Source organism: Enterococcus sp. 2201sp1_2201st1_C11_2201SCRN_220225 (genome assembly GCF_040925905.1).
In the GTDB taxonomy this organism is placed as follows: domain Bacteria; phylum Bacillota; class Bacilli; order Lactobacillales; family Enterococcaceae; genus Enterococcus_C; species Enterococcus_C asini_A.
The window spans coordinates 1-43,157 of the sequence record NZ_JBCOJC010000020.1; the positions used below are offsets into that span (position 1 = coordinate 1).

Below are 43,157 nucleotides of genomic sequence, written 5' to 3' on the forward strand. Positions count from 1 at the left end.
CCTTGATGGCAAGCTTTTTTCATTGATTTTACAAGGTTTCTAGCGACTTTTCTTGGTAAGGGGTTTCATTACAACAAAGTTAGCTTTTTTCTAAAGAAGAAAATCTTGGGCATAAAAAAATCCGTCGCTAAACGGATTTTTCTGATTGCTACTATTTTAAATAAATTCCTTACGAAAAGTACGATCCATGGCCGCTTTTAACGGGAAATACACCACCGCTACGATTAAAACCGTCAATGTAACATTGATCACCGTAGCGGGAAGCTTCGCCAATGCCCCGCCAAATGCTGGAGCAAAACTAGCGCCGGCAATTAAATTCATGACTGTATTTTTTATCTGGGTCATAACTAATTTGGCAATTCCCGTGCAAATACCAATGACAATTACTTGCCAAATATGGGTAGGACGTTTTTTAAAGAAGACAAAAGCTCCGTAAGCTGCAGCGCCTACGATAAAACTTTCTAAAATGAAATAAGGCGCTTCTGTGGCATAGCCGTTCATCATATCAAAGATGAAAAAACCTAAGCCCCCTGCCAGAGAACCTTTAAAATAACCTAATAGTAAAACTGACAATAATAAAACTGCATTGCCTAAATGGACAAAAGCCCCAGTAGGCAGAGGAATTTTTATAGTGGTACCAATTACCGTCAAAGCAGTAAACAAGGCTACTAGGACAATACTTTGAATGCTAACTGATTTTTTCATGGGAACACTTCCTTCTATTATAATGAGAAGCTTGTCGTAGCACCGGCTATTTTTCTGGGGTAATGCGATGTTCCGCGGCATTGTATGCCCCGTGCCAAACATGACCCACATAAGGATTAACTTCTACACCATTTTTAATGGCCACCGCTACGAAATCTTTCGCCAATGAAACAGCTGCCACTACAGATAAGCCTTTTGCCAGTCCTGCGGTAATTGCAGCCGCAAAGGTACAGCCAGCCCCGTGGTTTCGATCCGTTTGATAGAGTTCATTTTCTAATAGTAAGAAGTCGTTACCATCGTAAAGCAAGTCTACCGCTTTTTCACTGCCAAGCCGATGACCTCCTTTAATGACTACATTTTTGGCTCCTTGTTGATAAATGGCCGTTGCCGCTTTTTTCATATCGGCTACCGAAGTTAAATCGCCAAGTTCTGAAAGAATCCCCGCTTCTACTAAATTAGGCGTTACGACTAATGCTTGAGGCAAGAGGTATTCTTTAATGGCCGCCACACTTTTCGGTTGCAAGATCTGAGCCGTTCCTTTGCAGGCAATCACTGGATCAATTACCACTTTTGTTTCTGGAAATTTCGTAATGTATTCACTTGCCAAAGCAATATTGGCTTCATTTCCCATCATTCCCGTTTTTAAAGCAGCTACCGGTCCTCCAGCAAAAACAGAAATCAACTGCTTTTCCAATAAATCAACCGGTATTTCTGTAACTTCATGAGACCAGCCTGATTCTGGATCCATGGTTACCACCGAAGTCAAACTGGAAAAACCAAAGACTCCGTATTCTTGAAAGGTTTTTAAATCTGCTTGTAGTCCTGCTCCTCCTGTGGAATCCGAACCTGCAATGGTTAATACTTTTTTCATGAAAGCACCCCTTATCTAGAAAACGATGCCCAACTTAAGAATGGACATCTTCATTTATTACTACTGAGTATACGAGGGAATCACCTTGACGGAAACAGCCAATTGGTTTATTTTAGAACCAACCAATTCAATTTTCTGACGATTTAAAGAAAGGAGTCGCTTATGTGGCAGATAGATCGCAGCAGTAACGAGCCTTTGTTTCAACAAATCATTAATCAAATAATCGATTTAATCCAAGACGGCCAATTGGCTCCCGGAGACAAACTACCTCCAGAACGAGAACTGGCAAAGCTTTATGGTGTTAACCGCTCCACGGTAAACCACGCCTTAGATGAGTTAGTCAGTCTCGGTTGGATTACCCGGCGCCAAGGCAGCGGCACAAATGTAGCGAAAGGTCGCTGGGGCAGTCGCTTAGCTCCTCAATATCAATGGCAACAGCTTTTACGTCAAGCCCACTTCACCCCGGATCCTTATTTGACTACTTTAAATCAAGAAAAGGCGCAACCAGATAGTCTGGATCTCTATACCGGCGAATTACCTCCCAGTTTGATTCCCGACTTCAGTTTTCCTGCCATGCGTTGGGAAACCATTCGCCAAGCGGAAAGCAGTTTAAGCACTACAGGTTATTTGCCTTTAAAAGAACAAATTCTCCAGCAGCTGACGAATAATTACAACTTGGATTCTAAAGGGCAAGACCTGTTGATTACTTCTGGTTCCTCCCAAGGTATTTCTTTACTCTTACAGACATTGTTAAACCCTGGAGAAAGCATTGCTACAGAAGAGCCCTCTTTTCTTTTCGCTTTACCTCTGTTTCAATCTGCCGGCATCACATTAGTCGGAGTAGCTTGTGACGAAGAAGGCATTTTACCCGAAGCACTAGAACGGGCGATCATTCAAAAAAAGATTCGGTTTCTCTATCTCAACCCTACTTTCCAAAACCCTACTGGACGTTTAATGAGTTCAACAAGGCGTAAAGCTGTCATTAGCGTGTGTCAAAAACACTACATTCCCATTATCGAGGACGACGTTTTTGGCGAATTGGATTTTAGTAACCCATTGCCCAAATTAAAAACCTTAGCCAAAGACCAGGTGATTTATCTCGGTTCCTTGTCTAAACTCTTTGGCCCTTCCATTAAAATCGGCTGGCTTTTAGGTCCCACCTCACTGATCGCTAGTCTGGCCAACGCAAAACAACGGATGGATGCAGAAACCAATATTTTTCCCCAACTATTAGCAAATAGTGCTTTGCGTTCAAAAGTCTACGAGAGCACTCACGGTTGCTTGCTTGCGGAATTGCAGCAACGAGCCGAACACTTTACCCAAGCGTTGCAACCGGCAAAAAAAGATTGGCAACTGCGACAGATTAAAGGCGGCTTGTACACTTGGCTGACTTGGAAACACCAGCCTTTGACCCGCAAAGACTGGGAACTGTTTTTTACAGAAAAGCTGTTGGTAGCTCCTGCTTTTCTTTTTAGCAATGATATAATGTCTATGAGAATTAATTATACCCGTTTAGAAAACCATCAGCTGCCAGACTTTTGCCAGCGTTTTGCCACGATCACTGAGAAATTAAAAAGGAGCAAGTAATTTATGAAGACTATTAACCAATTGCAAAATCACCGCACTTATCGCCAATTTGATAAAAACTATCAGTTATCCGAAACAGAATTGCAAGCCATTTTGGACAGCGCCCGCCAAGCTCCCACTTGGATGAACGGTCAGCTTTACAGCATTATCGTCATCCGCGATCTTACTATCCGGCAAAAATTGGTGGAATTAACCCCAAATAATCCTCATATTAAAGATAGCTCAGTCTTTTTAGTCTTTTTAGCCGATTTGAAACGCACTCAAAAAGTCGCAGAAAAACACGGTACTCCTTACCATGTAGGAGAAAGTGTTGATCCTTTATTAGTCGCCACGGCCGACGCGGCTTTCGCCTTGGAAAACGCCGTAGTTGCCACTGAAGCTTTAGGTCTTGCTAGTGTCGTTGTTGGCGGCATTCGGAATGAAATTGACCAAGTGGCCAAACTCTTAAACTTACCTGATTACGTTTTTCCATTAGCCGGGCTCACGGTTGGCAAACCAATTGTGGAGATGAAAATCAAACCCCGACTACCAGAAAAAGCCGTGGTACACTACGATACTTACCAAGACTACGACTACTCTTTAATCGAAGACTACGATCTTACCATGAAGAAATTTGCAGAAAAGCGGGAAACTAAAGATTGGACTAAGAAATTCTTAGATGTCTACAGCACTGAACCCAACGGCAAAATCGATGCCTTTTTGAAAAAACAAAAGTTGTTAAAATAAGCAAAGCTAAAACAAGAGCGAGCATTCCTTCTGTTTACAAAGGAATGCTCGCTCTTGTTTTTTATCGTTAAAATTATTCTTGCCAAAAATATTTTGAAAACAACAGCAGCACTGGAAAGATTTCTAAACGTCCTGCTAACATGGTAAAAGATAATGTGTATTTGGACAAGTCAGTTAAACCGCCAAAATTTTTCATAGGCCCCACTTGATTAAAGCCCGGCCCCACATTATTAATAGTTGTAGCCACTGCCGAAAATGCCGTGTGAAAATCCAAATTTTCTAAGGAGAGTACTAACAGCGCCCCACAAAATACTAGAGCATACAAAAATAAATAGCTGTGAATATTGTTCAAGGTCTTAGCCTTAACCGGCACCCCTTCAAAGTCCACGGTAATCACTCCATGAGGATGGAGCATACGCTTAATTTCCTTAACACCACTTTTTGCCACCATCACAATCCGCGACACTTTGATTCCACCCCCGGTAGAACCCGCACTAGCCCCGATAAACATCAACAACAATAAAATTGTCTGACTAAACATTGGCCATTGATCATAATCAGCAGTCACAAAGCCCGTAGTAGTAATAATAGAAGCTACTTGAAAGACCGCATAGCGAAAAGCTGTCCCCAGCGAGCCATACAATTTCATGATACTCGCGGTAATCATCACCACTGCTACTGCAATAATCCCTAAATACCAACGAAACTCTTCATTTTTTAAGACAGTGCGCCCTCGGCCAATTGCCACTAAGTACAAAAGACTGAAATTTACCCCGAAAAGGATCATAAAGACCGTTAGCACCCCTTCGATATAAGCACTGTGATACCCAATAATCCCCGCATTGTTCATGGTAAATCCTCCCGTGCCAGCTGTAGCAAAGGTGTTTAGTAAACTATCAAAAAAAGGCATCCCGCCAATTACCAACAAAACCATTTGCAAAACTGATAAGGCCGCATAGAGCAAATACAAAATTTGCGCAGCAACTTTCGTCTTGGAAGCCAGCTTGTCCACAATCGGTCCTGGCATTTCCGCCTTTAAAATATGCATGGTACGACCGGAAACCAAGGGAATAAAAGCCACCGTAAAAACTAAAATCCCCATGCCCCCAACCCAATGAGTAAAGCTACGCCAAAATAAACTAGCGTGACTCAAGCTATCAATATCAGGTAATACCGTAGCTCCAGTGGTAGTAAAACCGGAAACAATTTCAAAAAAGGCATCCGCAAATCTAGGTATTTCCCCCGATAAAACTAGCGGCAAGGCCCCAAATACCGACAGCAAAAACCAGCTAAGCCCCACAATAAACAAACCTTCTTTAATTAAGATACCCTTGTTTTTTGGCAGGCGCCAACTAAGTAATGTCCCGACGACCAATAATCCCCCGCCAACACCAGCATAAATTCCCGTAAGTGTTTCGTGATATAACCAGGAGACTACTGCCGGCAATAACAATAGCACCCCTGCCGACTGCAAGATCTTCCCCATAAGGTAAACAACCATTTTTTTGTTCATATTCCTCGTTATCCTTTTAGAATCATTTCCAAAGATTGGATTTTTTGATCTTTAGCTACAATAACCACGTGGTCTCCTGGGCGAATGACCGTTTCCCCATCTGGCACCAAGCTTTGCTTATTCCGAGAGATGGCGGCAATCAGCAAATTATCTTTAGTATCCACGTTTTTTAACGGCTGATTTTTAAAGCTAGTGTGTTCAGTGACTACAAACTCCAAAGCTTCCACTTGATCTTGGATTAATTTGTACATTCTTTTAACTCCAGAGCTTTCATCAGGAAGATTTTTCGCCCGCACATAGCTTAAAAGTTGATTAGCCACGATTCGTTTTGGCGAAACTACACTATCAATGGCCAACTGCTCTAACACCTCCGCGAAATCCATACGAGTCACTTTGGCAATGGTTTTTTTTACCTTTTGCTGTTTGGCATACAAAGACATAACGATGTTTTCCTCATCCAAACCAGTCAAGGCCACGAAAGCATCCATGCGTGCCAGGCCCTCCTCTTCTAAGATCACTTCATCACTGCCATCGGATTGAATCACCGTCAAGTGGGGAAAATGTTCCGACAACTCCCGAGCTCGCTTTGGCTGTTTTTCAATAATTTTTACTCCTAAGCCGAGTTCTGCCAATTGAGTAGCTAAATAATAGGCAATGCGTCCACCACCTACAATCATTACCCGACGGATCTTTTGCTCAAACAAACGAATATCTTGGCAGAAACGCACTAGCTTATTGTGCTGCCCCACCACATAAATGCGATCATTTTCTTGCAACACTGCATTACCATCAGGGATTAAAATCTCCCCCTGATGATTAATAGCACAAATCAAGACCTTGGCCTTTGAAACCGTGGATAAACGCTTTAACGGTAGTCCTACTAATAAACTTGTTCCTGTCACTCGAAACTCTGCTAGTTCAATGCGACCGTTGACAAAAGTATCCACTTTCACTGCCGCCGGGAATAAGAGCATCCGTCGAATCTCAAAGGCCGCTTCCAATTCAGGATTCACAATCATAGACAGTCCCATGGTTTCCTTCATAAAATCGCGTTGGCCCAAATACTCGGGATTACGCACTCGCACAATACAGTCTTTAGCCCCTAATCGCTTGGCCAACAAACCGGCTAAAAGATTTAATTCATCCGAGTCTGTCACTGCAATAAAAATATCACAGCTTTCCACTTGAGCTTCTTCCAAAACTTTAAAAGTCGCTCCGTTCCCCACAATTCCTAACACATCGTAGCGATCCACCAAACGATCCAACTTATCTGCCTCACGATCAATCACCAACAGATCATGGTCTTCTTCCATCAGTTGAGAGGTCAAAGTAACGCCCACTTTTCCAGCACCTAAAATCACGATTTTCACAAAATTCGCTCCTATAGTCAAGTCATTTTGACTTGACTCTATCATACTTTTCCCATCAGAACTAGTGCTCAAAAGAATAAACCTCTTGTCCACACTTCAATAAACCGTTTTTAATGAAGCAAAATTAGTATTCCTCTTTATCGGACGACAAAAAACAGCAGCCACTTAACGTAGCTGCTGTAAATAACTATTTTAGAAAGATGGTAAAGGGTGTAATTACGCTTGGATAGCAGTTACAACGCCTGAACCAACAGTCCGTCCGCCTTCACGAATAGAGAAACGAGTTCCGTCTTCGATCGCGATTGGGTGGATCAATTCAACTGTCATAGCGATGTTATCGCCAGGCATTACCATTTCAGTACCTTCTGGCAATTCAACAACACCAGTAACGTCTGTTGTACGGAAGTAGAATTGAGGACGGTAGTTAGTGAAGAATGGAGTATGACGTCCACCTTCTTCTTTAGTCAAAACGTAAACTTCTGCAGTAAATTTAGTATGTGGAGTGATTGAACCTGGTTTAGCCAATACTTGTCCACGTTGGATGTCTTCACGAGCAACCCCACGAAGCAATGCACCAATGTTGTCCCCAGCTTCAGCGTAGTCCAACAATTTACGGAACATTTCCACACCAGTTACAGTAGTTTTAGCTGTTTCGTCAGCAATACCAACGATTTCAACTTCATCGCCGACGCGGACTTGTCCACGTTCAACACGACCAGTTGCAACAGTACCACGGCCTGTGATAGAGAATACGTCTTCCACTGGCATCATGAATGGTTTGTCAGTGTCACGTACTGGAGTTGGGATGTATTCGTCAACTGCAGCCATCAATTCAAGAATTTTTTCTTCGTAAGCTGCGTCGCCTTCCAATGCTTTCAAAGCAGAACCAGCAACAACTGGAGTGTCATCGCCTGGGAAGTCGTATTCAGTCAATAGGTCGCGAACTTCCATCTCAACTAATTCCAACAATTCTTCGTCGTCAACCATGTCCATTTTGTTCAAGAATACAACGATGTAAGGAACGCCAACGTTACGAGACAATAGGATGTGTTCACGAGTTTGAGGCATAGGACCATCAGCAGCAGATACTACCAAGATCGCGCCGTCCATTTGAGCAGCACCAGTGATCATGTTTTTAACGTAATCCGCGTGTCCTGGGCAGTCCACGTGAGCGTAGTGACGAGTGTCAGTTTCGTATTCAACGTGAGCAGTTGAGATAGTAATCCCACGTTCACGTTCTTCAGGAGCACCATCGATTTGGTCGTAAGCAGATGCTTGAGCCAAACCTTTTTTAGCCAAAACTGTAGTGATTGCAGCAGTTAAAGTTGTTTTACCATGGTCAACGTGTCCAATAGTACCAATGTTTACGTGTGGTTTGGAACGGTCGTATTTTTCTTTTGCCATTTTAGAATGTTCCTCCTAATAGTTAAGTTTTTTTGTTTTTGATAGGTAGAAGAAAAACTTCTGCCCGTATCATCGATAATTATTTTACACAAATCCCAGGAAAAAGCTAGTCTTTCCTGAGAACTGTGAGGAGTATCCAAAGAAACTCTAAAGATTATTCAGCTTTGCCGCCGTTTTTCTTAATAATTTCTTCTTGGATAGATTTCGGTACATCTTCATAGTGGTCAAATACCATCATGAACGTACCGCGACCTTGTGTTGCAGAACGCAAGGTTGTTGCGTAACCGAACATTTCAGCCAATGGAACAATCGCGTTAACGATTTGAGAGTTACCGTGAGCTTCCATACCTTCGACGCGTCCGCGACGAGCAGTAACGTGGCCCATGATATCTCCTAAGTAATCTTCAGGAACAGTGATGGTAACTTTCATCATTGGTTCCAAGATTGCTGGATTTGCTTTTTTAGCAGCAGCTTTCAATGCCATAGAAGCGGCAACCCGGAAGGCAGTTTCATTGGAATCGACATCGTGGTAAGACCCATCATAGAGTTTTGCTTTGATATCAACCAATGGATAGCCAGCCAAGACACCATTTTGCATGGATTCAGCTAAACCTTTTTCAACGGCAGGAATGTATTCACGAGGAACCACACCACCGACGATTGCGTTTTCGAATTCGAAACCTTTACCTTCTTCGTTTGGTGTAAATTCAACCCAAACGTGACCGTATTGACCTTTACCACCGGACTGACGGACAAATTTCCCTTCAGCTTGAGTAACAGGAGCACGGAATGTTTCACGGTAAGATACTTGAGGCGCACCAACGTTTGCTTCAACTTTGAATTCGCGACGCATACGGTCAACTAAGACGTCCAAGTGCAATTCACCCATACCGGAGATAACTGTTTCGCCAGTTTCCACGTTGGTTTCCACTCGGAATGATGGATCTTCTTCTGCAAGTTTTTGCAAAGCAACACCCATTTTGTCTTGGTCCGCTTTTGATTTTGGTTCAACGGCAACTTGGATAACCGGGTCAGGGAACTCGATAGATTCCAAGATTACTGGAGAATCAACCGCACATAAAGTATCACCAGTAGTGGTGTCTTTCAAACCAACGGCAGCAGCGATATCGCCAGAGTAAACTTTGTCGATTTCAGTACGGCTGTTAGCGTGCATTTGTAGGATACGACCGATCCGTTCTTTTTTGTCTTTAGAAGCGTTCAAAACATATGAACCACTTTCCAAGACACCAGAGTAGACACGGAAGAAAGTTAGACGACCAACAAATGGATCAGTCATAACTTTGAAGGCCAATGATGCAAATGGAGCTTCATCGTCGGCTGGACGAGTTACTTCTTCATCAGTCTTAGAATCGATCCCTTTAATTGCTTCAATATCTAATGGAGAAGGCAAGTAATCAAGAACGGCATCCAACATCAATTGAACCCCTTTGTTCTTGAAGGCAGAACCAGCTAATACTGGGAAGAAGTCAACGTTGATTGTAGCGCGACGAATGCCTTCTTTCAATTCTGCTTGGGTGATTTCTTCACCTTCTAGATATTTCATCATTAAATCTTCATCAGTTTCAGCTACTGCTTCCACTAATTTATCGCGCCATTCTTGAGCTTGTTCTTTGTATTCTTCAGGAATTTCTTCTTCTTTGATTTCAGTACCTAAGTCGTTCGTGTAGATTTCGGCTTTCATGGTAACAAGGTCAATGATCCCAGTGAAGTCATCTTCTGCACCAATTGGTAATTGGATTGGATGAGCATTGGCATCTAGACGATCATGTAAAGTAGAAACAGAATACAAGAAGTCTGCACCGATTTTGTCCATTTTGTTACAGAATACGATACGAGGTACCCGGTATTCTGTAGCTTGACGCCATACAGTTTCAGTTTGAGGTTCAACCCCAGATTGTGAGTCCAATACAGTAACCGCACCATCTAGTACCCGCAATGAACGTTGTACTTCAATTGTGAAGTCCACGTGTCCTGGGGTGTCGATGATATTAACCCGGTAACCTTTCCACTGTGCAGTTGTGGCAGCGGAAGTAATGGTAATCCCACGTTCTTGTTCTTGTTCCATCCAGTCCATCTGTGAAGCACCTTCGTGGGTTTCACCGATTTTATGGATTTTACCGGTATAGTATAGAATCCGTTCAGTGGTTGTGGTTTTACCCGCATCCACGTGGGCCATAATACCGATATTACGAGTTTTTTCTAATGAAAATTCTCTAGCCATCTTACGTTGTACTCCTCTCTAGATTGGGACTAAACGCTTAAAGCAAAGTTTCTGTAGGTGAGAAAATCCCACCCAGCAGAAATCTTACCAGCGATAATGTGCGAATGCACGGTTGGCTTCCGCCATTTTGTGTGTATCTTCGCGTTTTTTCACAGAAGCGCCAGTGTTGTTAGCAGCATCCATGATTTCTTTAGCTAAGCGTTCTTCCATTGTGTGTTCCCCACGCAGACGAGCGTAGTTCACAATCCAGCGAAGACCTAAAGTCGCACGACGTTCAGGACGTACTTCAACTGGCACTTGGTAGTTAGAACCGCCGACACGACGAGCTTTAACTTCCAAGACTGGCATAACGTTTTTCATGGCTTGTTCGAAAACTTCCAATGGATCGTTTCCAGTAGATTCCTTGATAGTTTCAAAAGCATCATAGATAATGCTTGAGGCGATCCCGCGTTTTCCATCAACCATGACACGGTTGATTAAGCGAGTCACTAATTTTGAGTTATAAATAGGATCTGGTAAAACATCACGTTTTGCAACAGGACCTTTACGAGGCATCCGTAACTCCTCCTTTACGATAATTTGATAGTGTTAGTTTGATTATGTGCTTAGCCTTTAGGACGTTTTGTACCGTATTTAGACCGAGATTGTTTACGATCTGTAACACCGGCTGTATCCAAAGCGCCACGAACGATATGGTAACGTACCCCTGGTAAGTCTTTTACACGGCCCCCACGTAACAAGACCACACTGTGTTCTTGCAAGTTGTGACCGATACCTGGAATATAAGCTGTTACTTCAATCAAGTTAGACAAACGAACACGGGCAAATTTACGCAATGCTGAGTTCGGTTTTTTCGGTGTCATAGTCCCCACACGAGTTGCAACCCCACGTTTTTGTGGTGAGTTCACATTCGTTTGAGTCTTCTTGAAACTGTTATATCCTTTGTTCAATGCAGGTGAATTTGATTTTTCAACCTTGGATTTACGAGGCTTCCGTACTAATTGGTTAATTGTAGGCATACCCTGATTTCCTCCTTCCTTGATTCGCTTTCTAGTTCCACACATCCAGGTGGTTCCTTTTTGGCGATAAAAAATAATGCATTGCTGCATACTTATCAGATTGTGCTCATTCTGACAGTCAGCACGTCTCGATTCGAGACCTGTACACAAAGCACCTTTGATAGAATATCACAGGTAAATCAAGCTGTCAAGGAGTTGAAAACAGCTTTCAAAATTTTTTCTGCTATTTTCTTTAGAGTTATCTATACTATAATTGAAGCAGTGCTACCATTTTTAGTAAAAAACCAGTACAATAAAGCCGTTCTTTCCCTTTGTCCATAAAGGAAACGTAATTAAATGAAGAGGTGACCAGTATGAATTTCAAGCAAATGGTGGGAATTGAAGCCACTAAATACATCCAAAACGATATGATTGTCGGTTTAGGTACCGGCTCTACCGCTTATTACATGGTAGAAGAAGTCGGTCGCAAGATTAAAGAAGAAGGATTAAAAATCACCGGAGTAACTACCTCCAAAGCTACAGAAGCCCAAGCATCAGCCTTAGGAATTCCACTGCGCTCCATTGATGAAGTATCTCAAGTAGACTTGACCATTGACGGTGCTGATGAAATCGATAAAAACTTTCAAGGAATTAAAGGTGGCGGTGCTGCCCTGCTCTTTGAAAAAATCGTCGCAACTTACTCCAAAGAGGTAATTTGGATTGTAGACCAATCCAAAATGGTCAACACTTTGGGGGCTTTTCCTCTCCCAGTGGAAGTCATCCCTTATGGTAGTCAACAAATCTTCCGCATTTTGGAAAAACGGGGCTATCAACCCCAATTGCGCCTAAAGACGAACGGTAGTTTTTTATATACTGATAGCCAGAACTTAATCATTGATCTTGCCATGAAGACCATTGCAAATCCCGAACAATTGGCGGAAGAACTGACAAATATGGTCGGTGTAGTCGAACACGGCTTGTTTTTAAATATGGTTCACCGTGTTATTATTGGCTCTGATTCAGGTCTTGTCACCCTTGAAAATCCAAAGTTTCTGTAAATTCTGACAATATACACTTTGTCAGAAAACCTCAAAAAACGTCATATTTAATAAAAATACTTACAAAATACGGTATCTTTTTGCGTTTTTTTGTGCTAAATTTTCCTTGGATACCAATCCCAGATAGGAAGGATTAGCAATGAGTAAATTTGGATATGTTAGGACAACCATTACGGACAACGATCACAACTCACAGCTTCACTTACTAGAAGATTTTGGTTGCGATCAACTTTTCTACGACACCTTTGAAGGCCAAGATGTTTCATTTGAGCAAACCGCTTTGGACACGGTTGTAGCTCAAATGACTGCCGGCGATACTTTAGTAGTCGCTGACCTTTCTCGTCTCGGTCGTTCCACCCGGCAATTGACAGAATTAACCAGTCTGTTGCAAATGCGGAACATCCATTTGGTAAGTTTGGCGGAAAACATCGACACTCGCGATGCTATGGGGGCCATCTACTTCAATTTAATGGATGGTTTAGCACAAATGGAAAGCGTTTTGATAAAAGAACGCACATTGGTTGGCTTAAACAACGCGCGGAAAAAAGGTAAAATCGGCGGCCGGCCAAAAATCGATTCAAAAACAGTGCGAAAAATTCGCCAATTGTATTTTGACAAAAAAGAAACCATTCAGTACATCTCCACCAAATGCGGCGTCTCAGTAGGCACCTGCTATAAGTACATCAACTTACCCGAAGAAGACGTGGTAAAAATTTTAGCGAAGTAAAAAAGGAAATCTCCTGAATACAGGGGATTCCTTTTTTTTGCTTGTTTCAATGGAAATATCCCGAAAAACATTGTACAATAAACGAGAAATTGAAAATTTCAGAAATCTGAAACTACAAAGGAGAGTTTTACATGCCAAAATTAGTTTTCTCTCGTCACGGTTTAAGTGAATGGAACGCTTTGAACCAATTTACCGGTTGGGTTGACGTTGATCTTGCTCCAGAAGGCGTTGAAGAAGCCAAAGAAGGCGGCCGCAAAATCAAAGAAGCCGGCATCGAATTTGATGTTGCTTTCACTTCTGTTTTGAAACGGGCCATCAAAACTTGTAACTACATCTTAGAAGAATCTGACCAATTGTGGGTGCCAACTGTGAAATCTTGGCGCTTAAACGAACGTCATTACGGCGCATTGCAAGGATTGAACAAAAAAGAAACCGCCGAAAAATACGGTGACGAACAAGTTCATATCTGGCGTCGTTCTTACGATACTCTTCCTCCACTTTTGAGTGCTGACGATGAAGGTTCTGCAGCAAAAGATCGTCGTTATGCTGACCTTGACCCTCGGGACGTACCTGGTGGCGAAAACTTGAAAGTTACTTTGGAACGGGCATTACCTTTCTGGCAAGATCAAATCGCCCCTGCTTTGTTAGACAACAAAACAGTTTTAGTTGCAGCTCACGGTAACTCACTACGGGCTTTAGCTAAACACATCGAAGGCATTTCCGATGACGATATCATGGATCTTGAAATCCCAACTGGTCAACCATTAGTTTATGAATTAAACGATGATTTGACTGTTGCAAAGAAATACTACTTGTAAGAATACTAAAAACCCCCAGCTTGTTTCCAAAAGCTGGGGGTTTTGCTGTTTTCATTTTGTTTGATGCAGCGACTTTTAAGCAATTGCCGTTTCCAAGCCTACTTCAATCATATCGTTAAAAGTAGTTTGACGCTCTTTTGCCGTGGTTTCTTCTCCGGTGATGATGTGATCGCTCACCGTACAAATTGCCAAGGCTTGCACGTGGAATTTAGCCGCCAAATAATACAGGGCAGCAGCTTCCATTTCCACTCCTAATACACCTAATTTAGCCAATTGCAAAGTTTCAGTCAAATCATCTTTGTAGAAAGTGTCTTCGGATAAGACATTGCCTACGTGGACAGTAAAGTTGTGGGCTTTTGCCAGCTCATAAGATTTTAACAGCAAGTCAAAATCGGCAATTGGGGGATAATGAAAGGCGTGGAAGTTTTTTTGCACCATGGCAGAACTCGTGGCCGCACCTTGGGCAATCACTAAATCTCGCACATGAACCTCTTCTGACAAAGCCCCGCAAGTTCCCACTCGAATTAATTTCTTCACTCCATAAGACTGAATCAATTCTTGAGCATAGATACTAGCAGACGGCATGCCCATACCAGTACCTTGCACGGAAACTCGTTCTCCTTTATAAATCCCGGTGTAGCCAAGCATTCCCCGGACTTCGTTATAACAAATGGCATCTTCTAAAAAAGTTTCCGCAATGTATTTTGCCCGGAGTGGATCGCCCGGTAAAAGGATTTTTTCTGCCACTTCTCCTGCTTTTGCTCCAATGTGTACGCTCATCTTCTCTTCCTTTCTATAAATAAATTTAAGTCCCTGTTACAAAACGGCTAACGTCGCTTTTACAAAGGTTTTAAACTGGCTTTTTACTCGTTCGGTAGTCGCTACGACTTCCTCGTGGTTAAGGCTTGCTTGCATACCGGCAGCTAAATTGGTGATACAAGAAATACCCAGCACTTTCATCCCTCCGTGGGCCGCTACAATAACTTCAGGAACTGTAGACATCCCCACTGCGTCCGCTCCAATGGTACGCGCAAAACGAATTTCCGCTGGGGTTTCGTAGGTTGGTCCAGAAAAGCCCATATAGACTCCTTCTTTTAACGCCAGTCCTAATTCGGTGCCCACTTTTTGAGCAGTTTTACGATAAATAGGCGTATAAGCTTGGCTCATGTCAGGAAAGCGCGGACCTAAGTCAGCTTCATTAGGACCAATTAAAGGATTAGCGCCCATAAAATTAATTTGGTCATTAATTAACATCAAGTCTCCAGGAGCAAAGCTTTCATTCACTCCGCCACAAGCATTGGTGACAATTACCGAATGAGCTTCTAGCGCCTTCATCACTCGCACAGGATAAGTCACTTTCTCCATGGAGTAGCCTTCATAATAGTGAAAGCGCCCTTGCATCGCTAAGACTTTTTTACCAGACAAATTTCCATACACTAATTGTCCTGCATGCCCTACCACTGTGGAGATAGGGAAATGGGGAATCCCTTCATAGGCCACTTTTACTGGATTTTCGATTTCTTCGGCTAATTCTCCCAGGCCAGAGCCTAAAATCAAGCCAAAATCCACCGGGCCAATGCCGGCATTTTTTAAATAAGCCGTCGTTTCTTGCAGTTTGGTTGTTAAATCAGTCATAGAGCCCTCCTATTTTAAATTTGCTAAAAAGCTTGTGCCGTTTTCTGTGGCAGGCACCTCAAAGTTTTCAGCAATGGTTGCCGCAATATCGGAATAAAAACCTTGAGGCAGTGCTCCTCGGCCTTGCATTTTTTTCGAATAGACCAACAACGGCACATATTCCCGGGTGTGATCGGTGCCAGTAAAAGTTGGATCGTTCCCGTGGTCTGCGGTAATCATCAAAAGATCATCTTCGGCCATTGCTGCCATTAGTTCTGGTAAGCGAGTGTCGAATTCTTCAATGGCATGGGCATAGCCAACTACATCCCGACGATGACCAAAGAGCGCATCAAAGTCCACCAAGTTGGTAAAGCTTAAGCCTGTGAAGTCTTCTTTCATCACTTCTAAGAGCTTATCTACCCCGTCCATATTGCTCTTCGTGCGGATGGCCTCGGTAATTCCTTGGCCGTTAAAGATATCGTTGATTTTTCCTACTGCAATCACATCTTTGCCATTGGCTTTTAAAGAATCCAAAACCGTCTTGCCAAAAGGATCTAAGGCATAGTCATGACGATTGCTAGTACGGGTAAAGTTACCGGGTTCTCCTACATAAGGCCGAGCGATAATCCGACCAATCATATAAGGCTCATCTTTAGTAATATCCCGCACATATTGGCAAATGCGATACAACTCTTCTAAAGGAATAACTTCTTCATGGGCGGCAATTTGCAACACAGGATCTGCTGAAGTATAGACGATCAAATCCCCGGTTTTCATTTGGTGTTCACCATAATCCTCAATCACTTTAGTCCCAGAATAAGGCAAGTTGCAGACAATTTTACGACCAGAGAAATCTTCAATTTGCTTCAATAATTCATCAGGGAATCCTTCTGGAAACACTCGGAATGGTTTTTTAATATTTAAACCCATGATTTCCCAGTGACCAGTCATGGTGTCTTTCCCCACGGAGACTTCTTCTAGTTTAGTAACGTATCCTTTGTGATCTGCTACATCCGCCACACCAGCTAATGGACGAATGGTTCCCAGACCTAAGTTTTCTAAGTTCGGAATAGTCAAACCTGCTTTTTCAGCAATATGACCTAATGTGTCTGAGCCTACATCACCAAATTTTTCAGCATCAGGCGCTTCACCAATTCCTACTGAATCCATCACAATCAAATGTACACGTTTAAACATGTAACACCCTTCTTTCTTTATTTTTTTAAAAGGGCGGAACAAAGCAACAATGTCCCTTAGTCCCACCCTTAATTTTACTGCTTATTTTGATTTAATATAGTTTGTTCCGTTCGCCTTAGGACCAGAGGCTTTCCCTAAGAATAACACCAAGACGACAATCGTCAAAACATAAGGAGCAATTTGCAAGTAAACGTCAGGAATAGAAGAAATCACGGGGATGTTCTTACCGGCAATACTGATATTTTGAGCAAAGCCGAAGAAAATCGCTGCCCCCATGGCTCCTAGTGGGTTCCACTTGCCAAAGATCATGGCTGCCATAGAGATAAACCCTTGACCGGCAATCGTCGTAACCGCAAAGCGTCCAGAGATCGACTGGGCAAAAATCGCACCACCCATACCTCCTAAAAAGCCAGAAATCAAAACGCCAGCATAGCGCATTAGGTACACATTAATGCCTAACGTATCCGCCGCTTGAGGATGCTCTCCTACCGAACGCAGACGTAGGCCAAATTTGGTTTTAAAGATGATAAACCAAGCGAGAACAGCAATCAAAATCGCAAAGTAGGCTGGTAAAAAAGTATTCTTAAAGAACAAAGTCCCAATTACCGGAATTTTTTCTAAACCAGGAATGGTGAAATAGCCTAAGCGACGACTAATGCCATCGGTTTGGCCTTTGCCATACATGACTTTTACTAAGAAAATCGCCAAGGCTGGTGCTAGCATATTCATCACGGTACCGCTGATAATGTGATCAGCCCGAAAGTTCACTGTAGCCAAAGCATGGAGAATTGAGAAAATCACCCCAGCAAGTCCCGCCACTAAAATCGCCAGCCAAGGAGTCATCGCCCCAAAGGTGTCTGCCATTTCCAAGTTAAAGACTACCGCAGTAAAAGCACCGATTACCATGATTCCTTCCAAACCTACGTTCACAATCCCGCTACGTTCTGAAAAGACTCCCCCTAATGCCGTTAAAATCAAAGGCGTGGAGTAAATCAGCGTTTGAGTAATAATTGAAGCAAGTTGATTCATATCCATTAGAGTACGCCTCCTTGTTCATCTTGGTCACTAGGCTTGGTTTCCACATTTTCCACCACGGCAACTTCTTTTTTGTTGCCGAAAACTTTTGCTAAGACAAAGCGAATCACAAAGCTAATTCCTACAAAGAAGATAATAATGGCAATATCCACGTCGACGAGTTCAGAAGGGATATTAATCATTTGCATACCAGCACCACCAAGTTTTAAGACACTGAACAAGAGCGCCGAGAGCAAAATGCCAATGGAACTACCCGAACCTAATAGCGAAACGGCCATGCCGTCAAAGCCAATACTTAACGAAGCACCTTGGCTAAAGTAATATTGGAAGGTCCCTAAGCCATAAATCACGCCCCCAAGACCTGCTAAGAAACCAGAAATTACCATGGAGAGAATGATGGTACGTTTACTACTCATCCCGGCATATTCTGAAGCATCAGGGTTCAAACCTACCGAACGAATTTCAAATCCCAGGGTAGTCTTTTTCATCAAAAACCAAGTCAAGACTAGAAAAATAAGGGCTAAGAAAATCCCAATATTTACCCGCGACCCTTGACTGATATTCCGCAAAAATTCCGTTTGCAAGGTAGCGTTTTGACCGACTAGCTTGGTTTTCCCAGTATTGCTAATTAAGTCTTTTGCAATCACATGGGTCACAATATGGTTGGCAGAATACAATAAAATATAATTCATCATAATGGTGACAATGACTTCACTAGTTCCAAAGAATGCTCGTAAAATCCCTGGCACTGCTGCCGCCAAAGCCCCCGCTAGCGCCCCCACAACTAAAACTAGTGGCACCAAGACAACTTTTGGCATATCTGGCAACGTTAACGCTAGCCAAATACTTGCCACCCAACCACAAAGGGCTTGACCGGAAAGACCGATATTAAAGAAGCCAGCAGAATTGGCCACCGAAAAGCCCAGAGCCGTAAAGATTAAAGGTGCTGCTGTCACAAAGATTTCTCCGATATTCCGAGGATTAATCTGATGGGTTTGAGGATTCAAAAAGGCTGTTTTAAACATTTGGCTATACCCTTCAATCGGATTGTAGCCAAAGGCCGCCATTACAATGCCACCGATGATAAAGCCTAGCAAAACAGCAATCACCGGTACGAGCAGATTGCGAATTTTTTCCGAAGTATTAGACAAGGCTCTCACCTGCTTTCGTCCCTAATTCGGCCCGGGCTTCTTCTAAAGAATACCCTGCCATAAGTAACCCTAATTCGTTTTCGCTAGTTTCTTTCGGATCCACAATCCCGACGATTTCGCCACCGTGAATAACGGCAATGCGGTCGGAGACATTCATGATTTCATCTAATTCAAAGCTGACTAACAACACTGCTTTAAATTTATCCCGTTGTTCAATTAAACGCTTATGGATAAATTCAATCGCCCCCACGTCCAAGCCTCGAGTAGGATTCGCTACGATTAAAAGATCAGGATTACGATCCACTTCCCGGGCGATAATCGCTTTTTGCTGATTTCCCCCAGATAAAGCCTTGGCTGGTACAATTTCATTGGTGGTCCGCACGTCAAACTCTTTGATCAACTCTCGAGCTTTGCCGTTCATTTCACCATAGTTTAAAACACCATATTTACTCATCGGAACTTGGTAATAGGTTTGCAAAGCCATATTTTCCGCTAAGGACATATCCAAGATCAACCCGTATTTATGGCGATCTTCCGGCACATGGCCCACACCACTTTCCGTAATAAAGCGAGGACGCTTATTGGTCACGTCTTCCCCGTCAATTATGACTTTGCCACTTTCGACTTTCCGCAATCCAGTAATAGCTTGAACTAATTCGGATTGGCCATTGCCGTCGATTCCCGCAATCCCCAAAACTTCTCCTGCCCGAACTTCCAAGCTGAGATTTTTTACCGCTTCTAAGCCTCGGCTTTCTTTCACCGTTAAATTCTCCACAGACAAAATGACTTCTTGCGGTGTAGCAGGTTTTTTCTCTGTTTTAAAGGAAACGGAACGTCCCACCATCATATCTGCCAATTCTTGGGAGCTGACATCTTTTACATTGACTGTGCCAATCCCTTGACCTCGACGAATAACAGTACAGCGATCTGCCACTGCTTTGATTTCGTCTAATTTATGGGTGATTAAAATAATCGACTTACCTTCTGAAACCAATTCTTTCATGATTTGAATCAAGCCTTCGATTTCTTGTGGCGTCAAAACCGCGGAAGGTTCATCAAAAATCAAGACATCGGCGCCTCGATACAAAGTCTTCAAGATTTCCACCCGCTGTTGCATCCCCACGGAAATGTCTCGAACTAAAGCATCAGGGTCCACTGCTAAGCCATAACGCGCTGAGAGTTCTTCAATGGTTTGGCGCGCTTTTTTTCGATTAAGGACACCTAGATGATTGGGTTCACTACCTAAAATAATATTCTCCGTTACTGTAAAAGCATCCACCAGCATAAAATGTTGGTGAACCATACCGATACCTAGACGATTGGCCTCGGTGGGACTGGTAATCTTAACGGGCTTGTCGTTAATCAGGATTTCTCCTTTAGTAGGTTCCAAAAGACCAGAGAGAATATTCATCAACGTAGACTTCCCGGCACCATTTTCCCCTAAAAGAGCATGAATTTCCCCCGGTCGCACTTGAAGATTGACATCATCATTGGCTTTAAAAGTCCCGAATTCCTTGGTAATATGTCGCATTTCAATGACATATTTTGCTGTTTCCGTCACTTCATTCACATCCTTTACGCTTCAACTTTACAATAATCAACAATAAGGGCAAAAACAAGGAGCTGAGATTCTCTCCTTAGATAAGACTAAAAAAACTCCTAGTCTTATCTAAAGAGCACATTAAATGTGAAAAAGGTCTTGCCTGTCAAACAGACAAGACCCCATTAACCATTAAGCTTCTGGTGCTTCAGGAACTTCGATTTTCCCGTCAATGATGTCGGTTTTCGCTTGTTCAATGGCTGCTTTCGCGTCATCAGAAACAGCACCTGGTGTAAGGTCAACACCGCCGTCTTTCAAACCATATTCCAAGTGTTCGCCACCAGGGAATTCGTCATTCATTGCTTTATTCGAAATATCTTGAACTGCTGCGCCTACACCTTTCAATGTAGAAGTCAACGTACAGTTCGCATCAGTACCATCTTTAGAAGTAAAGTTTCCGTCTGCTTCTTGGTCACGGTCAACGCCGATCACCCAAACTTTGCTTTCTTCTAATTCAGCATCTGTTTTTTGTTCGTTAGTTGTGATTGCTTCTGTGAAGACACCAACCCCAGTACCGCCAGCTGCATGGAAGATTACATCTGCGCCATTGGTAATCATGGAAGCCGCAATGGATTTTCCTTTATCAGGAGAACTGAATGAAGCCGCATATTGTACGTCTACTTTGATTTCTTTGCCTAGTTCTTTGGCAGTATCTTCTACCCCTTTAACAAATCCAGCTTCAAAACGGTCGATAACCAAGCCTTCTTCCCCACCGACAAAACCGACTGTATTGGTTTTTGTCGTGTAAGCTGCAGCAATCCCTGCTAAGTAAGAAGCTTCGTTGTCTTTAAAGGTTGCGGATACCACATTGTCTTGACCTTCAATTACATCATCAATCAACCCAAAGTTGACATCTGGATTTTGAGTTGCTGCACTAGAAATATCATCTTTCAATAAGTAGCCAATCCCAAAAATTGTGTGGAAGCCATTAGTTACAGCTGTGTTGATGTTGTTGGCATAGTCAGCTGCATCATCGGATTGGAAGTAGTTAAAACCACCAGCACCTTTTTCTAGCCCATTTTCTTCTCCCCATGCTTGCAACCCTTCCCAAGCAGATTGGTTAAAGGATTTGTCGTCTACACCACCAGTATCAGTGATTAACGCCACGCTATGAGCTGCATCTGAACTACCGCCATCACTGGCACCTTTATCTGAGCTAGAGCTAGTTCCGCCCCCGCCGCCACATGCTCCAAGTACCATGACACTTGCCAGTGCTACTGCGCCTACTTTCCATACATTCGCTTTTTTCATTTCTGTAAAGCCCCCTAGTTGATTTTTTATTCAATGGCCACAAATGTCGCCTAGTGAATCCTGGTTTAAAGATCTTTGTCGGTAAATGAGTAGGGTAGTAATTCTCCCACGGTAGTTTCCTTCATGACGCCTTCATCTCCTACTAAGGTCACAGGCATTTCTGGGGAGCAAAACTCCGCCATTACTTGCCGACAAGCGCCACAAGGAGAGATGGGTGCAGGAGTGTGTCCCGCCACCACTAAATGTTGAAATTTGCGTTTGCCTTCTGATACAGCCTTAAAAAAAGCGGTACGTTCTGCACAATTGGTTAAGCCAAAGGAAGCATTTTCGATATTAATTCCTTGGTAAGTAGCACCATCCTCTGTGACCAGACAAGCTCCTACAGGAAAATGAGAGTAAGGCACGTAAGCTTTGTCTAAAGCAAGCCGAGCAATCTCAATCCATTCTGCTTTTGCTTTCATACAGACTCCTTTTAATAGCCTTCGCCCTTGGCACCGTTGATAATTGCCACACTGGCACTGGTTCCTAAACGCGTTGCTCCTGCTTCAATCATAGCCATAGCTTCTTGAGCACTGTGAATTCCTCCAGAGGCTTTAACGCCCATGGTAGGACCTACCGTTTCCCGCATTAACTTCACATCAGCAACTGCGGCACCACTCGTGGAAAAGCCAGTAGAAGTTTTAACAAAATCAGCACCTGCTGCTTGGGCAAGTTCACAAGCTTTAACGATTTCTTCTTTTGTCAACAGAGCAGTTTCAATGATCACTTTGACTAAAGCACGGTCTTTGGCTGCAGCAACCACGGCTTCAATATCTTGTTGGACTTTTTTGTATTGGGCCGATTTTAAAGCACCTACATTGATGACCATATCCACTTCATCGGCACCATTGTTAATAGCGTCAGAAACTTCATAAGCTTTGACTTCAGAAGTATTCGCTCCTAAAGGAAAGCCGATTACAGTACATACGGCTACTGGTTCCCCAGCTAATTTTTCAGCTGCTAATTTCACCCAAGTTGGATTAATACAAACAGAATAAAAATGATATTCCTTTGCTTCCTCGATTACTTGTAAAACATCTGCTTCCGTTGCATCTGCTTTTAAAATTGTGTGATCCATCATTCGGTTTAATTCCATTTTCACATCACTCCTTATTCTGTAATAATATCATGAATTAGCGGTGGCTCCACGGCAGAAGCCCCAATCACGATGTTTTTATAAAGACGTTCTTTAACTTCCTCAATTTTTTCGTCGTCGCTGTAAATTGTCAACAGAGATTCGCCGACTTCCACAGCATCGCCAATTTTTTTATGAAGCTTCAAACCTACGCCATAATTAATCGCATCTTCTTTCGTTTGTCGGCCAGCTCCTAGTAGCATCGCCGCAATGCCGATTTCATTGGCTACTAGTTTGGTTACTACGCCACTTTCTTTTGCAGGTAGTTCAATTTGATATTTCGCTGTCAACAAGCGTTCGGGATGGTCAACCACACTGGCATCCCCACCTTGATTGGTGATCATCTCTTTAAATTTAGCCAACGCTTTTCCACTAGTTAAAGCCTCCTCTAATAGTCGTCGCGCTTCTTCTAAGGAGTCTGCCTTTTTAGCTAAGACCACCATCTGCGAGCCTAAGATATAGCACATTTCCAAAAGATCTGCTGGTCCATGACCTTGTAGGGTTTCAATAGCTTCCACCACTTCCAAAGCATTTCCCACCGCTTCTCCAAGAGGTTGGGACATATCAGAGACTACAGCCATCACTTGGCGATTGGCTAATTTGCCAATTCGCACCATGGTATGGGCGAGGCGCTTGGCATTGTCCAAGTCCTTCATAAAGGCTCCTTCACCAGTCGTCACATCTAGAACGATGGCATCTGCTCCCGCGGCGATTTTCTTACTCATTATGGAGCTGGCAATTAACGGAATCGAACTGACGGTAGCTGTCACATCCCGCAAAGCATAAAGCTTTTTGTCAGCTGGTGCTAAATCGCCCGACTGGCCAATCACTGCTACTTTACTTTCATTGACAATGCGTACAAATTCCTCATCAGACAATTCAATTTGAAAACCAGGAATCGACTCCAATTTATCCAAGGTGCCCCCGGTAAAACCGAGACCTCGACCAGACATTTTCGCCACTGGTACTCCTACTGCTGCTACTAAAGGTGCCAACACTAAAGTGGTTGTATCCCCTACCCCGCCAGTAGAATGTTTGTCTACTTTAATACCTTCAATGGAAGATAAGTCAATCACTTCCCCAGAATGAGCCATTGTTAATGTCAACTGGGTAATCTCTTCATCGGTCATGTCCTCAAAATAAGTGGCCATTAACAACGCACTCATTTGATAATCAGGGATTTTGCCATTGGTATAATCGGTGATGATATACTTGATTTCTTCTTTTGTTAGCTTCTCGCCATTGCGTTTCTTCTCAATTAAATCCACCATGCGCATGGGTATTGCCTCCTAATCGGTGTTATTATACAGGAAATCATTCGTGAGTAAACCACTTTAGTAAAACAGTTTACCTAATTATACCTAAAATTAATAGCGCTTACAAGCATAGGATTTCAAAGGAATTATTCCTTTGAAATCCCTTGAACACTCTCACGAAGAATTAATCTAGTTTCGAAGATTTTATTAGGTACGCGCCGTTCTGGAAATTCGATGGCGTCGATTAGAAATTTGGCTGCCGAAAAACCAATCTCAAAACTTGGCTGCTCTACCGTCGTCAAAGGAGGCGTAATGTATTGGGCCAAATTCAAATTATCAAACCCGACCACGGAAATATCTTCGGGGACACTCTTTCCTACTTCATAAATCGCTTGATAGCAGCCAATGGCCATGGCATCATTACCGCAAAAAATCGCGGTAACTTCTTTTTGTTTGAGCAACTGGCAAGCGGCTTGATACCCACCCGGCACTGTCAAATCCCCGGTGGTAACATAGCGACCTTTAAAAGGAATCCCCCCATCTTTTAAAGCATCTCGATAACCATTGAATCGCTCTTCCAGCTGGTAATAGCCAGTATTTTCCTTTAACATGCCGATGTTTCGGTGACCTTCTTTTATCAAGTAGCTCACCGCTTGATACGCCCCCTCGTACTCCTTAACCAATAAGCGTCCCCCTTCTCGCTGATTGATCCCCCGATCGATTAAAATTACGGGCATCCCTTGAAAATAAGGACTCTTTAAATCGTATTCTGGTGGCAACTTGTGAGGCGTGGCAAATAAAATTCCATCCACTGAACGATGACGCAATTCTTCCAAATAACTGATTTCTTTTTCCTGACTTTGCTGGGAATTACAAAGAACCACCATATAGCCTAAAGCATTAAAATACTGCTCGGCACCTTCCACGATTTTAGAAAAGAAATAATCAGTAACATCTGGAATGATCATTCCCACGGTTTTTGATTTGCGATTGATTAAATTGGAAGCAAAAAAATCCGGCTTATAATTATGCTCTTTCACAATAGCCCAGACCCGCTCCCTGGTCTCTTGACTAAAACGCGCCCCTTTGTTATTCAAAATTTGGGACACCGTAGTCACGGACACCCCGGCCAAAGCCGCAATTTGCTTAATCGTTAATTTCAATTAACTTCCCCCCACTAACACTAAACCCCAGGCCTCAGCCAAAGCTATTCAGCCTCAGTGTAGCAAAATTAAAGCAAAAAAAACAGCGCTCTTTCTAAAAGAACACTGCTTTGATGAATCAGTTTTTCACACTACGCAAAATGTAATACCCCTTGTCTTTACTCACTATCTCACAGTTACCAAAGACTTCCATCATTTTTTTCTTAGCGCTGGGAGCACCTTGCTTTTTCTGAATGACAACAGTTAGGCTTCCTCCTGCAAGCAAATGATCAAAGGCCCCGGTTAAAATCTCGTGGACCACGGTTTTCCCCGCCCGAATTGGTGGATTAGAAACAATCGCCGCATAGGGAGCTGCTTGTAAGTCTTGATAAATATTGGACTGATGAATCTTCACTTGGGTAATTTGATTGCGCTCTGCATTTCTTTGGGCTAATTCTACTGCCCGTTGGTTAATATCAATCATTTCCACCAAACGTCCGGTAGCTTTTTGCAAAGAAAGGCCAATGGGACCATACCCACAACCCACATCAAGGATAGGCCCCGCTGGCAAGTTCGTCTCTTCAAACGCCTCTACTAACACCCGGGAACCATAATCCACCGTGTTTCGCGAAAAGACCCCACTATCGGTGACAAAGTGAAAACGATTGCCTTTTAATTCAAAATCCCATTCCACAAAGTCATGGGCTAGTTCTGGTTTTTCAGAGTAATAATGATTTGTCATAAGTTTTATCCAATCAATTTGTTTTTAATGTCTCGGGCAATTAAGCCTCCATATAGATGATACCCAAATTTGGAAGGATGTAAACCATCTTCGGAGATAAACTCTAAAGGTGCGGGATAAACCATTTCGTGATGGTACATATCAATAAATTTAGCACCCGTTTCCACTGCCAGTGCTTTTAAATTTTCATTGAATAATTGTAAAACAGCAGGATCAGCAGCAGGTTTCTTGGCCCGATCCACAACACCCAGTCCCATAATAATCACTTTTTCCGGCGCAAATTTACCCACCATGCTGGCCATGTTTTCTTTATAAGCTGCCACTTGTTCAGGACGATTTAAAGCATCGTTAATCCCTACATTAATCACCACAAAATCAGCATCCACAGCTACTGCTTCCTCAATTCGAGCGGCCACTTCTGGACTGCCTTCTTTCGGACGACCAAGGTTGACCACTTCATAGCCTGGAAACCCCATTCCAGCTAATTCATCTACAATAAAATCATCCAAAATACTGCTGACAGACCCTTGGTACATTCCTGCTGCAATACTGTCACCAATTACTACGATTTTTTTCATTTTTAGATCCTTCTTTCCGTGATTTACGCTTGTAGACCGATTACATTAAAAAAACAAGTCTTACAACGCTCAACTTAATAGTAGCACGGACGGTTCCTCCTTGCATTTATTTACCCTCTTAGTCCCATTCATTACGGTTTTATGGTAAACTGAGTCCGTGTGAATCTTCCACGAAAACCTTCTGACAGCTAGGAGTAAAAAGATGTCTGAAAATATGAATTACTACCAGATTCCCAGAAAAGAGTGGCAACACTTTTACACCAGTGGCAATACACCTTTGACGCAAGCGGAATTGGATAGTATTAAGAGTTTAAACGATCGGATTTCCATGCAAGATGTAGAAGACGTCTATATCCCCTTGTGTCATCTGATTCACCTTTATATGAAAGAAGCGGAATCCTTAACCTTAAGTAAAGGCTTGTTTTTGCATCGTTATGTGAAAACTCCGCCTTTTATTATCGGGATTGCTGGTTCTGTGGCCGTGGGAAAATCTACCACTGCCCGATTGGTACAAACCCTCTTGTCCCGACTGTTTTCACGGCGAGACGTACAATTGATTACGACAGATGGTTTCTTGTATCCGAATAAAATCTTGCAAGAACGGGGGATTATGGACCGCAAAGGCTTTCCGGAAAGCTACGATATGGAACATTTGATTCAATTTTTAAATGAAGTCAAATCCGGCAAACCAAAGATTCCGGTACCCACTTATTCCCACACCGTATATGATATTGTGGAAGGGCAATACGATATTATCGACCAGCCAGATATTTTGATTGTGGAAGGGATCAATACCTTGCAACTTCCCCAAAACCAACAAATCTATGTCAGCGACTTCTTTGATTTTTCGATTTTCGTCGACGCAGATCCAGCTCTGATTGAATTTTGGTATTTGCAACGTTTTGAGCAACTGTTGGATACGGCCTTTCTTGATCCATCCAACTATTATTATAAATTTGCCATTGGCGATCGCAAAGAAGCACTCCAGATGGCTCGAAGTGTTTGGGAAAATGTTAATTTGAAGAATTTGCAAGAGTATATCTTGCCTACTCGAGGTCGAGCAGATATAATTCTTCATAAAATCAAGCACCATTTAATTGATGAGATCTATTTACGGAAATATTAACACTGCTGTACTGGGCTTTGACCCATTGCAATAAATAAACTAATGAATCGAGGGATTACCTGTGACAAACGTTGACAACATGCCGAACGTGGAAAAAATCATCGTATTGGACTACGGTTCTCAGTACAACCAACTGATTACCCGTCGTATCCGGGAATTTGGGGTTTTTTCCGAACTATTGAGCCACCGGATTACCGCTGAAGAAGTCAAAGCTATGAATCCAAAGGGAATTATCCTTTCTGGTGGACCAAACAGCGTGTATGACGAAGGCGCTTTTGGTATCGACGAAGAAATCTTCAAACTAGGAATCCCGATTTTGGGAATCTGCTACGGTATGCAACTTTTAACTGACCGTCTGGGCGGAAAAGTCGAAGCTGCTGTAAATCGCGAATACGGGAAAGCCGAGTTGGAAGTCGTAGCTGACGATGCTCGCCTCTTCCAAAATACACCAAGTAAACAAATCGTCTGGATGAGTCATGGGGATTTGGTAACTGCTGCCCCAACTGGCTTTGAAGTGGTGGGTACCAGTGCTGACTGTCCTATTGCTGCTATCCAAAACTTAGCGGACAATCAGTTTGGGATTCAATTCCATGCTGAAGTGCGCAACTCTGAATACGGCAATGAAGTCTTGAAAAACTTCGCCTTTGACATTTGCCAATGCAAAGGTGACTGGAGTATGGACAACTTTATCGACATGCAAATTGCGAATATTCGCAAACAAGTTGGCGATAAAAAAGTCCTCCTAGGCCTTTCCGGTGGTGTGGACTCCTCTGTGGTAGGTGTACTTTTACAAAAAGCCATTGGGGATCAATTGACTTCTATCTTTGTGGACCACGGTCTTTTGCGTAAAGGCGAAGGCGACCAAGTGATGGAAACTTTAGGCGGCAAATTTGGCTTAAACATCATTCGTGTCGATGCCAAAGATCGCTTCTTAGGCAAACTAGCCGGCGTATCTGATCCTGAACAAAAACGCAAAATCATTGGGAATGAATTTGTTTATTTATTTGATGATGAAGCCACAAAACTTGCCGGTAAAGAAGGAATCTCTTTCTTAGCTCAAGGAACTTTGTACACCGACGTTATCGAATCCGGTACAGAAACGGCCCAAACCATTAAGAGTCACCACAATGTGGGTGGCCTGCCTGAAGACATGCAGTTTGAATTGATTGAACCGTTAAACACCCTCTTCAAAGATGAAGTACGGGCTTTAGGTACGCAATTAGGCATGCCTGATGACATCGTTTGGCGCCAACCATTCCCAGGACCAGGACTTGGCATTCGCGTCCTAGGTGAAATCACCGAAGAAAAACTAGAAATCGTCCGGGAATCCGATGCCATCTTACGGGAAGAAATCGCCGCAGCTGGTCTTGACCGAGAAATCTGGCAATACTTTACCGTCTTACCAGGCATTCGCTCTGTGGGTGTGATGGGTGACGGCCGAACTTATGATTATACAGTAGGTATCCGGGCAGTTTCTTCAGTAGATGGAATGACCGCTGACTTTGCCCGTATCCCTTGGGATGTCTTGCAAAAAATCTCTGTCCGCATCGTTAACGAAGTGGCTCACGTCAACCGGATTGTGTATGATATCACCTCCAAGCCACCAGCAACTGTGGAGTGGGAATAAAGAGCCAACAGAATATGGCTGAAAAACCCGTGTAAATCAACATTTTCCAATCATAAAAAGCCCTTGTCAGCAAAAAAATGCTGGTGAGGGCTTTTCTTTGCGTATTTTTTCGATTGCATATCAATTACACTTTTGCTTCCATTTGACTTTAAAATAGGGAGCGTTACCATAGAGGAAAAGCCAATTTGGATTGGAGGCAAATTTCCATGGCAAAAAAAGAATTTTTCAAAGAGGTCCTGCTGTTTAGCCTGAAGTCTTTTGTCCCGTATCTCGTACTTTTGTTTCTGGGTAACCAATGGCTGAATCTGCATCGTTCTTTTTTCATTTGCGCAGTTATTTTTGCTAGTACGTTAGTCGCAGCCTTTTTTAAAACGAAGAAACAGTATCACCAACACGTAACTTACCCCCCTCAAGACGCGACCATGCCCCTACTAACAACAGTAGCAGTCATGGCTGCGTCTTTTCTCTGACGATGGCGTCATTTGATATTTTTCTGGCATTTTTTGATGTTCAGGGATTGATGAATTCTCGCTATACTTACCTCATCAGTTAAGTCAATTACCCATAGGAGGAATTTCAAATGACAAAAACAGCGTTAATCACAGGTGCAACCGGCGGATTAGGCCACGAGTTCGTAAAGCTCTTTGCTGCCAATGGTGACAATCTCGTTTTAGTAGGTCGAAATGCCAAAAAGCTTGCAACTTTAAAAGCAGAAGTAGAAAATAAATACCAAGTGACAGCAATGACGATTGCCGTTGATTTTTCGGAGGAAACAGCGGCCGAAAAAATCTATGAACAAGTGAAACAAGCGGAAATTCAAGTGGATTATCTTGTAAACAATGCCGGTCTTGGTGGCCAAGGAAGTTTTCTAGAGCGGACTATGGATCAGGATATTTCCATGATGCGGGTCAATATGCTCGTTCCCACTAAATTAATGAAGTTGTTTATTCCAGAATTCGTCAATCGCGGTACTGGAAAAATACTGAATGTCTCCTCTTCAGCGGCACTGATTCCTGGACCGCTCCAAGCGGAATACTATGCCACAAAAGCCTATGTGACTTCTTTAAGCAATGCCATTGCTTACGAATTAAAAGAAACTGGCGTGACGGTTACCACCCTGATGCCCGGGGCGATTGAAACCGGGTTTGCCAAAGCCGGTGGATTAACCCAAACAAAGATGTTTGCCAAAGGTGCCAGCCCTGCCGTTGTAGCCCAAGAAGGCTATCAAGCAATGTTGGCTGGTAAACTAAATGTCTTTTCCGGACTGTCCAAAGTACAACGACCTTTCGTTGGCTTAATGCCCTTAATGCCTAAGAAAGCCATCATGGGGTTTGTTGCCAATCAACAATCAAATCCAAGCTAAGGTGAGTGTGTATGCAAAAATTTATCGTAAATGGTCAATACCAACAGTTACTAAAGCAACATCATTTTGATGTGGGCAAAGTGTTGAAGACTGCCCATTTGCCAGAAAATCTGTTTACCCGGGAACAGATTCGCCTTACAGAACCAGAATACTATGCTCTGATGAATGCCATTAGTCAACAAGCCCCAGATGAACAAACATTGATGAATCTGGCCACTTACGATGGCATCGAAACGTTCTCGGCACCGATCTTTGCGGCCTATTGTAGTGAGAATGGTCTGAAATGCATCCAACGTTTAGGACGCTACAAACAATTGATTGGCCCGATTTTGTATCAAATAACACAGGCGAATAAAAGTGTCACGATCACCTTTTCTTCCCTTAACAATTTGCCGATTGACTCAAAATTCTATCTGGCTAGCGAGTTTCTCTTTTTGATTCATCTGCTTTCAAAAGCAACGGAACAACGAATTGTCCCTTTGCAAATCACCTCGACTTTTTCGGATTTTGACGAGTCTTTTGTAGCACTAGTGGGATGCACCCCCGTGACCTCTGGAAGCAATAGCATCACATTTGCCGAAGAGACTTTGCAGTTGCCTTTCATTACCGAGAACAAGACCATGCGAGACTACCTCATGCCGGAATTAAATCGGCGTTTATCCGAGTTAGACGTAGATGATTCCTTTAGTGCCCAAGTGCGCAGTGCTCTGGTGGATTTATTACCTGCAGGGGAAAGTGCCATCGAGGATGTTGCGCGAAAATTGACGATCTCTAAGCGCACACTCCAACGCAAACTAAAAGAAGAACAAACTAGTTTTCAAAAACAACTTAACAGTGTCCGGGAGATGCTGGCCAAAAGTTACTTAAAAAATACGACCCTCTCCTCGGATGAAATCGCCTATCTTTTGGGGTATTTGGAGGTCAATTCCTTTTTGCGGGCCTTTTCTGTCTGGACCGGCCAGAGCATCAGCGAATACCGGCGAAAAAATGCCCAATAATACTCATCCTACCCTCTTGATTCTGTCACCGTTTCAAGAGGGCTTTTTGATTTTGCGTCTTTGTCTATGTAAACAGAAAGCGCTTCATTCGTTGGCCTCACGCTCCTCCAAATAGGCTATAATAAAAGAAAACGAGTAGGTGAGACGATGAAAGTCTTGATTGTGGAAGACAACCGACAAATCGTGGACGTTTTGACCCGTTACTTGCAAGAAGCAGGCTACGAGACTGCCGTCTGTTACGATGGTGAGGCGGCCCTCACGCATTTTGAACGAGAGCCAGTCGATTTTATTTTATTGGATATCATGTTGCCCGGCGTGGATGGCTTTACCATTTGCCGGAAAATTCGCGAGACCTCTACGGTACCGATTATTATGATTACCGCCAAGACAGAGGACGCGGATCGGATTCTTGGCTTAGAAGTTGGCGCAGATGATTACATCATTAAGCCCTTCTCCCCGAAAGAAGTTCTTTCTCGCATGAAGGCGATTTTGCGCCGGATTCATTTTGAGCAGGACCGTCCCTCGGCCAAGCTTTTTTTGAACGGGATTGAATTACAGTTAGAAAATCGCAAAGCCTTCTACCGGGGACAGGAAATTCGTTTGACCAAAAAAGAGTTTGAAATACTGGCCTTGTTTGCCCAATACCCTAACAAGGTCTTTAGCCGGGACAATCTTTTGGACACGGTGTGGGGTTATGATTACTACGGGGACAGTCGCACCGTGGACAGTCACATCAAACGTCTCCGGGCCAAACTCACCGCAGCCCACGTGGCTAATTGCAGCATTGAAACCGTCTGGGGTGAAGGTTATCGCTTTGGGCTAAGCCTATGAAGAAAATCGCCAATCGCTTAATTTTACAGTCCGTTAGCTTGCTATTGTTTTTTGCGCTGATTATCGCCATTCTCTTTGGGGTATTATTTTCCCGGCACACGGAGGAACTGCACCAAGAAGAATTGGTCCACCGAAGTGAATTAATCAGTGATACTTTGGCGGATTATTTCAAGACAGGCACCAGTAGCACGTCGCCAAACCACGGTCAAAGCAATGGTCAAGGCGGCTATGGGGCCTTTTTGCGCTTTATGAACCAAATTGCCGGAGAAGCGGTCTGGGTAGTGGATGAAGCCCTTCAGCCCGTGATTAGTGACCATCATCAAGACGGGACACCCAATACGCCCCTACCAGAACAAGTACAAGCCTTGGTACGCCAAACTTATCAAAACAAAGAAACCAATGTCACAAAAGACTATCAGTTTCTGCAATTGAATGAGCTAACGGTGGTCACCCCGATTTTAAGCGGACAACAAGTACTAGCCGTGGTGGTGATGCACTCCCAAGTAAACGCCATTCACAAAAACCAGCTATCCGGCTACGTTATGCTCCTACTCAGCCTCTTAGTCTCCGTCCTTTTAGCTAGTTTACTGGCTTGGCGATTGGCCAAACGCTTCGTTCGCCCAATCGCAGAAATGCGCGCCTATGTGGACGACCTGGCCCACGAACGGTTTGAAACCCAGCTGAAAATCCATACTCACGATGAGCTGCAAGAATTGGGGGATCAGTTGACCCTTTTAAGCCAACGCCTAGCCGATGCCCAAGAAGCCCGCAAGAAGAAAGCCCAGTCTGAAAAAGACTTTCTCTCGCAGATTTCCCATGAATTGCGCACCCCGGTCATGGTAATTAAAAGCTCCTTGGAAGCCATGGAGGAAGGCTACCTGAATGATCAGGAAGAAAAAGACTACCGGCGCCAACTACTCATAGAAGTGACCAGTCTTGAGCGCTTGGTCAATGACTTACTGGAGTTAAGTCGTTTGGAATCCACGGAGTTTCACTTGCAAAAAGAACCTTTGGATTTGTTGGATTGTCTCAATGATGCCTTACGCAGCTATCGGATTCCGTTTAAGGAAAAACAGCAGACTTTGCAATTCACCAATCACCTTGCCCAGAAAAAACTGATGAATGGGGACTATCAGCGCATTACCCAAATGCTGAAAATCATTTTGGACAACGCCCAGAAATACTCCCCAGAAAAAGCGGTGATCCAGTTGAATTTAGGCATGTCAGGGGATGCTTTGGAAATTATCCTGACAAATCCCCTTCTCGACTCTGGCCTAGATACCCAACAGCTTTTTGATTCTTTCCAAAGGGGGCACAATCCAGGGCAAAACGGCACCGGCCTTGGCTTAGCGATTGCCAAGCAGGTCGTCTTGCGCCATCAAGGGGTGATTGAAGCCGCAACACCCCCGGGGCAATTTGTGATTCGGATTCAGTTTTCGACTCTCTAGTTGCCATACTTTTGCCACACTTTTTTCCTACAATCAAAATAGGGAAAGGAGGAGGTACTCATGAAGAAGCTTTTCGCCACCTTTTTGCTTGCCACCGCGTTTTTATTCACTGGCGTCGTCGGGGATGCTGCTCAGAGAAAAACCACGCAGCTACAGTCCCAAGACCATTTGCCAAATTACTGCTTACTGATCAAAGATGAGCGGACACCTCAGGAAAATTGTCCTATTGGGCAAGATCCCATTGTCCGAACCCATCACAAACAGCGAGCTGCCAAACAAGCCACTTTAGCCAAACAAAGACACCAGACAACCGTGCCAAAAACGAATCAAACACCCCCAGCAAAACAACAAGCAGAACAACCGACAAAACAAGGCGTTCAAGATGGCACAGGGCCAGTCCGCCTCCAAGATCCGCAAAATGAAAACTGCCCTAACCCAGTCCCACCGGCAGCCGTAAATGAGCCAACTACCGAACCTGTCCCAACTGCCCCAACCCCAGACGCTACTGATCCAGTAGTCTGCCCGCAACCTCAGGACGGTACAGGCAATCAATATGGCAACACTTATGACGAGCCCCCTGCACAAACCCCAAGACACAACCGTCAAAATACCCCAACCACCAATCAGCACGGACACGGTCAACGGGAGGGCAGCGGCACGAGAAGCCAACGAGGACACCACACAGGCAAATAATTGACCTAACTAACAAAAAAGCGAAACCCTATCCCCCATCTCCCAAAGCTAGAGCAAAAGCTAGCAGTAAGAGGTCGGTGTCAAAAAGGGTTTCGCTTTTTATCGTGGTCGCAACGCCCGCGACTCGGTAAAAATAAGACTATTTCCTTGCACTTCTTTTATTGCGACGACTAAAAAGTGGTAGTATGGTAGACAGGAAAAAGCCCTAGGAGGAATGTGTCATGTTCGATTATCACAGCTATTTGAAGCAGCCGGATGCCTTATCTTTTGAGGAAGCCCTGGCGCTCTATCAAGCCATCTACGTTGTACTGGAAAACCCCGACGCCGATTTACACGAGCTTTGGCAAGAAGTCATCACCGCCGCCTTGGCTTACACAAAAATGCGCACGGAATGGAATTTTTGGTCTAGTGCGAAAAAAGCCACCAAGGATCCTTTGCGCACCAGCTTACACAATACCTTTATCATCAATCTAACGGCCTTTCACCGTTTCTGCGGAACATCAGAGCTAGATGACAGTTGGCTAGCAAAACTAGGCCCTGTGGAACAGCGAAAAAAATGGGGCGACTTTGCCGGCTATCTCGTTTGCTTGGAGACTATACGGGGGCGGTGAACATAACTCGCAAGCTTATCAGTAAAAAGGAGAACTTCATGGAAGAATATCAAACGAACCGCTACAATGCCGCGGCGGTCACTTTAAGTAAAAAACTCACTAGGCGTAATTTTTTGCCAGTTATTTGTCAAAATCTGGCAGATGCCAAGGAGAAAGCCTTAGCCTGGATTGAGCAGGATAAAATAGTAGGCTTTGGTGGTTCTATCACGGTAGAAGCCATGGGCATTATTCCCGATTTGTACGCTCGAGGACAAAGGATGATTGACCGAGAACGTACTACCACACCAGAAGAACGCTATCAGGTGATGCGTGAAGCGTTGACGGCGGATTATTTTTTGACCAGTCTTAACGGCATCACTGAAGACGGGGAATTGGTCAATGTGGATAGCGTGGGCAATCGCGTGGCGGCACTCACCTTTGGCCCCAATCAAGTATTGGCCTTCGTTAGCATGAAAAAAGTTTACGGCAACTTGGAAACCACCATGGAAATGGTGCGGAGACAAACTGCTCCTTTAAATGCTTGGCGGCTAAACTTACAACAAACTCCTTGTATCAAAAAAGGGCTGTGTGGCGATTGTTTGCAATCCGAGTGCATCTGCAATACATTGACCATCACTCGCCGCTCCATGGTGAAAGATTGCATTGTGATTTTTTTAATTGTAGAAAATGTTGGGCTCTAACTAAACGCAAATACACCCAGCTGACAAGTAGCAGCTGGGTGTATTTTTAGGCTTCAAATTCATCCAAAATCTCCCGTACTTCATCAGTGGACTTCGTATCCATTAGACGAATCCGCAAATCATTGGCACCAGGAAATCCTTTGACATAGATTTTAAAGAAACGATGAAGTCCCACAATGGACCGGGGCAGTTGTTCTTGGTATTGATCTTGTAAATCCAACTGTAAGCGTAAAAGATCAATTAATTCTTTGGACGAATGGTCTCGGGGTTCTTTTTCAAAAGCAAAGGGATTTTTAAAAATTCCCCGACCAATCATAATTCCATCTACGCCGTATTTTGTTGCCAGTTCCAGACCTTCTTGACGATTGGCAATATCGCCATTAATCGTAATCAATGTGTTTGGCGCAAGCTCATCGCGCAACTTCACCAGCTCAGGAATCAATTCCCAATGAGCTTCAGCTTTACTCATTTCTGCTCTGGTTCTTAAGTGCACGGAAAGATTGGCAATGTCTTGGCGCAATAAATGACTAATCCAGTCTTTCATTTCAGTTAATTCCGTAAAGCCTAGTCGCGTCTTCACGCTAACCGGCAGTCCGCCAGCTTTAGCTGCTTGAATCAATTCTCCCGCAACTTCCGGGCGTAAAATCAAACCACTGCCTTTGCCTCGTTCTGCCACATTAGGCACAGGACAGCCCATGTTAATGTCAATGCCGGAAAAACCCATTTCAGCTAAGGAAAGGCTCATCTTACGAAAATGCTCTGGATTATCTCCCCAAATATGGGCGACCATGGGTTGTTCGTCGGAAGTGAAAACCAAGCGTCCCCGCACACTGTCTATGCCTGTGGGATGACAAAAACTATCAGAATTGGTGAATTCCGTAAAAAAGACATCCGGTGTGCCCGCAGCTTTGACCACATGGCGAAAGACCACATCCGTCACATCTTCCATGGGAGCTAAAACTGTAAAGGGTCGTGGCAATTTCTGCCAAAAGTTTTTCATCTATGTTTCCTCCTTGCGCTGCTACAAGACCACGCATTATTTCAAAATACAATTATTATACCTGCACTTCGCCTTCCAAGCAAAAATCTCGTTTCCTGCACTTTCTTTAAAAGCGATACCCAAAATCACAGTTAGCCCAAAAAAAGTTGGCTGTCTCGTTTTAGGCAACCAACTTTTTTGATTAAAGCTATTTTTTCACAATCATATTTACGGCTTGTTCGATTTTTTGTTTTTGAACTTCTTGATTGGCAGCGGGATTTTCCAGACAGTTCTTTAAGTTTTCTGCCACAATCATCCCCATGACTCGGTCCACTCCCGAACGCACAGCGCTGAGTTGGGTAATCACATCTACGCATTGAGCATCTTCTTCAATCATCTTTTGAATCCCCCGCAGCTGACCTTCTGCTCGTTTTAGTCGATTTAAAATGCTCTTATCACAAGTTGCCATTAAATGACATCTCCTCTCCAAGCAGACATGCCACCCATCACATTGGTCACTTGATAGCCTTGAGCACTTAAAAATTCACTGGCATTGGCGGAACGGGCGCCGGAATGACAAATCACATAATAGTTTTTACTTTTATCCAACTCAGCAAAACGACTGCCTAATTCACTTAAAGGCAGATTCACTGCTTCTGGAATATGGCCATTGTCATACTCGTAGCTTTCCCGCACATCGAGAATATCTAGTGGTTCCTTTTTTTCCTTTTGATAAAATTCATCATTTGAAATGCTCTTATACATGTTTGATTTCCTCCTTTTTGACGGTGCTGTACAAGGCAAAGGCCCCATCCAGATTTTTCACTTTAAAGCCGGCTTGTTTCAAAATACGTTCGCCAAGATAACTGCGCAACCCACTGTGACAAGTGATGATGTATTCCTTAGTAGGGTCTAATTCTGTCAAGCGACAGCGCAAATCATCTAATGGAATATTCACCGCTTCTGGGAACTGGCCATTTCTAGTGAGCTCTTGGGGATTGCGCACATCCAGCAATATTTTTCCCATTTCAAGTTCTTGGTTCAACTCGTACCATTGAATATTTTCACTAATGCCTTCTGCTAAATTCATCGCCGCATAGCCTAGCATATTCACTGGATCTTTGGCAGAACCAAATGGCGGTGCGTAAGTGAATTCCAACTCTGGCAAATCAAAAATCGTCAAATCACCTTTAATCGCTGTCGCCAAAATATCAATCCGCTTGTCCACACCCTCGGCTCCAATTCCTTCTCCACCATAGATTTTCCCACTGTGCTGATCAAAAATGAGTTTTAACACAATTTCCGTTGCCCCTGGATAGTAGCCAGCATGACTTTTTCCGGAAACATGCACCACTTGTACATCTAAGCCCGCTTGTTTGGCTCCTCGTTCACTAAGACCAGTGGAAGCTGCGGTCAAATCAAAGACTCGGACAATGGCAGTCCCGATACTGCCACGGTTTTTTCTAGGCAAACCGGCGATGACATCCGCCACTTGCCGGCCTTGACGGTTCGCCGGAGAAGCTAAGGAAATCAGAGCATCCTCACCGGTAATCTGTTGTTTCACCACAATGGCGTCCCCTACCGCATAAATATTTTCCACACTAGTTTGATAGTTTTCATCTACCAAAATGCCTCCGCGCAAACCTAGTTCAATACCGGCGGCTTGGGCCAGGGTGTTTTCTGGTTGGACTCCTACAGATAAAATCGTCAAGTCCGAATCTAAGCGAGTGCCATCTTCCAAGATGATCTTTTGACCTTGTTCTTTAAAGGCTACCGCAGACTGGGAAGTGATGACATTGACCTGATTTTTTTCCAGTTCATTTTTCACATAGGCTGCCATTTCCTCATCCAATGGTGGCAAAACATGGGGAGCTTTCTCCACAATTGTCACATCTAAACCAGATTTTCGCAAATTTTCCGCCATTTCCAAACCGATAAAGCCGGCGCCAATCACGGTCGCTTTTTTAGGCTGCTGACTTTTTACATATTCCATAATTCGATCTACATCCGGCACATTGCGCAAAGAAAAAACATTTTTCGCTTCCGCTAACCCTTCAATGGTCGGCACAAAAGGTTTCGCCCCAGGAGACAAAATCAAATAGTCATAGCTCTCCGTAAACTCTCGGCCATCGTGTCTCACCGTGATTGTCTTTTCAGTAGGCTGGATGGCAACAACTTCATGATCAGGACGGATATCCAAGGAAAAGCGAGACTGTAACGCTTGGGGTGTTTGCACGATTAAATCAGCCCGTTCGCTAATTTCTCCAGATACATAATAAGGCAAGCCACAGTTGGCAAAAGAAACGTAGGGCCCTTTTTCCAAAACTACAATTTCCGCGTCTTCCATTAAGCGACGTAAGCGGGTGGCTGCTGACATTCCTCCAGCCACACCACCGATAATTACAATTTTCGTCATGTTTACTTTCCTCCTCTAATTGGTCCATTCCAGCGATTCATGCCGCCGGTGACATTTACTACATCATATCCTTTGTTCTTTAAAATCTTGGCTGCTTGTTTACTACGCATACCGGATTGGCAAATCACATACACAGGCTCGTTTTGCCGCTGCTGATAATTTGCAATTTTGTTTAGTGGCACATTTTTAGCCGCAGCAATATGCCCACCACGGTATTCGCTAGGTGTTCGTACATCTAATAAAATCAGATCTTTATTTAGTTTTTGTTGTAATTCTCCCGTGGAGATACTGGGAATTCTATTAAATAAGCCAAACATTTTCTCACTCCTTAATATACCTGTATGGGTATATTAAAACTTATGCCTTAACGAAAGTCAATCGAAGTGCTTGGAAAAACAAACAAATTAATTAGAGATTCTTACGTCTAAATATACCCCCATTCGGTATTCGTAATCTTCCGCCCTTTACTAAAAGCTTTTTGACGATTGTCCAATGACTAGTTTATAATTAAAAGAACAACTAACCTGTTGCTTCTCCCCACCACAAGGAGTTTGTCTATGAAAAATAAAACATCACTACCTTTTTTCAAACACGATTCATCCCCATGGAAAATCAATACGAAAGTTTTAATCGCTGTATTTTGCGCCTTCTGCTTATTTTTGTTTACTCATTTAACCCCGGAAATCTCTGCCCGTGCTCAGCTTTTCTTCTGGGGCTATCCCCAAAAAGCCTTTACCGTCCAACTAGTAGAGACCAATCACACAAAAAACACTTGGGACTACACACTGACCCCTGCCATTGAAAGTTCTGGTCACAAGGGCTACGCTACTTTATATGATATTACTGTGAAAAAGAACCTTATTTTTTACTTTACCTCAATTGATTTTAAAAATTAAAAACGTAGACACAATGGGCAACATTTTACCCATTGGTGTCTACGTTTTTTTGTGAAGTCAATTTTCCTTAGCCAAAAATATTTTTTATTTTAAAACTACAACCTATCATACCCACTGCACCAATGACAAAGAAACCTAGACGGCGCCACAGTGGCAAAGGAGCAAAAGCATTCAGCGCATTTAATACGAAAAAGCCTAAAAAGAAAATAAAAAACAAAGCGCACGTCATGCTATGAAAAATCTTGCTCCACCCCAGACTTAAGGGATGAAGAATGTGGATAAACTGGAACAAACAACCTAGTAATCCGCCGAAAAACAAACTGAAAACAAGAGCCAGCATTCCTGAAAAGCCATTTCCCTCTACTAGAACCATGAAAATACCATAGCCGAACATCTTGGAAAAACCACCGCAAATCAAGATTCCCACACCTAAAAGAATCAAGCGCACTAGCTTTGGAAATTGTTTAAAATACACGCAAATACCGGCTAATGCCAAACTAATTAAAAGATTTCCCATACGTTTCCGCTCTCACCTCTTTCATTTGGGCTTTGACTTCTTGCGCTTTTTCACGGCTTCTGTCAGCAAGTACTCAATCTGACCATTGACGCTACGAAACTCATCTTCTGCCCAAGCCGCTAACTCCTCGTACAACTCTGCGGATAAACGGAGCGGCACTTGCTTTTTAGCTTTCGTTTTTTTATTCTCCATAAGCCGCTCCTTTCTTGATTATCGTCATCTCTCCACAATCTTAATACAAAGAGCCACTATTGACAATTGGCTGGGCATCTCGATTGCCACAAAGAACCACCATCAGATTACTAACCATCGCTGCCTTTCGTTCTTCATCTAGTTCCACTACGTCTTGTTCGTTAAGCTTTTCAATAGCCATTTCCACCATGCCCACTGCACCTTCTACAATTAACTGACGAGCATCCACAATCGCCGAAGCCTGTTGTCGTTGTAATATAGCAGCCGCAATTTCTGGCGCATACGCCAAGTGTGTAATCTTCGCTTCTAAAATTTCAATACCCGCCACATCGACTTTGCTTTGAATTTCTTCTGCCAATTTTTGACTAACCTCTAGACTAGACCCTCGCAAACTCTTTTCATTGGCATCTTCATCGTCGGTGGCATCATAAGGGTAAAGGCGGACAATATTTCGCAAAGCTGAATCCGACTGAATGGATAAGTACTCACTGAAATTATCCACGTCAAACATGGCTTTTGCCGTATCTTCAATGCGCCAAATCACTACAATACTAATAATAATCGGATTACCCAATTTATCATTGACCTTTTGTTTGTTATTGCTTAATGCCATAGTTTTCAACGAGAGGCGTTTTTTCGTAACCGCTGCTTGAGCCTTCTTCGCTCCTGTTGTCAAATCCATATCACTATCTGGATTCATGGCTAAATCGCTACTCCCTTTAGGAACCGGTGCGGCTACCATAAAAGGATTGACAAAATAAAAGCCCGCCCCTTTTAAAGTACCTACATATTTCCCAAATAAGGTCATCACCAAGGCTTCATTGGGATGAATCACTTTTAAGCCAGCAAAAAGCAACCAAACCGGCAAACACCAATAAAAAATGGCAATGCCCATAAACCAACCGCCAAGTGTTGACGTATTCGGATCCCCCATGCGCAAAATCCCCAAAACAAACAAAACAATCGATACCACAATCCCCAAAACATTTAGCAACAACATCGGCATACCACTTTTGGCTTTTAACAAAATTTCTTCCGTTGGTGCTTTTAGCGCTACTTGATCTACTTTCATTTCCTCTTCCTCCTTTGATATCATTTTGATATCATATCAATTACAAGAAGAGTATAGCATGTCCCCTTAGTCAACGCAATCTTTAGTCGGTGTTATCAAAAAAACCGAACCTCCAGTTACTAAACTGTTAGGTTCGGTCATCACTAATATTCCTCTACATTTTCTGGGGTGACTTTGGCGTAAGGGGCATAATTTTGCTGTGGCAACTGCTGGATTTCTTTATCATCTGCCAAAGATAGAGTAGCTGCTAATTTAGCAATCATCTTCGCCTGTGCTTCTTTGTCATTATAAACAGTGCCGGCTAGCTTCCCCTCTCTTACCGCTTCTAATCCTGTGGTTGTCCCATCAATCCCGAAAAAAACGGGAATACTGGACTCCGTGCGATTTAATTTGGTATAAGCATCTAAGCCTCCTAATGCCATATCATCGTTATTGGACAAAACGAGCTCAATCTTATTTTGGTGCTGATTAATCAATTGAATCATTCGGTTTTCTGCTTGGGCACGTCCCCAATTGGCAATGCCATAGCCTAGTTTTTCCAATTGAACACCGCTGGCTTTCAAGGTTTCCACCGCTTCTTCCGTGCGAATAATCGCATCTTGATGGCCGGGCTCGCCTTCTAAAACCACGTATTGGATTTTTCCATCTTCATTGCGATCAATTTTAGGATTTTCTAAAATCGTTTCAGCAGCCAATTCTCCTTGTAAAACTCCCGATTCCTGGGCATTGCCCCCTACATAATAGAGTTTTTCCCATTGAGCCAAGTCTTCTTTCACCGGTTCCCGATTAAAAAAGATTACCGGCACATTTTTTTCTTTGGCTTGTTCAATGATTTCAGAAGGGTCAGTGCGATCCACCAAATTAACACACAGTACATTACAGCCGGCAGCGAGTAATTCTTTGACTTGGGTATTTTGTTGTCTTTGAGAATCCGAAGCTGCTTTAATGG

Annotated in this window: 46 protein-coding genes; 16 read left to right on the plus strand and 30 right to left on the minus strand. The window is 43.3% G+C overall.

Annotation, left to right across the window (positions count from 1 at the left end):
- Window positions 1-156 precede the first annotated feature (156 nt).
- On the minus strand, window positions 157-705 hold the full coding sequence (locus AB5754_RS06960) for an ECF transporter S component (RefSeq protein WP_311833787.1): 549 nt from the start codon (window positions 703-705) through the stop codon (window positions 157-159).
- 46 nt (window positions 706-751) lie between these two features.
- Window positions 752-1,576 (minus strand): bifunctional hydroxymethylpyrimidine kinase/phosphomethylpyrimidine kinase, encoded by an 825-nt coding sequence (gene thiD, locus AB5754_RS06965; protein WP_311833786.1) that lies wholly within the window; start codon window positions 1,574-1,576, stop codon window positions 752-754.
- Between the two features lie 162 nt (window positions 1,577-1,738).
- Between thiD and AB5754_RS06970 the strand changes: the two genes are divergently transcribed.
- Together AB5754_RS06970 and AB5754_RS06975 are read left to right on the plus strand one after the other, a co-directional pair.
- Window positions 1,739-3,163 carry a PLP-dependent aminotransferase family protein gene (locus tag AB5754_RS06970; protein ID WP_368250526.1) on the plus strand — a complete coding sequence of 475 codons (1,425 nt, stop codon included), beginning with the start codon at window positions 1,739-1,741 and terminating at the stop codon, window positions 3,161-3,163.
- A gap of 3 nt (window positions 3,164-3,166) precedes the next feature.
- The gene (locus tag AB5754_RS06975) at window positions 3,167-3,889 is read left to right on the plus strand and encodes an NADPH-dependent oxidoreductase (RefSeq protein WP_368250525.1); all 723 of its coding nucleotides are present in this window, start codon (window positions 3,167-3,169) and stop codon (window positions 3,887-3,889) included.
- Between the two features lie 73 nt (window positions 3,890-3,962).
- Here AB5754_RS06975 and AB5754_RS06980 read toward each other — a convergent pair whose 3' ends face one another.
- The 6 genes from AB5754_RS06980 to rpsL all read right to left on the minus strand — a co-directional run bounded on the left by AB5754_RS06980 (window position 3,963) and on the right by rpsL (window position 11,437).
- Entirely contained in the window at window positions 3,963-5,402 is a 1,440-nt protein-coding gene (locus AB5754_RS06980; protein ID WP_368259525.1) for a TrkH family potassium uptake protein, read from the minus strand.
- A gap of 8 nt (window positions 5,403-5,410) precedes the next feature.
- The gene (gene trkA, locus AB5754_RS06985; protein ID WP_311833782.1) at window positions 5,411-6,772 is read right to left on the minus strand and encodes a Trk system potassium transporter TrkA; all 1,362 of its coding nucleotides are present in this window, start codon (window positions 6,770-6,772) and stop codon (window positions 5,411-5,413) included.
- A gap of 216 nt (window positions 6,773-6,988) precedes the next feature.
- Window positions 6,989-8,176: an elongation factor Tu gene (gene tuf / locus AB5754_RS06990; protein ID WP_311833781.1), complete on the minus strand. Its 1,188-nt coding sequence runs from the start codon at window positions 8,174-8,176 to the stop codon at window positions 6,989-6,991.
- Window positions 8,177-8,330: 154 nt separating this feature from the next.
- Window positions 8,331-10,418 (minus strand): elongation factor G, encoded by a 2,088-nt coding sequence (gene fusA / locus AB5754_RS06995; protein WP_311833780.1) that lies wholly within the window; start codon window positions 10,416-10,418, stop codon window positions 8,331-8,333.
- An 84-nt stretch (window positions 10,419-10,502) separates the two neighbouring features.
- On the minus strand, window positions 10,503-10,973 hold the full coding sequence (gene rpsG, locus AB5754_RS07000; RefSeq protein ID WP_010754774.1) for a 30S ribosomal protein S7: 471 nt from the start codon (window positions 10,971-10,973) through the stop codon (window positions 10,503-10,505).
- A gap of 50 nt (window positions 10,974-11,023) precedes the next feature.
- Window positions 11,024-11,437, minus strand: a complete 414-nt coding sequence (gene rpsL / locus AB5754_RS07005; protein ID WP_311833779.1) for a 30S ribosomal protein S12 — start codon at window positions 11,435-11,437, stop codon at window positions 11,024-11,026.
- 353 nt (window positions 11,438-11,790) lie between these two features.
- Between rpsL and rpiA the strand changes: the two genes are divergently transcribed.
- The 3 genes from rpiA (at window position 11,791) to AB5754_RS07020 (ending at window position 14,019) form a co-directional block, all read left to right on the plus strand.
- Window positions 11,791-12,474 (plus strand): ribose-5-phosphate isomerase RpiA, encoded by a 684-nt coding sequence (rpiA, locus tag AB5754_RS07010; protein ID WP_368250522.1) that lies wholly within the window; start codon window positions 11,791-11,793, stop codon window positions 12,472-12,474.
- A gap of 139 nt (window positions 12,475-12,613) precedes the next feature.
- Window positions 12,614-13,201, plus strand: coding sequence for a recombinase family protein (locus tag AB5754_RS07015; RefSeq protein ID WP_311833777.1), 588 nt, complete (start codon window positions 12,614-12,616; stop codon window positions 13,199-13,201).
- A 131-nt stretch (window positions 13,202-13,332) separates the two neighbouring features.
- On the plus strand, window positions 13,333-14,019 hold the full coding sequence (locus tag AB5754_RS07020; RefSeq protein WP_270790289.1) for a 2,3-diphosphoglycerate-dependent phosphoglycerate mutase: 687 nt from the start codon (window positions 13,333-13,335) through the stop codon (window positions 14,017-14,019).
- Window positions 14,020-14,094: 75 nt separating this feature from the next.
- Here AB5754_RS07020 and deoD read toward each other — a convergent pair whose 3' ends face one another.
- The 13 genes from deoD to AB5754_RS07085 form a co-directional block, all read right to left on the minus strand.
- Window positions 14,095-14,799 (minus strand): purine-nucleoside phosphorylase, encoded by a 705-nt coding sequence (gene deoD, locus AB5754_RS07025; RefSeq protein WP_311833776.1) that lies wholly within the window; start codon window positions 14,797-14,799, stop codon window positions 14,095-14,097.
- Between the two features lie 36 nt (window positions 14,800-14,835).
- Window positions 14,836-15,654, minus strand: a complete 819-nt coding sequence (locus AB5754_RS07030) for a purine-nucleoside phosphorylase (RefSeq protein ID WP_368250520.1) — start codon at window positions 15,652-15,654, stop codon at window positions 14,836-14,838.
- 9 nt (window positions 15,655-15,663) lie between these two features.
- Window positions 15,664-16,830: a phosphopentomutase gene (gene deoB, locus AB5754_RS07035; RefSeq protein ID WP_368250518.1), complete on the minus strand. Its 1,167-nt coding sequence runs from the start codon at window positions 16,828-16,830 to the stop codon at window positions 15,664-15,666.
- 81 nt (window positions 16,831-16,911) lie between these two features.
- Window positions 16,912-17,865: an ABC transporter permease gene (locus AB5754_RS07040; protein ID WP_311833773.1), complete on the minus strand. Its 954-nt coding sequence runs from the start codon at window positions 17,863-17,865 to the stop codon at window positions 16,912-16,914.
- Complete coding sequence (locus AB5754_RS07045; RefSeq protein ID WP_311833772.1) at window positions 17,865-19,016, minus strand: ABC transporter permease; 1,152 nt, start codon at window positions 19,014-19,016, stop codon at window positions 17,865-17,867. Before AB5754_RS07045 ends, AB5754_RS07040 begins: the two co-directional genes overlap by 1 nt.
- Window positions 19,009-20,547: an ABC transporter ATP-binding protein gene (locus AB5754_RS07050; protein ID WP_368250607.1), complete on the minus strand. Its 1,539-nt coding sequence runs from the start codon at window positions 20,545-20,547 to the stop codon at window positions 19,009-19,011. The genes AB5754_RS07045 and AB5754_RS07050 overlap by 8 nt, the downstream gene beginning before the upstream one ends.
- Window positions 20,548-20,748: 201 nt before the next feature.
- The gene (locus AB5754_RS07055; protein WP_311833771.1) at window positions 20,749-21,867 is read right to left on the minus strand and encodes a BMP family protein; all 1,119 of its coding nucleotides are present in this window, start codon (window positions 21,865-21,867) and stop codon (window positions 20,749-20,751) included.
- Window positions 21,868-21,932: 65 nt separating this feature from the next.
- Window positions 21,933-22,328, minus strand: a complete 396-nt coding sequence (locus AB5754_RS07060; protein ID WP_368250515.1) for a cytidine deaminase — start codon at window positions 22,326-22,328, stop codon at window positions 21,933-21,935.
- A gap of 11 nt (window positions 22,329-22,339) precedes the next feature.
- Complete coding sequence (gene deoC / locus AB5754_RS07065; protein ID WP_368250514.1) at window positions 22,340-23,002, minus strand: deoxyribose-phosphate aldolase; 663 nt, start codon at window positions 23,000-23,002, stop codon at window positions 22,340-22,342.
- A 14-nt stretch (window positions 23,003-23,016) separates the two neighbouring features.
- The gene (locus AB5754_RS07070; RefSeq protein ID WP_368250513.1) at window positions 23,017-24,318 is read right to left on the minus strand and encodes a pyrimidine-nucleoside phosphorylase; all 1,302 of its coding nucleotides are present in this window, start codon (window positions 24,316-24,318) and stop codon (window positions 23,017-23,019) included.
- Window positions 24,319-24,443: 125 nt separating this feature from the next.
- Entirely contained in the window at window positions 24,444-25,460 is a 1,017-nt protein-coding gene (locus AB5754_RS07075) for a LacI family DNA-binding transcriptional regulator (protein ID WP_368250512.1), read from the minus strand.
- A gap of 118 nt (window positions 25,461-25,578) precedes the next feature.
- Window positions 25,579-26,181 carry a class I SAM-dependent methyltransferase gene (locus AB5754_RS07080; RefSeq protein WP_368250510.1) on the minus strand — a complete coding sequence of 201 codons (603 nt, stop codon included), beginning with the start codon at window positions 26,179-26,181 and terminating at the stop codon, window positions 25,579-25,581.
- A gap of 5 nt (window positions 26,182-26,186) precedes the next feature.
- The gene (locus AB5754_RS07085; protein WP_368250509.1) at window positions 26,187-26,759 is read right to left on the minus strand and encodes an SGNH/GDSL hydrolase family protein; all 573 of its coding nucleotides are present in this window, start codon (window positions 26,757-26,759) and stop codon (window positions 26,187-26,189) included.
- A gap of 202 nt (window positions 26,760-26,961) precedes the next feature.
- Between AB5754_RS07085 and coaA the strand changes: the two genes are divergently transcribed.
- The 10 genes from coaA (at window position 26,962) to AB5754_RS07135 (ending at window position 36,136) form a co-directional block, all read left to right on the plus strand.
- Complete coding sequence (gene coaA / locus AB5754_RS07090) at window positions 26,962-27,885, plus strand: type I pantothenate kinase (RefSeq protein WP_311833764.1); 924 nt, start codon at window positions 26,962-26,964, stop codon at window positions 27,883-27,885.
- A 61-nt stretch (window positions 27,886-27,946) separates the two neighbouring features.
- The gene (guaA, locus tag AB5754_RS07095; protein WP_368250507.1) at window positions 27,947-29,512 is read left to right on the plus strand and encodes a glutamine-hydrolyzing GMP synthase; all 1,566 of its coding nucleotides are present in this window, start codon (window positions 27,947-27,949) and stop codon (window positions 29,510-29,512) included.
- A gap of 206 nt (window positions 29,513-29,718) precedes the next feature.
- Window positions 29,719-29,982, plus strand: a complete 264-nt coding sequence (locus tag AB5754_RS07100) for a hypothetical protein (protein WP_368250506.1) — start codon at window positions 29,719-29,721, stop codon at window positions 29,980-29,982.
- Between the two features lie 110 nt (window positions 29,983-30,092).
- The gene (locus AB5754_RS07105) at window positions 30,093-30,875 is read left to right on the plus strand and encodes an SDR family NAD(P)-dependent oxidoreductase (RefSeq protein ID WP_368250505.1); all 783 of its coding nucleotides are present in this window, start codon (window positions 30,093-30,095) and stop codon (window positions 30,873-30,875) included.
- Between the two features lie 11 nt (window positions 30,876-30,886).
- Window positions 30,887-31,873: a helix-turn-helix domain-containing protein gene (locus tag AB5754_RS07110; RefSeq protein ID WP_368250503.1), complete on the plus strand. Its 987-nt coding sequence runs from the start codon at window positions 30,887-30,889 to the stop codon at window positions 31,871-31,873.
- Between the two features lie 147 nt (window positions 31,874-32,020).
- The gene (locus AB5754_RS07115; RefSeq protein WP_311834699.1) at window positions 32,021-32,704 is read left to right on the plus strand and encodes a response regulator transcription factor; all 684 of its coding nucleotides are present in this window, start codon (window positions 32,021-32,023) and stop codon (window positions 32,702-32,704) included.
- The gene (locus tag AB5754_RS07120) at window positions 32,701-34,152 is read left to right on the plus strand and encodes a HAMP domain-containing sensor histidine kinase (RefSeq protein ID WP_311834698.1); all 1,452 of its coding nucleotides are present in this window, start codon (window positions 32,701-32,703) and stop codon (window positions 34,150-34,152) included. Before AB5754_RS07115 ends, AB5754_RS07120 begins: the two co-directional genes overlap by 4 nt.
- A gap of 60 nt (window positions 34,153-34,212) precedes the next feature.
- The gene (locus AB5754_RS07125) at window positions 34,213-34,845 is read left to right on the plus strand and encodes a hypothetical protein (RefSeq protein ID WP_368250502.1); all 633 of its coding nucleotides are present in this window, start codon (window positions 34,213-34,215) and stop codon (window positions 34,843-34,845) included.
- A gap of 221 nt (window positions 34,846-35,066) precedes the next feature.
- The gene (locus tag AB5754_RS07130; RefSeq protein ID WP_311834696.1) at window positions 35,067-35,456 is read left to right on the plus strand and encodes a hypothetical protein; all 390 of its coding nucleotides are present in this window, start codon (window positions 35,067-35,069) and stop codon (window positions 35,454-35,456) included.
- 38 nt (window positions 35,457-35,494) lie between these two features.
- Entirely contained in the window at window positions 35,495-36,136 is a 642-nt protein-coding gene (locus AB5754_RS07135; RefSeq protein ID WP_368250501.1) for a lactate utilization protein, read from the plus strand.
- A gap of 46 nt (window positions 36,137-36,182) precedes the next feature.
- Here the strand turns inward: AB5754_RS07135 and AB5754_RS07140 are convergent, their stop codons facing one another.
- The 5 genes from AB5754_RS07140 to AB5754_RS07160 form a co-directional block, all read right to left on the minus strand.
- Window positions 36,183-37,136, minus strand: a complete 954-nt coding sequence (locus tag AB5754_RS07140) for a tRNA dihydrouridine synthase (RefSeq protein ID WP_368250499.1) — start codon at window positions 37,134-37,136, stop codon at window positions 36,183-36,185.
- Window positions 37,137-37,323: 187 nt separating this feature from the next.
- Window positions 37,324-37,584, minus strand: coding sequence for a metal-sensitive transcriptional regulator (locus AB5754_RS07145; protein WP_368250497.1), 261 nt, complete (start codon window positions 37,582-37,584; stop codon window positions 37,324-37,326).
- Complete coding sequence (locus AB5754_RS07150) at window positions 37,584-37,880, minus strand: rhodanese-like domain-containing protein (protein WP_311834692.1); 297 nt, start codon at window positions 37,878-37,880, stop codon at window positions 37,584-37,586. The genes AB5754_RS07145 and AB5754_RS07150 overlap by 1 nt, the downstream gene beginning before the upstream one ends.
- A complete protein-coding gene (locus AB5754_RS07155) occupies window positions 37,873-39,531 on the minus strand; it encodes an FAD-dependent oxidoreductase (RefSeq protein ID WP_368250495.1) in 1,659 nt (552 codons plus the stop codon). The genes AB5754_RS07150 and AB5754_RS07155 overlap by 8 nt, the downstream gene beginning before the upstream one ends.
- A 2-nt stretch (window positions 39,532-39,533) precedes the next feature.
- A complete protein-coding gene (locus tag AB5754_RS07160) occupies window positions 39,534-39,848 on the minus strand; it encodes a rhodanese-like domain-containing protein (protein WP_311834690.1) in 315 nt (104 codons plus the stop codon).
- 240 nt (window positions 39,849-40,088) lie between these two features.
- Here AB5754_RS07160 and AB5754_RS07165 point away from each other — a divergent pair, with 240 nt between their 5' ends.
- Window positions 40,089-40,427, plus strand: coding sequence for a hypothetical protein (locus AB5754_RS07165; RefSeq protein ID WP_368250493.1), 339 nt, complete (start codon window positions 40,089-40,091; stop codon window positions 40,425-40,427).
- A 67-nt stretch (window positions 40,428-40,494) separates the two neighbouring features.
- Here the strand turns inward: AB5754_RS07165 and AB5754_RS07170 are convergent, their stop codons facing one another.
- The 4 genes from AB5754_RS07170 to AB5754_RS07185 form a co-directional block, all read right to left on the minus strand.
- Entirely contained in the window at window positions 40,495-40,944 is a 450-nt protein-coding gene (locus tag AB5754_RS07170) for a hypothetical protein (RefSeq protein ID WP_368250491.1), read from the minus strand.
- 21 nt (window positions 40,945-40,965) lie between these two features.
- Window positions 40,966-41,136 carry an Arc family DNA-binding protein gene (locus AB5754_RS07175; RefSeq protein WP_311834687.1) on the minus strand — a complete coding sequence of 57 codons (171 nt, stop codon included), beginning with the start codon at window positions 41,134-41,136 and terminating at the stop codon, window positions 40,966-40,968.
- A 40-nt stretch (window positions 41,137-41,176) separates the two neighbouring features.
- Entirely contained in the window at window positions 41,177-42,208 is a 1,032-nt protein-coding gene (locus tag AB5754_RS07180; protein WP_368250489.1) for an SPFH domain-containing protein, read from the minus strand.
- A gap of 143 nt (window positions 42,209-42,351) precedes the next feature.
- Window positions 42,352-43,157, minus strand: an 806-nt coding sequence (locus AB5754_RS07185) for a galactose ABC transporter substrate-binding protein (protein WP_368259526.1), incomplete at its 5' end; no start/stop codon positions are given.

Coding starts and splice junctions, on each gene's coding strand:
- AB5754_RS06960 (WP_311833787.1), bottom strand. CDS start 705: ATGAAAAAATCAGTTAGCATTCAAAGTATTGTCCTAGTAGCCTTGTTT.
- thiD (WP_311833786.1), bottom strand. CDS start 1,576: ATGAAAAAAGTATTAACCATTGCAGGTTCGGATTCCACAGGAGGAGCA.
- AB5754_RS06970 (WP_368250526.1), top strand. CDS start 1,739: ATGTGGCAGATAGATCGCAGCAGTAACGAGCCTTTGTTTCAACAAATC.
- AB5754_RS06975 (WP_368250525.1), top strand. CDS start 3,167: ATGAAGACTATTAACCAATTGCAAAATCACCGCACTTATCGCCAATTT.
- AB5754_RS06980 (WP_368259525.1), bottom strand. CDS start 5,402: ATGAACAAAAAAATGGTTGTTTACCTTATGGGGAAGATCTTGCAGTCG.
- tuf (WP_311833781.1), bottom strand. CDS start 8,176: ATGGCAAAAGAAAAATACGACCGTTCCAAACCACACGTAAACATTGGT.
- fusA (WP_311833780.1), bottom strand. CDS start 10,418: ATGGCTAGAGAATTTTCATTAGAAAAAACTCGTAATATCGGTATTATG.
- rpsG (WP_010754774.1), bottom strand. CDS start 10,973: ATGCCTCGTAAAGGTCCTGTTGCAAAACGTGATGTTTTACCAGATCCT.
- rpsL (WP_311833779.1), bottom strand. CDS start 11,437: ATGCCTACAATTAACCAATTAGTACGGAAGCCTCGTAAATCCAAGGTT.
- rpiA (WP_368250522.1), top strand. CDS start 11,791: ATGAATTTCAAGCAAATGGTGGGAATTGAAGCCACTAAATACATCCAA.
- AB5754_RS07015 (WP_311833777.1), top strand. CDS start 12,614: ATGAGTAAATTTGGATATGTTAGGACAACCATTACGGACAACGATCAC.
- AB5754_RS07020 (WP_270790289.1), top strand. CDS start 13,333: ATGCCAAAATTAGTTTTCTCTCGTCACGGTTTAAGTGAATGGAACGCT.
- deoD (WP_311833776.1), bottom strand. CDS start 14,799: ATGAGCGTACACATTGGAGCAAAAGCAGGAGAAGTGGCAGAAAAAATC.
- AB5754_RS07030 (WP_368250520.1), bottom strand. CDS start 15,654: ATGACTGATTTAACAACCAAACTGCAAGAAACGACGGCTTATTTAAAA.
- deoB (WP_368250518.1), bottom strand. CDS start 16,830: ATGTTTAAACGTGTACATTTGATTGTGATGGATTCAGTAGGAATTGGT.
- AB5754_RS07040 (WP_311833773.1), bottom strand. CDS start 17,865: ATGGATATGAATCAACTTGCTTCAATTATTACTCAAACGCTGATTTAC.
- AB5754_RS07050 (WP_368250607.1), bottom strand. CDS start 20,547: ATGCGACATATTACCAAGGAATTCGGGACTTTTAAAGCCAATGATGAT.
- AB5754_RS07055 (WP_311833771.1), bottom strand. CDS start 21,867: ATGAAAAAAGCGAATGTATGGAAAGTAGGCGCAGTAGCACTGGCAAGT.
- AB5754_RS07060 (WP_368250515.1), bottom strand. CDS start 22,328: ATGAAAGCAAAAGCAGAATGGATTGAGATTGCTCGGCTTGCTTTAGAC.
- deoC (WP_368250514.1), bottom strand. CDS start 23,002: ATGGAATTAAACCGAATGATGGATCACACAATTTTAAAAGCAGATGCA.
- AB5754_RS07070 (WP_368250513.1), bottom strand. CDS start 24,318: ATGCGCATGGTGGATTTAATTGAGAAGAAACGCAATGGCGAGAAGCTA.
- AB5754_RS07080 (WP_368250510.1), bottom strand. CDS start 26,181: ATGACAAATCATTATTACTCTGAAAAACCAGAACTAGCCCATGACTTT.
- AB5754_RS07085 (WP_368250509.1), bottom strand. CDS start 26,759: ATGAAAAAAATCGTAGTAATTGGTGACAGTATTGCAGCAGGAATGTAC.
- coaA (WP_311833764.1), top strand. CDS start 26,962: ATGTCTGAAAATATGAATTACTACCAGATTCCCAGAAAAGAGTGGCAA.
- AB5754_RS07100 (WP_368250506.1), top strand. CDS start 29,719: ATGGCAAAAAAAGAATTTTTCAAAGAGGTCCTGCTGTTTAGCCTGAAG.
- AB5754_RS07105 (WP_368250505.1), top strand. CDS start 30,093: ATGACAAAAACAGCGTTAATCACAGGTGCAACCGGCGGATTAGGCCAC.
- AB5754_RS07110 (WP_368250503.1), top strand. CDS start 30,887: ATGCAAAAATTTATCGTAAATGGTCAATACCAACAGTTACTAAAGCAA.
- AB5754_RS07115 (WP_311834699.1), top strand. CDS start 32,021: ATGAAAGTCTTGATTGTGGAAGACAACCGACAAATCGTGGACGTTTTG.
- AB5754_RS07120 (WP_311834698.1), top strand. CDS start 32,701: ATGAAGAAAATCGCCAATCGCTTAATTTTACAGTCCGTTAGCTTGCTA.
- AB5754_RS07125 (WP_368250502.1), top strand. CDS start 34,213: ATGAAGAAGCTTTTCGCCACCTTTTTGCTTGCCACCGCGTTTTTATTC.
- AB5754_RS07130 (WP_311834696.1), top strand. CDS start 35,067: ATGTTCGATTATCACAGCTATTTGAAGCAGCCGGATGCCTTATCTTTT.
- AB5754_RS07135 (WP_368250501.1), top strand. CDS start 35,495: ATGGAAGAATATCAAACGAACCGCTACAATGCCGCGGCGGTCACTTTA.
- AB5754_RS07140 (WP_368250499.1), bottom strand. CDS start 37,136: ATGAAAAACTTTTGGCAGAAATTGCCACGACCCTTTACAGTTTTAGCT.
- AB5754_RS07145 (WP_368250497.1), bottom strand. CDS start 37,584: ATGGCAACTTGTGATAAGAGCATTTTAAATCGACTAAAACGAGCAGAA.
- AB5754_RS07150 (WP_311834692.1), bottom strand. CDS start 37,880: ATGTATAAGAGCATTTCAAATGATGAATTTTATCAAAAGGAAAAAAAG.
- AB5754_RS07155 (WP_368250495.1), bottom strand. CDS start 39,531: ATGACGAAAATTGTAATTATCGGTGGTGTGGCTGGAGGAATGTCAGCA.
- AB5754_RS07160 (WP_311834690.1), bottom strand. CDS start 39,848: ATGTTTGGCTTATTTAATAGAATTCCCAGTATCTCCACGGGAGAATTA.
- AB5754_RS07165 (WP_368250493.1), top strand. CDS start 40,089: ATGAAAAATAAAACATCACTACCTTTTTTCAAACACGATTCATCCCCA.
- AB5754_RS07170 (WP_368250491.1), bottom strand. CDS start 40,944: ATGGGAAATCTTTTAATTAGTTTGGCATTAGCCGGTATTTGCGTGTAT.
- AB5754_RS07175 (WP_311834687.1), bottom strand. CDS start 41,136: ATGGAGAATAAAAAAACGAAAGCTAAAAAGCAAGTGCCGCTCCGTTTA.
- AB5754_RS07180 (WP_368250489.1), bottom strand. CDS start 42,208: ATGAAAGTAGATCAAGTAGCGCTAAAAGCACCAACGGAAGAAATTTTG.